58 protein-coding genes are annotated in these 50,562 nt (G+C 39.0%); 40 read left to right on the top strand and 18 right to left on the bottom strand.

Annotated features, from left to right (window positions below; all coding sequences use genetic code 11):
* The 6 genes from JWP71_RS14785 to JWP71_RS14760 form a co-directional block, all read left to right on the top strand.
* Positions 1–1,424, top strand: a 1,424-nt coding sequence (locus tag JWP71_RS14785) for a hypothetical protein (RefSeq protein WP_299501468.1), incomplete at its 5' end; no start/stop codon positions are given.
* Between the two features lie 96 nt (positions 1,425–1,520).
* Entirely contained in the window at positions 1,521–1,865 is a 345-nt protein-coding gene (locus JWP71_RS14780; RefSeq protein WP_299501466.1) for a hypothetical protein, read from the top strand.
* A gap of 109 nt (positions 1,866–1,974) precedes the next feature.
* Positions 1,975–2,520: a glycosyl hydrolase 108 family protein gene (locus JWP71_RS14775; protein WP_299501464.1), complete on the top strand. Its 546-nt coding sequence runs from the start codon at positions 1,975–1,977 to the stop codon at positions 2,518–2,520.
* Between the two features lie 49 nt (positions 2,521–2,569).
* Positions 2,570–2,818: a hypothetical protein gene (locus JWP71_RS14770; protein ID WP_299501461.1), complete on the top strand. Its 249-nt coding sequence runs from the start codon at positions 2,570–2,572 to the stop codon at positions 2,816–2,818.
* A 110-nt stretch (positions 2,819–2,928) separates the two neighbouring features.
* On the top strand, positions 2,929–3,381 hold the full coding sequence (locus JWP71_RS14765) for a hypothetical protein (protein ID WP_299501459.1): 453 nt from the start codon (positions 2,929–2,931) through the stop codon (positions 3,379–3,381).
* Positions 3,382–3,384: 3 nt separating this feature from the next.
* Positions 3,385–3,966, top strand: a complete 582-nt coding sequence (locus JWP71_RS14760) for a DNA/RNA non-specific endonuclease (RefSeq protein ID WP_299501457.1) — start codon at positions 3,385–3,387, stop codon at positions 3,964–3,966.
* A gap of 62 nt (positions 3,967–4,028) precedes the next feature.
* Here the strand turns inward: JWP71_RS14760 and JWP71_RS14755 are convergent, their stop codons facing one another.
* The 5 genes from JWP71_RS14755 to JWP71_RS14735 form a co-directional block, all read right to left on the bottom strand.
* Positions 4,029–4,373, bottom strand: a complete 345-nt coding sequence (locus tag JWP71_RS14755) for a hypothetical protein (RefSeq protein ID WP_299501455.1) — start codon at positions 4,371–4,373, stop codon at positions 4,029–4,031.
* Positions 4,374–4,406: 33 nt separating this feature from the next.
* Positions 4,407–4,691 (bottom strand): hypothetical protein, encoded by a 285-nt coding sequence (locus JWP71_RS14750; protein ID WP_299501453.1) that lies wholly within the window; start codon positions 4,689–4,691, stop codon positions 4,407–4,409.
* Positions 4,692–5,057: 366 nt separating this feature from the next.
* Positions 5,058–5,261 (bottom strand): hypothetical protein, encoded by a 204-nt coding sequence (locus JWP71_RS14745; RefSeq protein WP_299501451.1) that lies wholly within the window; start codon positions 5,259–5,261, stop codon positions 5,058–5,060.
* An 81-nt stretch (positions 5,262–5,342) separates the two neighbouring features.
* Positions 5,343–5,630 (bottom strand): hypothetical protein, encoded by a 288-nt coding sequence (locus tag JWP71_RS14740; RefSeq protein WP_299501449.1) that lies wholly within the window; start codon positions 5,628–5,630, stop codon positions 5,343–5,345.
* Position 5,631: 1 nt separating this feature from the next.
* Positions 5,632–5,841, bottom strand: a complete 210-nt coding sequence (locus JWP71_RS14735) for a helix-turn-helix transcriptional regulator (RefSeq protein WP_299501448.1) — start codon at positions 5,839–5,841, stop codon at positions 5,632–5,634.
* A gap of 166 nt (positions 5,842–6,007) precedes the next feature.
* Between JWP71_RS14735 and JWP71_RS14730 the strand changes: the two genes are divergently transcribed.
* From JWP71_RS14730 to JWP71_RS14670, 13 genes are all read left to right on the top strand, one after another.
* Entirely contained in the window at positions 6,008–6,241 is a 234-nt protein-coding gene (locus JWP71_RS14730) for a hypothetical protein (RefSeq protein ID WP_299501446.1), read from the top strand.
* Positions 6,242–6,327: 86 nt separating this feature from the next.
* Positions 6,328–6,510, top strand: coding sequence for a DUF551 domain-containing protein (locus JWP71_RS14725; protein ID WP_299501444.1), 183 nt, complete (start codon positions 6,328–6,330; stop codon positions 6,508–6,510).
* Between the two features lie 73 nt (positions 6,511–6,583).
* Positions 6,584–6,865, top strand: coding sequence for a hypothetical protein (locus tag JWP71_RS14720; protein ID WP_299501443.1), 282 nt, complete (start codon positions 6,584–6,586; stop codon positions 6,863–6,865).
* 51 nt (positions 6,866–6,916) lie between these two features.
* Positions 6,917–7,153, top strand: a complete 237-nt coding sequence (locus tag JWP71_RS14715) for a hypothetical protein (RefSeq protein ID WP_299501441.1) — start codon at positions 6,917–6,919, stop codon at positions 7,151–7,153.
* Between the two features lie 11 nt (positions 7,154–7,164).
* A complete protein-coding gene (locus JWP71_RS14710) occupies positions 7,165–7,584 on the top strand; it encodes a YopX family protein (RefSeq protein WP_299501438.1) in 420 nt (139 codons plus the stop codon).
* Between the two features lie 53 nt (positions 7,585–7,637).
* A complete protein-coding gene (locus JWP71_RS14705; protein ID WP_299501435.1) occupies positions 7,638–7,829 on the top strand; it encodes a hypothetical protein in 192 nt (63 codons plus the stop codon).
* Between the two features lie 184 nt (positions 7,830–8,013).
* Positions 8,014–8,334: a hypothetical protein gene (locus JWP71_RS14700; protein ID WP_299501433.1), complete on the top strand. Its 321-nt coding sequence runs from the start codon at positions 8,014–8,016 to the stop codon at positions 8,332–8,334.
* Between the two features lie 43 nt (positions 8,335–8,377).
* On the top strand, positions 8,378–8,575 hold the full coding sequence (locus JWP71_RS14695; protein ID WP_299501430.1) for a hypothetical protein: 198 nt from the start codon (positions 8,378–8,380) through the stop codon (positions 8,573–8,575).
* A 27-nt stretch (positions 8,576–8,602) separates the two neighbouring features.
* Positions 8,603–8,890 (top strand): hypothetical protein, encoded by a 288-nt coding sequence (locus tag JWP71_RS14690; protein WP_299501427.1) that lies wholly within the window; start codon positions 8,603–8,605, stop codon positions 8,888–8,890.
* Positions 8,891–8,901: 11 nt separating this feature from the next.
* A complete protein-coding gene (locus JWP71_RS14685; RefSeq protein WP_299501424.1) occupies positions 8,902–9,171 on the top strand; it encodes a hypothetical protein in 270 nt (89 codons plus the stop codon).
* A complete protein-coding gene (locus JWP71_RS14680) occupies positions 9,168–9,656 on the top strand; it encodes a hypothetical protein (RefSeq protein WP_299501421.1) in 489 nt (162 codons plus the stop codon). The genes JWP71_RS14685 and JWP71_RS14680 overlap by 4 nt, the downstream gene beginning before the upstream one ends.
* A 26-nt stretch (positions 9,657–9,682) precedes the next feature.
* Positions 9,683–9,937 (top strand): hypothetical protein, encoded by a 255-nt coding sequence (locus JWP71_RS14675; protein ID WP_299501418.1) that lies wholly within the window; start codon positions 9,683–9,685, stop codon positions 9,935–9,937.
* A 39-nt stretch (positions 9,938–9,976) separates the two neighbouring features.
* Entirely contained in the window at positions 9,977–10,318 is a 342-nt protein-coding gene (locus JWP71_RS14670; RefSeq protein WP_299501415.1) for a DUF6283 family protein, read from the top strand.
* 138 nt (positions 10,319–10,456) lie between these two features.
* Here the strand turns inward: JWP71_RS14670 and JWP71_RS14665 are convergent, their stop codons facing one another.
* Genes JWP71_RS14665 through JWP71_RS14650 form a run of 4 tightly spaced genes read right to left on the bottom strand, consistent with a single transcriptional unit; the run spans position 10,457 to position 11,411 of the window.
* A complete protein-coding gene (locus tag JWP71_RS14665; protein WP_299501412.1) occupies positions 10,457–10,702 on the bottom strand; it encodes a hypothetical protein in 246 nt (81 codons plus the stop codon).
* A 24-nt stretch (positions 10,703–10,726) separates the two neighbouring features.
* Entirely contained in the window at positions 10,727–10,900 is a 174-nt protein-coding gene (locus tag JWP71_RS14660; RefSeq protein ID WP_299501409.1) for a hypothetical protein, read from the bottom strand.
* A 10-nt stretch (positions 10,901–10,910) separates the two neighbouring features.
* Positions 10,911–11,129 carry a hypothetical protein gene (locus JWP71_RS14655; RefSeq protein ID WP_299501407.1) on the bottom strand — a complete coding sequence of 73 codons (219 nt, stop codon included), beginning with the start codon at positions 11,127–11,129 and terminating at the stop codon, positions 10,911–10,913.
* Positions 11,130–11,177: 48 nt separating this feature from the next.
* Positions 11,178–11,411, bottom strand: a complete 234-nt coding sequence (locus JWP71_RS14650; protein WP_299501405.1) for a hypothetical protein — start codon at positions 11,409–11,411, stop codon at positions 11,178–11,180.
* A 514-nt stretch (positions 11,412–11,925) separates the two neighbouring features.
* Here JWP71_RS14650 and JWP71_RS14645 point away from each other — a divergent pair.
* The 3 genes from JWP71_RS14645 to JWP71_RS14635 all read left to right on the top strand — a co-directional run bounded on the left by JWP71_RS14645 (position 11,926) and on the right by JWP71_RS14635 (position 14,437).
* Entirely contained in the window at positions 11,926–12,360 is a 435-nt protein-coding gene (locus JWP71_RS14645; RefSeq protein WP_299501403.1) for a JAB domain-containing protein, read from the top strand.
* Positions 12,361–12,524: 164 nt separating this feature from the next.
* Positions 12,525–13,400 carry a lysophospholipid acyltransferase family protein gene (locus JWP71_RS14640; protein ID WP_299501401.1) on the top strand — a complete coding sequence of 292 codons (876 nt, stop codon included), beginning with the start codon at positions 12,525–12,527 and terminating at the stop codon, positions 13,398–13,400.
* Positions 13,400–14,437: a glycosyltransferase family 2 protein gene (locus JWP71_RS14635; protein ID WP_299501398.1), complete on the top strand. Its 1,038-nt coding sequence runs from the start codon at positions 13,400–13,402 to the stop codon at positions 14,435–14,437. Before JWP71_RS14640 ends, JWP71_RS14635 begins: the two co-directional genes overlap by 1 nt.
* Before the next feature lie 13 nt (positions 14,438–14,450).
* On the opposite strand, the gene JWP71_RS14630 is transcribed toward JWP71_RS14635, so the two are convergent.
* On the bottom strand, positions 14,451–16,931 hold the full coding sequence (locus JWP71_RS14630) for a mechanosensitive ion channel domain-containing protein (protein WP_299501395.1): 2,481 nt from the start codon (positions 16,929–16,931) through the stop codon (positions 14,451–14,453).
* A gap of 74 nt (positions 16,932–17,005) precedes the next feature.
* Positions 17,006–17,425 carry a type II 3-dehydroquinate dehydratase gene (gene aroQ, locus JWP71_RS14625; protein WP_299501393.1) on the bottom strand — a complete coding sequence of 140 codons (420 nt, stop codon included), beginning with the start codon at positions 17,423–17,425 and terminating at the stop codon, positions 17,006–17,008.
* 40 nt (positions 17,426–17,465) lie between these two features.
* Here aroQ and xerD point away from each other — a divergent pair, with 40 nt between their 5' ends.
* Positions 17,466–18,365, top strand: coding sequence for a site-specific tyrosine recombinase XerD (gene xerD, locus JWP71_RS14620; RefSeq protein WP_299501391.1), 900 nt, complete (start codon positions 17,466–17,468; stop codon positions 18,363–18,365).
* Between the two features lie 130 nt (positions 18,366–18,495).
* Here xerD and prmC read toward each other — a convergent pair whose 3' ends face one another.
* The 3 genes from prmC to JWP71_RS14605 are packed head-to-tail and all read right to left on the bottom strand — an operon-like array spanning position 18,496 to position 20,848.
* Positions 18,496–19,362, bottom strand: coding sequence for a peptide chain release factor N(5)-glutamine methyltransferase (prmC, locus tag JWP71_RS14615; protein ID WP_299501389.1), 867 nt, complete (start codon positions 19,360–19,362; stop codon positions 18,496–18,498).
* 44 nt (positions 19,363–19,406) lie between these two features.
* Entirely contained in the window at positions 19,407–19,985 is a 579-nt protein-coding gene (locus tag JWP71_RS14610) for a hypothetical protein (protein ID WP_299501386.1), read from the bottom strand.
* 50 nt (positions 19,986–20,035) lie between these two features.
* Positions 20,036–20,848 (bottom strand): sterol desaturase family protein, encoded by an 813-nt coding sequence (locus tag JWP71_RS14605; protein ID WP_299501384.1) that lies wholly within the window; start codon positions 20,846–20,848, stop codon positions 20,036–20,038.
* A 180-nt stretch (positions 20,849–21,028) separates the two neighbouring features.
* On the opposite strand from JWP71_RS14605, the gene ribD reads away from it, so the two are divergent.
* The 5 genes from ribD to bioB all read left to right on the top strand — a co-directional run bounded on the left by ribD (position 21,029) and on the right by bioB (position 26,152).
* A complete protein-coding gene (ribD, locus tag JWP71_RS14600; protein ID WP_299501381.1) occupies positions 21,029–22,075 on the top strand; it encodes a bifunctional diaminohydroxyphosphoribosylaminopyrimidine deaminase/5-amino-6-(5-phosphoribosylamino)uracil reductase RibD in 1,047 nt (348 codons plus the stop codon).
* Between the two features lie 56 nt (positions 22,076–22,131).
* Positions 22,132–22,944: an EamA family transporter gene (locus tag JWP71_RS14595; RefSeq protein WP_299501378.1), complete on the top strand. Its 813-nt coding sequence runs from the start codon at positions 22,132–22,134 to the stop codon at positions 22,942–22,944.
* Positions 22,945–23,040: 96 nt separating this feature from the next.
* On the top strand, positions 23,041–23,655 hold the full coding sequence (locus JWP71_RS14590) for a YigZ family protein (RefSeq protein WP_299501375.1): 615 nt from the start codon (positions 23,041–23,043) through the stop codon (positions 23,653–23,655).
* A gap of 77 nt (positions 23,656–23,732) precedes the next feature.
* Entirely contained in the window at positions 23,733–25,088 is a 1,356-nt protein-coding gene (gene mgtE, locus JWP71_RS14585) for a magnesium transporter (protein ID WP_299501373.1), read from the top strand.
* A gap of 50 nt (positions 25,089–25,138) precedes the next feature.
* Positions 25,139–26,152: a biotin synthase BioB gene (gene bioB / locus JWP71_RS14580; protein ID WP_299501371.1), complete on the top strand. Its 1,014-nt coding sequence runs from the start codon at positions 25,139–25,141 to the stop codon at positions 26,150–26,152.
* Between the two features lie 256 nt (positions 26,153–26,408).
* Here the strand turns inward: bioB and JWP71_RS14575 are convergent, their stop codons facing one another.
* Positions 26,409–27,287 (bottom strand): diiron oxygenase, encoded by an 879-nt coding sequence (locus JWP71_RS14575; RefSeq protein ID WP_299501369.1) that lies wholly within the window; start codon positions 27,285–27,287, stop codon positions 26,409–26,411.
* A 933-nt stretch (positions 27,288–28,220) separates the two neighbouring features.
* On the opposite strand from JWP71_RS14575, the gene JWP71_RS14570 reads away from it, so the two are divergent.
* From JWP71_RS14570 to JWP71_RS14560, 3 genes are all read left to right on the top strand, one after another.
* Entirely contained in the window at positions 28,221–30,203 is a 1,983-nt protein-coding gene (locus JWP71_RS14570; protein ID WP_299501367.1) for an ATP-binding protein, read from the top strand.
* 840 nt (positions 30,204–31,043) lie between these two features.
* Positions 31,044–32,393: a PhoH family protein gene (locus JWP71_RS14565; RefSeq protein ID WP_299501365.1), complete on the top strand. Its 1,350-nt coding sequence runs from the start codon at positions 31,044–31,046 to the stop codon at positions 32,391–32,393.
* Positions 32,394–32,404: 11 nt separating this feature from the next.
* The gene (locus JWP71_RS14560; RefSeq protein ID WP_299501363.1) at positions 32,405–33,076 is read left to right on the top strand and encodes an SGNH/GDSL hydrolase family protein; all 672 of its coding nucleotides are present in this window, start codon (positions 32,405–32,407) and stop codon (positions 33,074–33,076) included.
* A gap of 11 nt (positions 33,077–33,087) precedes the next feature.
* Here JWP71_RS14560 and JWP71_RS14555 read toward each other — a convergent pair whose 3' ends face one another.
* On the bottom strand, positions 33,088–35,223 hold the full coding sequence (locus JWP71_RS14555) for an FUSC family membrane protein (protein ID WP_299501361.1): 2,136 nt from the start codon (positions 35,221–35,223) through the stop codon (positions 33,088–33,090).
* A 200-nt stretch (positions 35,224–35,423) separates the two neighbouring features.
* Here JWP71_RS14555 and JWP71_RS14550 point away from each other — a divergent pair, with 200 nt between their 5' ends.
* Together JWP71_RS14550 and JWP71_RS14545 are read left to right on the top strand one after the other, a co-directional pair.
* Complete coding sequence (locus tag JWP71_RS14550; RefSeq protein ID WP_299501359.1) at positions 35,424–38,009, top strand: phosphoenolpyruvate carboxylase; 2,586 nt, start codon at positions 35,424–35,426, stop codon at positions 38,007–38,009.
* Positions 38,010–38,087: 78 nt separating this feature from the next.
* A complete protein-coding gene (locus JWP71_RS14545) occupies positions 38,088–38,621 on the top strand; it encodes a DUF4142 domain-containing protein (RefSeq protein ID WP_299501357.1) in 534 nt (177 codons plus the stop codon).
* Here JWP71_RS14545 and JWP71_RS14540 read toward each other — a convergent pair.
* A complete protein-coding gene (locus tag JWP71_RS14540; protein ID WP_299501355.1) occupies positions 38,613–39,815 on the bottom strand; it encodes a DUF763 domain-containing protein in 1,203 nt (400 codons plus the stop codon). The genes JWP71_RS14545 and JWP71_RS14540 overlap by 9 nt on opposite strands.
* Positions 39,816–39,889: 74 nt before the next feature.
* Between JWP71_RS14540 and JWP71_RS14535 the strand changes: the two genes are divergently transcribed.
* On the top strand, positions 39,890–40,825 hold the full coding sequence (locus JWP71_RS14535) for an SMP-30/gluconolactonase/LRE family protein (RefSeq protein WP_299501353.1): 936 nt from the start codon (positions 39,890–39,892) through the stop codon (positions 40,823–40,825).
* Between the two features lie 288 nt (positions 40,826–41,113).
* Here the strand turns inward: JWP71_RS14535 and JWP71_RS14530 are convergent, their stop codons facing one another.
* A complete protein-coding gene (locus tag JWP71_RS14530; protein WP_299501351.1) occupies positions 41,114–41,908 on the bottom strand; it encodes an SDR family oxidoreductase in 795 nt (264 codons plus the stop codon).
* Positions 41,909–43,352: 1,444 nt separating this feature from the next.
* On the opposite strand from JWP71_RS14530, the gene JWP71_RS14525 reads away from it, so the two are divergent.
* The 6 genes from JWP71_RS14525 to JWP71_RS14500 all read left to right on the top strand — a co-directional run.
* The gene (locus JWP71_RS14525; RefSeq protein WP_299501349.1) at positions 43,353–44,360 is read left to right on the top strand and encodes a lysozyme inhibitor LprI family protein; all 1,008 of its coding nucleotides are present in this window, start codon (positions 43,353–43,355) and stop codon (positions 44,358–44,360) included.
* Between the two features lie 17 nt (positions 44,361–44,377).
* Positions 44,378–45,112, top strand: a complete 735-nt coding sequence (locus JWP71_RS14520) for a Cthe_2314 family HEPN domain-containing protein (protein WP_299501347.1) — start codon at positions 44,378–44,380, stop codon at positions 45,110–45,112.
* 53 nt (positions 45,113–45,165) lie between these two features.
* Complete coding sequence (locus tag JWP71_RS14515; RefSeq protein ID WP_299501344.1) at positions 45,166–47,166, top strand: AAA family ATPase; 2,001 nt, start codon at positions 45,166–45,168, stop codon at positions 47,164–47,166.
* 380 nt (positions 47,167–47,546) lie between these two features.
* Complete coding sequence (locus tag JWP71_RS14510) at positions 47,547–48,146, top strand: TetR/AcrR family transcriptional regulator (RefSeq protein ID WP_299501341.1); 600 nt, start codon at positions 47,547–47,549, stop codon at positions 48,144–48,146.
* 88 nt (positions 48,147–48,234) lie between these two features.
* Positions 48,235–49,416 (top strand): efflux RND transporter periplasmic adaptor subunit, encoded by a 1,182-nt coding sequence (locus JWP71_RS14505; protein ID WP_299501338.1) that lies wholly within the window; start codon positions 48,235–48,237, stop codon positions 49,414–49,416.
* A gap of 110 nt (positions 49,417–49,526) precedes the next feature.
* The coding region (locus JWP71_RS14500) for an efflux RND transporter permease subunit (RefSeq protein ID WP_299501335.1) at positions 49,527–50,562 on the top strand (1,036 nt) is incomplete at its 3' end.

The following is a 50,562-nucleotide window of genomic DNA, read 5'->3' as shown; positions in this document are numbered from 1 at the left end:
CAATAATAGCCGCCGGATATACTTATCAAGATTATGTTAAAGCCATTGTAGATTTTGCAACTACTAATGGATATGCTTTGGTACGTTACGATTTAACACAAATGGGTACTGGAAATACTGCTTATTTGGCAGATAACGAGCACCCTAATAATGCTGGTTATACGATATTAGCATCTGCATGGGGAAGCACATTAGGCATTAGGCCCAATAGCAGCCTTCCATTAGAAAAAATTAACGCTGTTGATGGAAGTACTTTTTTTCCTCAAACAGCAAGTTTGAGTAATAGTTTAGTACTGAGAGATGTAAATGGTAATTTTTCCGCTGGCATAATAACTGCCGCATTAACGGGGAATGCCTCTACTGCTACTAATCTTGCTACAGGAAGAACTATTGGCATAACAGGAGACGGGACTTATACAAGCCCCTCATTCAACGGGTCTACAAATGTAACAGCGGCATTTACTTTAGCTATAGTAAATGCAAATACTGGCAGTTTTGGCACAGCATCAAATGTACCTACTTATACAGTAAACGGCAAAGGCTTGCTCACAGCATCTGCTAACACCCCTATACAGATTTCGGAAAGCCAGGTAACAAATTTAGTTACGGATCTTGCTGCTAAACAAGCGTCCATTCCCTTTGGAGCAGGAGTGCAACCTGCTTTGGCTGTAAATATAGGATCTGCGGGGGCCCCGATATTGTTTAATGGCGTTGCCGGAACACCGTCAAGTATAGGATTAGCAAATGCCACTGGAACAGCCAGCGCTTTAAGCATAGGTGGTACAGCAAGTAATATCACGGCCTATACTATTAACCAAAATTTAGGCACGGCAAATTCGCCAAGATTCGCAAGTGGAAGCGGTATAACCGGTAGTAATCCCGGCGCTTTAACATGGGACATTACTAATAATAATAACAGTAGTAGTTTTTTTATTTGGCAAAATGGAGCAAGCGGTGCTGGAGTAACTAATTGGGCCAATAATTCAGTATTAGAAGGCAGTAATTCTGTTGTATTTGGAGCAATAGGGGGCCAATTTTATTGGCAACACAACAGAGTCGGGATAGCGTCATTAGATGGAAGTGGTAACTTTGGTACTTCGGGTAATATATCAGCACCAACCGGAACATTTTCAGGTAATCTAACAGCAGCAGGAATACAAGGTACGACAGGAAATTTTTCAGGCAATATATCATCCAGTGCCCTAATAGGGGCGCTAACCCTACAGGCTGCGGCTAATATAACTGCCGGCACTACTATAACTCCAGGAGTTTTTACTGTAGCGCTATTACCAATTGGACAACCGGTGGGGGCACTGGCTTACGTAACCGATGCTTTATCACCCTCTTATAATGCAACTGTTGTAGGAGGCGGTTCTGTTAGAATACCCGTATTCTACAACGGTACAAATTGGACAGCTCATTAATCACAACTTAAACATGAAAAACCTACAACAAATCGCAAACAATATAAAGATATAATGATGAGCCCCTTAGAGCTACATAATGAAAAGTTAAATACTATGTCCGATAAGATGGATGAAACATCTAATCTTGTTAAAAAGGTGATAAAGCTGTGGCCTGTATTTTCATTTTTTGGTATGATACTCGGTGGCATAATAGGTTTTGTATGGGGGGTTTTTGTATATAACGCAAGCCTTGTTAAACGGCCTGAATATGAAGATCACTTAAAGATAGAGAACGGAAATACCAAAGCTATTAGCAGATCATTGATTATCGATAGCACTACTAATTATAGTCAAGACCAGCGCTTAGAAAAACTTGAAACGGCGCCAAAATGGAGACTTACAAGGGTAATACATGTTAAAGATAAAAACGGAATATCGCGCGACAGAGAGGTTAACTGATGGTTTGGATTGTGGGCATAGTGATGATTCTATTATTTGTGTTTGGGGTGTTAAGGGGTTTTAAATGATACAGCTGTTTTAATTTATTTATTGTTTTTTATTTTTTGATATGGCAGATTTTGACAAAGCATATAAGCTAACCGGACATAATGAAGGTGGTTATGCTAATAACCCTAACGATCATGGGGGTGAAACTTATGCGGGTATATCCCGAAAGTTTTGGCCTAACTGGAGTGGATGGAGTTTAATTGACTTATATAAAAAGCAACATGGCGGCGTACATGGTATTGATGCGTACATGTCCTCTAATCCCATTATGCAAAAGTCGGTTGCGTCATTCTATAGACAAAACTTTTGGGACGTAAATAAACTTGATCTAATCAACGATCAACAGCTTGCTAATAATGTGTATGACTTTGGCGTAAATAGCGGCGTAGACGAAGCGGCAAAAGTATTACAGTCCATTGTAGGCGTTGCGATTGATGGGGTTATAGGTAATCATACTATTGCCGAAACAAATTCATTAGATGCTAAAAATACATATGATAGATATAACGCTGAAAGGATAAGATTTTATCATTCATTAAGTAAAAATCCCGGCCAATTGGTTTTTCTTAAATCATGGATAAGCCGGATTAAACCTTATTATACGTAGCTATAATAAGAAACAACACTATTTTAAATAATCACTAAAAACTAAAATAATGAAACAATTTTTTGACTACTTAAAAGGCTTTCCATTTAAAAACCTATTAGCTGTTTTTCTTTTATGGGAGCTGATAAATCTTTTAAAAACTACGCCACAGCTACACGATAGCTGTATAGTGCTTTTAACACTTGTGGTGAAGTATTTTTATGATACCTCTAATAGTTCATCTAAAAAGGATGAAACTATTTCTGCTGCCTTAGACAAGGCTCAAATGACGCCAGCGGCACCGATTGCAACTATATAAAAAAGGAAAATAATTAAAAATATTTTAAGCACCGGTTGCGAAATTAGCGTAGGGATCACGGGATAAAGTACGCCGGCTGCTTAATCTTAACAATTTAAACAAACAAAATCATGTCATTAAAAACAGTAGTACAATCAATCAGTTCATGGGCCACTAACTTTATTTCAAAGATATTGCCCGACAGTAAAAAACTAATCGATATAGCATCGTATATCGTGAATGGATTTAAAACAATAGATGCAGCGCACCCTGAAATATTAAATACATTGGTTGCCTTAATACCAGGTACGGTTGATGATCTTATCTTAGCGGATGTTAGGGCGGCACTTCCAAAGGTATTGGTAGATTTAAAAATCGTACAGGATGAGGTAAATAAAACTCCCGATCAGATCGTGGCTGATGGAGTTGCTATAGTTAATTCATCGCCCGTAAAGTCAGTATTATTAGGTAGTATATGGACGGCGTTATCGAATGAGCTAACCAAAGACGGCGTTTCAATAACTGATCTGCAGAAGTTGCAGCAAACATTCTATGAAGAAATAGGAAAGAATTTAATAGTTTAATTAATGAAAAACATAGACAAAAGGCATATAGCATGTTGGGTGCTAATGGTTGCTTCTGTTATAGGTAGTAATTGTTACGGCCAGGTGGTGAAAATAGTTTATCCTGGATATACAAGTTATTGGAATAGCAAAACACTTATTCCCGATAGTGTAGTTTATATTTCAACCCCGCATAAAAAAGCGGCTAATCGTTCAGCAGGCTTTCATGCTACTGGTGGGCGATTAAACGAGAATAGAGATTACGCCCATTCGGGCTACGATCAGGGGCATTTATGCAACGCTTCTGATGAAAATGGAAATACTATTGACGAGTTCAATTCGTTTGACCAAGCTAATATTTACCCACAATTGCCAAAGCTAAACCGGCTTACATGGCTTGCTCTTGAAAACTATATCAGAACTTTAGGCGTGGTTAAAATAAAGGTTTATTGGCATGGCGTAAAAGGATATATGGGCGTTGATAAGGTTACTATTCCATTATGGTGTGATAAAGAAATTTGGTACAAGGGGCATTATGAAAAATACAGCATGCCCAATAATGATACCGTTAATATTCACGACTACGGTTACTACAAATTAAAATAGTCTTTTCATGGTTAGGTTTAATTGGTTGAACGGGGCAAGACGCAAGGTTAAGCTCCGTTCTTTTATGCTATTTCTTTTACCTCCAATTCTTTTTGAAAGAGGGCGAAAAAAAGATTCTGTAATTGATGGAGGTATTTAATTCGTGCTATTATCGGGCTGTCTACATTTAACACTTCGCCAAAATAGACCCCTCCGCATTCTGTAAGAAAAATACTAAACTCCGTATGCTCATACCACAATCCTTTAACATTTTCAAAACTGCATCTTTCAAGCATTTCGGGTGTTAGTACAATCGGATTATGGGGGAATCTTTCTATATCCACTAAATCATAGGCGTTTACCCGAAATGGTTCACCGCTTACACTTAATATCCAATTACCAACCCTCAACTCATTTTGCTTTATCATTGTCTTTCTATCCTTTATTAGTAGGGGGTTAAATTAAATCTTAAAAGTGTAATCGTTGTGAAATTGTTCATAGCCCATCGAATACATTTTATCTACGCTTTCGGGGTTGACATTAACCATTCGGGGGAAATATCCGTTATGTCCACAACAACAGCCCGTAGTTATTATTCCATTGCGCCATAGGTGTATTATATCTTCAACTATACAACCATCTATCGCTATTGAGGTTGACAGCCCTTTTTTAATTCTCCGTGTCCGCTCTAAGTTATGAGGCAATTCTATTAAAACATGGCGCTCCCGTATTTCGGTTTCAGACATTCCAGATTTACAACTACATCCCATAATTTTAAGTGTTATCCTACTACCTAATTTAACAATTGTTAACCCTTTTTATAAATGCTATCCCAATGTTTTTTATACTCCCGAACGTTGATAAGATGTATCTTAAATTGTTTGCCAGTATCAAGTGTAACGAATAGACACAATAAGCTTGGTGGTACATGATAATCTTTAGCCCACCTAAATAGTGTTTTAATATTATACTTATACCTTATATTTCGTAAAAATGATTTAACGGGTTCGTCCCAAAAAATAGGGCAATTGGATAAAGTTGAATACCCGCCTTCGTGTTGTTTATATCCAATATTTAAAGCTATCATAATTTAACAGTTGTTTGTAGGGGTGTTAATTCTTTTTATTTTTGCGATTTAATGCCCTGCGTTCTCTTCTGGTTATCGGAGTTTGAAATGGCAACTCAAAATTATAAGGGTTGGTAATACTATACGTTTCCTCTTTTAAAGGCTTGGATATATTTTCCTCAACCATTCGTTTAGCATGTAAAGCAGATGGCATATATCCCACAATTGCGATTTTATTTACATCCTTCATATCTCCATCAGTTGTTAGTTATCATTAAGGGGTTACTTATAGGGGGTTTTATTTCTTCTTTTTTCTTTTTCGGGAAGTTTATTAAAATAGTGATTTATAAAGTAATTTATTATTGCTATCAAAATGCGGGATAAAATCCTCGCTTTCCCGTAACTGAATATATTTATTCCAATTACTGATATGTTTTAGTTGCTCCTCTTTATCATCCGCCAAATTATAAGCGTTCCTGAACTCTTTAAACGTTTTAATATCACTCATAAATGAAACCATTGCACCTGCATCGCCTTTGCCGTCTTTTACCATCGGAATGCGGTCAAAGGCATCTAAAATAACAATGGCATTAATTCGGTTGTATTTAACCTCAAACATTTTATTTCTTTTTAAGGTGCTTAAATTTTAATTCCATATCCAATGCTTCGCATATAGCGATAAGCCGTTCTAAAGTAAGATTAGTAACCCCTTTTTCGATATTTGGGATATGCTGAACAGCAATCTTTAGCTTATCGGCTAATTGCTTTTGCGTTAATTTTAGTTGATTCCTACGTGCTTTAATTTCGCCACCTACGGTTTCTTTGGTCATATCGACAAAGGTAACAATAAAATGTTATATATAAAAACAACACCTGTAAATATTATACACAATATATAACATTAAAATGTTAATAACTTTATTATTTTATATTTGCATATATAACATTATAGTGTTACACTTGTATTGTCAATCAAGGCAAATAAAACTATCTCACATGACAACTACCGAAATTAAAGCAAAAGGAGTTCTATATGCATCTGATCTTGATGCCGAAATGTATCTTGTGATTGGAAAATGGAATACAAGCATTAAGAAACCTGCTTGTCATTGGTATATGATAAGTCCAAATACTGGAACGCATTCTATAATTACAAATAGCAATCGGGCAGACGAAAGAGTTAATTCCCATTGGTCGGGCTTTGTAAATGCTCAAAAAGAATATCGTTAAAAACACCGTGTGCCGCGAGATAGTCATGGTCTGCCACCGCAACGCTCACAAGGCTTGCGAATTTGGCAGTAAAAAACATAAAGATTATGAACTGGATTAAAGTGCAAGATAAGTTACCGGCTGTTCAAAAAACGATAATGGTATATCATGTTACTGGCGGTATAATAACCATATACTATTCGCTGATGCACAAAGAAACAGACCTTAACGGCTGGGTAGCAAAGGGAATTAGTCACTGGATGGATATGCCCGAACCGCCAAAAGTTTAAAAAAAGAAGAAAAACCAAACCAAATCCTCTTTTAAAACAACCAATAGGGGGTAGAGGGTAAAACTTAAGAATTATGAAAATAACAATTCTGCATAAGTCAAATATATTGATAACCCCCGAAAAGGTGTTAATTGAGAGGATCATTACAGAATCCACGTATAAAGAAAATTTCGAGGCGGTGCTCGAAAAGGTTACCGAAATTATAGAAGAAGAAAACGAACGAATTATATATAGTCAACAAGGTTTTTCAGAAACGAATGATTTCGTATTATCAGCATTTAAAGGAGAAACACAAATTAGAGTGGCCCAGGGAGGTGAATCTGCCGAAGATTTTTTTGTGGCCGAATTTCATTAACCACCACCCCACCACAATAAAGAACATAATACAGGCACTTAAACAAAGGATATGGCAAATTTCGATAATACAGAATGGTTTTTGACCAACGATAAAATACATGGTTTTTCTGTTTCAAAGAGAATATTAACCTCGCGTATGTGTACTTATGGTTTTGAGTATTCGGTAGAAATAGGTACTGCATTCATAAAGGCATATTCTTTAGAAGATCTGACAAAAAAGGCAGAGCCGGTATTTAGAAAATACGCAAAAGATATTCTTAAAAAGAACACTTTAACAAAGGATTAATAGTATAGATTATGGCAAGGGAAATAAAGTTTAAATTTTTATTCGGTAACGACAACGGCGACACGGTAATTACAAGGGAGTTTACCATTGAAGAAATTATCAATAAGTCAATGGATGATATTTGGGAAAGCCTTGCCGAGTGTAATTGCCAGCCCATATGTGAAACATACGTTGTAGAGTGCGGACATGGCGATTTGTACGCCGACTATTCTTTTAAGAAAGTAATTGAATTTACAGGACAGGCCGACCCCGATGGGAAAGATATTTACGATGGCGATACTTTACAGCATGGTGAAAATATTTATATCGTGCAGAAAAGGGATGGTAATTGTAATTGGTTAGGCGTTAATGAGGATGGGCAAACCGGTATGTTATTATCATTTTGTAGCAAGGATAAGGTTATCGGCAATGTCCATAAACCCCAATTTTAACCACCCTTTACCCCACTAAGAGAATAACTGTTTATTACTTAAAATATATTATTATGGCTGAAAGATTTGTAATACATGATATGGGCACGCCACTGCTGAAGTTTGAATACGAGGTGCATATCAAAGATCAGTTAGAGCCAGATAATACAATTATAATCAAATCTGGCTATCCCGATAAAGAACCGACATTAGAGTACGCTAACAAAGTTTTAACCATACTTAACAATGGCAATAGCACCAAATAATAATGAGCTTATTAAGCAAGAGGTTATCAGTATTTATATTATCGGCAATATCAAGCATATGTGGCTAAGGCTTCACTTTCCAAACAGAATTGAAGTAAAAGAACTATTGTTGATAATCAGCCCTGAATAATTTAACCAATAAGATAGGCAACAGCCCTGACACCAATAAAAAGAAAAAGATATTATGAAAATAGGAGATAAATTGTGGCTGGCTGAAAGCCGTAGAAACGAAACAATAGTGAGCGAGGTCGAAATTGCCACAGTGGGCAAAAAATACTTTACGCTAACCAATGACCCGAGAAAAAAATATAGTATTGAGCGCATGGTTTTAGAAACCCAATATAATTGGAGTGGTAGGTTTTATAATACACATCAAGAATATTTGGACAGCACCGAAATATCTGCCCTATATTTTGAGATTAAAAAATGGTTCGATGGTTACACGTGTCAAAGACTAAATTTAGATCAGTTAAGGCAGATTAAACACATTGTAACCCCTATTTAACCACCCTATTTAAGTAGACAGATAAATGTATAGATTGAAAAAAATGAAAAAGATTTTTTGGTTAACGGTAATAGTATTGGCCGGCATAGGAATACCATTTTATATTGCGTATAACGTAAAGGGCGATTTTTGGCTTATTTTCATGGGTGCTATGATGATTATACAGAGCCTGGTTAATATAGTTGCTTTTATACGTTCCGAGCGAAAGAAAAAAGTAATTACATTAAATGCAACAAAATAAGGTATAAACACTTAATAAATAATTGATATGGAAAGTAAATTTACTAAGGGAGTATGGTCTGTAGTAGGTAAAGATTTACTGCACATAAAGTCAGATATTCAAGCGATGCCGTTAGGTCAGGCATTTGTGCAATGTAATTACAAAGACCATAAAACGGTACTTGATGCCGAAGCTATAGCGAACGCCAAATTGTTTGCGGCCGCACCTGATTTACTGGAAGCCCTGCAAGAGTTTGTTAATTGGATAAAACAAGGCGACCATGACGGATCGTTTATTGAAGATGCAGAGGCCGCACTTGCAAAAGCATTAGATTAACGATAAAAATAATGGCTAAGCGTAAACAAAGAGTTACTGTAAAATGGTCAAAGAAAGAAAATGACTGGCAATCTCGTTTCCCTGAATGGGAAAATAGAAACGCTAAAATTTTAGGTAACGCATTTTTTACTATGATTAGCGAGTATGAAGCCTTTAGAAAAAATAATTGGTTAGGTGAGCCGACTGGCTTTAAGGATTTACGAACGTATTTAGATGAAGCCGGATTTGACCCCGATAGTTTTACTATTTCTGTTTACGCTAAACCGCAAATAAAGCCATGAGCGAAACCAAAACCTACGGAATAACACTTACCCCTAATCAGCGTCAAAACTTCTTAGAGTGGGTTAATAATAGCTGTATTAGGTTACGAGATCAGTCTTATGGTGAGCGTAGAAATTTAGTTAGGTATTGGATAGACTTTTTAAAAATAAATAAGATGGAAATAGGAACTAAGTTATTAGCTAAACATAATCGTGAAGATCGCGGCGATGATTATATATGCGAGGTGGTAAAGATAACAAAGACATATATCGAAACAAACGATGGAAAGCGTATTGGCCAACCGTATAAGGATGGAAAAATAGAACTGGGGATAACTACTGGAAAACACTGGTACCCTTGTTTTTATATTTTGACCAACACCCTTAAAAGAGATTTTGATAGACGGAACGCCTTAAAGATATTGGCAACAAGAAACTTCAACTATTATGATACCGATAGCTTGTTGAAATTGGTTGAAATTATCAAAACCGCCACTAAGTTTTAATTGAAGTAGTACTTAACAAATAAGTTATGAAAATAATAATCCAGGGCCGAGAGGTCGACACTAAAGAAATTTGGGATATAAAATTAAAAACAGAGAGCAGGTACGTTAAGCTGATAATTAAAATTACCGATAAGCCAAATATTGAAATTGGCAGGAACATAGCTTATGAAACCTATTCATCTGAATTTAGAGAGATTTATGCTCCTTACGAACGCCTATATAAAGAGATAAAAGAAAAATGGGAAGCCGATAAAGCAGATATTCCAATTTTTAAACTATGAAGATAGATAGCTCTACTCTACCAGTAATGAAAAAATAAAATGGCAAGTTTTAAATTAAATCGAACAAAGCAATGCGCTAAATGCCCGTGGAAAGTTAGCACTAATCCTTATGATATTCCTGATGGGTACGATGTTGAAAAGCATAGGGGGCTATCTTGTACTATAAAAAGCGGTTTACAGAGCCTTGGGCAAACGAACGCTATGTCTTGCCATCATTCTACCGGCGAGGATCAAATGTATTGCATAGGCTGGTTAAACAATCAATTAGGTCCTGGTAATAACATAGGGTTAAGAATAAAATTTATGTCATGCGAGAATGGTAGGGATATAAAGGTATTTGGAAAACAGCATGCGCGCTTTGAAGATACCCTGCCAGCTTAATGTAAATATTATTCGTATCTTTATCATTGAAATCCGTCTCACTAATGCACAACGGAAACCGTAACCGACGTTCAGAAATGGAGAGAGGATGCGGGTAAATAACGGGCGTGGAAGCTATGTACTATGTATGTGGCTTTTTTATTTACTTTCCACCCTATCAATAGCATCCCCAATAGCTTCTAACAGCTTTGGACGTAATGCTTCTACAACATCTACCTGCCACCATTTACCCGCTTTTATTAAATCAAAGTTTGCCGTTTTACCCTTCAGCCGATAAATAGTATAACTATAAGCAGTATAGGTAAACATCAATTTATCTACCTTTCGCTTATGTAGCTGGCCCCGGTAGGTAAATTCAATATCAAGCGAAGTAGAGTTATACACGGATAAGTCAAAATTGCGGGTAATTTAATTGTTTTTAGCATTTTCCTCAAGCAGGGCATTAAAGAAACCAATAACGCTTTGTTTGATTTCGGGCTTTATATTTTCCGGGAATATTAATTTATTATCTCTAATTTCTACCTCAACATTATAGCTCTCATTTATGGTGGCTATAATAAAATCTTGATAATCCTTTGTCATACTTTAGTTGTTAATCGTAATAATCTTCAATAGCTAAGCCTATCGATTCGATTGTTTCGCCCGGCAACACATCGCCTGTGATCTGCTCCCAAATTTCATTACGCGCGATCTCTGCTATCTGTTTATCATATAGTAGTATTTGATAATAATTTTCTTTAGGGACTACCCTTAGGCTAACAAGACCTCCATCATATAAGGCCCTTATGGTAATTGTTTCTTCTGCTTCCATTTTTAATATACATGCAAATTAATAAAAAGTTTATTTCACTAAGTACTTTTATTTACCGTCTATTTCCCAACCAAAGCCAACCCTATAAGGCTTAGTATACCTTGTTAACTTTTTTTCTTCTACTAACCTATCAATAAATAGCATGGCTTTATGACCATTAGTAAAGCTATCTTCTTCATTAAAATAAAGAGTATAATCAAAGTCTCCAGTACGTTCATATCTACTAACGATATGATAATACTCCGCATGGGCGATAACTTCTTGTAGTTTGTGTAAAGTCATTATTCTTTAACTTTAAAATACCATAACTATTACAAATAAACTTTCGTATAACTATATTCATTTTAAATCAGCACAAAATATGGAAAAATAGCCTTATAAAACCTACTTTTGTTAGGTAAAAATACTTGTATTCTCGTGTTGCCGATCTAAATTCCAACGATTTGCTTTAAGTGACACCGACAGAAGAATGCGCCAGTTATGGCGTGACTGTATCTGTTTGTGTGTCATACGGCCGTTGGAAGCCATGATCGGCGCAAATAGTGTAAATCAGTTACGTCATTTTTATTTAATTTCTTTTTTTATTTGTTTTCCGCTTCTAAACCGAGCTGTTAATTAATTCTCAAACATAAAAACTGATTTAATTCTGATTTTTTTGTCAAAAAGCTTTTAAAAGCGATTTGTAACACGAATACTACATTCAAAACAGTGTTTAAACACTTAAATTGGAACTCCGACTTTTTCAATTGCCCAAGTACGTAAGCAGATACAACTAACCAAGTTAAATCAACCTTATATGATTAAAAATCTATACGCAGACCCTAATCTGTTGACCAATATGACAAATTCTTTAGAATGCGCAGAGGCATTTAGGAAGATTTGGAAAAGAGACACAATTGAATTTTATGAGAGTGTTTATGCTATTTATTTGGATGCTCAAAAAAGAATTATAAAAACAAAAAGAATCAACAAGGGCAACCTTTATCACACTACAATAAATTTAAGAAAGGCCATCGACCACGCCTTGTATCATAATAGCTTTTATGTTATTATAGCGCACAACCACACGATAGAGAACCTGGAGCCGTCCACAAAGGATATTGAAGAAACAGAACTGCTTACTTTCGTTTTGTCGGCACTGGAGATGAATTTAATAGACCACATTATATTAACGCCTAACAGTTATTTCTCGTTCCGGGATAGTGGTTTGCTAATTAAAAATGCCGGATAAAGGATTAAGCATTTATCATATATTTGCACCTTAAATAAAATAAAAAATTCTATTACTGTTCTATTGTCAAGTTATTTATAAATTGTAAGTAATTGATAATAAGCAACAAACAAGCATAAATAAATCATATATTTTATGTTTGCAGATAAAACTCGTCGAAAATAATGATAAAAAAAGGGCTTTTAAGATTAGGTATATTCTTTTTGTATTTAATTTCCCTATTACCCTTTTGGTTTTTGTATCTGATATCTGATTGTTTATTTGTTGTTCTGTATTATATAATTGGTTACCGCCGTAAAGTAGCTCAGGAAAATTTGCAGAATGCCTTCCCTGAAAAATCGGCCGCGGAACGCCACGATATTGAAAAAAAGTATTTCCGTTACCTTGCTGATCTGATAATGGAAACCATAAAAATGATCAGTATATCCCAGGAAGAACTAAAGCGCCGGGTTATTGATACAAATCCTACAACAGTGCTAATGTATCTTAAAAAAGGAAAAAGTGTTACCGCAGTTTCCGGCCATTATTGCAATTGGGAAATGGCTGGTTTAGAGTTTAGTGTTTTTACAAAGTTTTTTGTAATTTATAAACCGTTATCAAATGCAATATTTGATGAGTTTTTTATAAAAATACGCTCGCGTTTTGGAAGTATACCGGTGCCCATGAAACAAACTCTGCGTAAAATGATAGAGTTTAAAAATGAACCAACGGTTGCCGTATTTGCCGGCGACCAAACACCAGTAAAGGAAGAAAGTAATTATTTTACCAACTTTTTAAATCAGCCAACCGCGGTGTTCCAGGGTATAGAGAAGGTGGCTAAACTAATAGATTCAGTTGTGATATTTTATGATATGCGACGGGTTAAAAGAGGGTATTACACTTACACAGTAGTGCCATTAGTTGAAAATGCAAAAGCCAGCGCGCCACATGAAATTACAAACGCGCATGTACAATATTTAGAATCAATGATAAGAAGAGAACCGCAATACTGGCTATGGTCGCACCGTAGGTGGAAATTTAAACCACAGGATGTAAACTAATGAATAATCCACCTAAAGTTGCAATTGTAATATTAAACTGGAACGGCGTAAAGCACTTGTGCCAGTTCCTGCCGTCGGTATTAGCTTCTACCTGGCCAAACCTGGATATTGTTGTTGGCGATAATGCATCTACAGACGGCTCGGTTGCGTTTATTCAGAGCAACTACCCATCAATAAAAGTTATTAAAAATGATAGTAATTATGGCTTTACAGGTGGCTATAATCGTGTGTTGGCACAGGTGGAAGCAGATTATTATATCCTGTTAAATTCAGACGTCGAAGTTCCGCCGGCTTGGATAGAACCGGTAATTACCCTAATGGAAAGCGACCCTCTTATTGCCGTAGCCGCGCCTAAAATAAAAGCCTACAATCAAAAAGACAGCTTTGAGCATGCTGGTGCCGCGGGTGGTTTTATTGATAGTTTTGGCTATCCTTTTTGCCGCGGAAGGATAGTTTATGAGGTAGAGCAGGACAAGGGGCAATACCAACAATCAGGCGAGATATTCTGGGCCTCGGGTGCTTCTATGTTTATTAAAAAGAAACACTGGGACGAAATGGGCGGGTTTGATGATCGTTTCTTTGCCCATATGGAAGAGATAGACCTATGCTGGCGGTTAAAGAACAAAGGCTACAAAATAATGTATTGCGCGCAATCAGAGATATTTCATTTAGGCGGCGGTACACTTAATACCGAGAACCCGTTTAAAACTTACCTCAACTTCAGGAACAACCTGTTGTTAGTTAAAAAGAACCTGCCGTTCTGGAAATCGGTAATTGTAATAAGTGCCCGTTTTGTTTTAGACTTTATGGCCATGCTGCGTTTTTTAACCGAGGGTAAACGCAAGGATGCCTGGGCCGTAAGCCGTGCACATCAATATTATATACGCCATATTTTTGAAAAAGGCGACCCTGCCCGCAGAGGCCCACAGGTTTATAACTCCAAATTAACAGGCATGTACCATGGCTGCATTATCTGGGATTTCTTTGCAAAAAAACATACAACTTTTACAGGCCTTGACCGGGAACGGTTTTATTAAAAACAACAAATAATTAAGTTTTTTTCGGGGGACTATTAGCAGGATCTATATCATCAATATTTATTGTTTTCCCTTCGGGTAGCGTCAAATTCAGATCCTGTTGGGGGGAAGACAACTCAATGCCTTCTTTGTTAAATATTGTGAAAATATCGCTCAATACATTGTTCTTCAGCATTAACCAATGCTTTATATCAGCGGCCCAAAACAAAATCTGAAAATCAACTGAACCTCCATTTAAATTATGTAAAAAAACCAAAGGCTCGGGATCTGTCATAATATCCTGGCGGGCTTTCAGCAGGTCATTTAATAAGCCTTTAACTTTTGCAATATCAGAACCATACTTAACACTAACTATCAATTCAACACGGCGGTTGTTGTTGCTTAGCGTCCAGTTAACTACGTGATGCGATATCAGGTCTCCGTTAGGTATAATAACTTCGGCGCCATCACTTGTTGCCAGTTTGCTTGAACGTATCCCTATCTCTTTTATAGTGCCCGACCGGTTATCAACTTCAATAATATCGCCAATTTGTATTGGTTTTTCAAAGGCCAGTATTAAGCCGGATACCAGGTTGTTTACAATGTTTTGCAAGCCAAAACCAATACCAATACCAAACGCGCTAATAATAATGGTTAGTTTATCCAGCGGGAAATTTGAAGCAAATACGGCCAGGAAAAAGCCCAGTATTAACACACCTATTCTTATTAAAAGGGTAGAGGTTCGGTTCTTCTTTTTTAACGCGTCAATATCAGGTGCGCGCTGAATAGAAATATCATAAAAATAGCTTACTATTTTTGATATTACTGACGATAGCCATATCACCGCGATGAAAGTAATAAAGTCTTTAAATATAAAGGTTGAATTACCAACTGTGTGCGGCTGAGTTAAAATATCGCTCACATAATCTATTGCAGAATCATCTATGTTTAAGTTCTGGAACAAGAAAAATAGCCAAAGCAGGGCGGCAAGCACGTTTAATACGTTTCTGAATTTTTTTTGAAGAAGCGTAACATCAATCCAGCTGATAATGCTATCGGTATTCTTTTGGGTTTGAAATTGTAAAAACAATACCTGCGTTATTATTTCTATTATAAAATATAGGCTTACCAACAGCCACAAATTATATACCGCCGTGATGCCTATTATTTTGGCCAAACTAAACCTGCCAGATACATCGCATACCATAGCTAAAATTTGAAGCCCGATAAATATTTTTAGTATAATGCCGGTATTTTTAGGATAAAGGTTGGGTTGGTTAGCTACTTTTTTGTTAAATCGTAACGAAATAAGAATAGATATGATGCTTAAAATCAGGATACTAAATCGGTCGATATTGGTGATCTGTATCAATAAATTACTTGCGCTGTATAATAGGGTAACGTAAAACAGTTGGCGAAGCGCAATAAATAATTGAGGATGAAAAGTTTTTTTAGCAAAAAACAGAACTAATATCAACGAAACTATAAAAAGGCATTCTAAAAATATTACCGGCGGATGGTCATAAAAATAGGGTGTAATGGCAAAGCCTACCAGTAACGACGATAGGATTGGATACTTGTAGATGTAAACTGCTTTTTCGGAATTTTCTGTATTGTTTTTAGTCTTGCCGCGATTGTATATTATCCAACTAAAAACCATAACCAGGAGCAATAGCGCTGCAAAATGAGTTGAGGTTTCGTTCTTTATAAAATAATAAAGCTGTGTATTACTCAGCTTAACTGTACCATCAACAGCCGATTTAAAATCATTATACTGCGGATCAACATCCCATATATAGCCAAACTCACCATCAACAGCTCTTGCAGCAAACTTTGCAACTTTCGAATCGATCTGGTCAGTTTCGTCCAATATACCGGCGAAAGCTATAGAAACCCTGTTTTGTAAAAGGTTAATTTTAAATAAGTTACTACGGTTGGCCGAGTCTGTTTTATGCCATACTCTGCTGGTAGCTTTTCGTTGTGCAAAAAAGGTGTTGCGCAACAAGCTGTCAGATGGGACCGTTTTTAATAGTAATGAATCACTTGAATATTTGATAAGATCAGATTGATTTTGAATCAATTTGTTATTCACCGCATCAAGGTCTGCCTGCCAGCCCTCCAGCTTGCTTTGTATATGATCTAAATTATCCCTTAAAACAAACAGGTATCTTAAGGTGCTTGATTTATGCGTTTCGGCCTGGTTTTTAATTTTAGTTATCCTTTTTAACGTAGAAGGTAATTGCTGGCTTATGTCAGCAGTATCTAATCCTTCTGCCAGGTTATTATTTACCTGGTTAAATGTGATGTTATATTGAGCAAGCCGTTGCAGCAGGTTATTTATAGAGGTGTCAGACTTATTAAAACTCCGCAATAATGAATCGCGGGTATGCATTGCCTTTCTTTGATCTTTGCTTAAAGACTTTGACCCATAACCTTTATGCTGAGCCAGGCCATTGTGCAAAGACCCTATAAGTACTATTAGAATTAATACCGTAAATTTTAATATTCTTTGCATATAGGAGATCTCTATTCTGTCTGAACCATGATTTTTAAGATTAAATCCCAAAAATCATGATTCAGTAATATGTTTTATTTAACAATCAAACTCTCAATAGCCAATCTATAGCTATCCAGTCCAAAACCTGCAATAACACCTTTGCAATTACTTGCCAGCATACTGTGGTGCCTAAACTCTTCGCGCTTGTAAACGTTAGAAATATGCACTTCAACAACAGGTGTTTTAATGCCTGCAATGGCATCGGCAATAGCAACGGAAGTATGCGTATAAGCACCGGCATTTAATACAATGCCATCATAACTAAAGCCAACTTCGTGCAGTTTATTTATAATTTCGCCCTCCACGTTGCTTTGGTAGTAAGTAATGTTTAGGTTTGGATAACGGCCCTGTAATTCTGTTAAATAAGTTTCGAAGCTGCTATCGCCGTAAATTGATTTCTCGCGTACGCCCAGTAAGTTTAAATTTGGGCCATTAATAATTTGTATATTCATTAGTTCAAACTTACTTATAAAACATTAAAACTAAAATCAATTGGACTGGCGATCAGCAATAAAAGGATTTCAAGCGTATTTAAAACTGGAAAAATCCCTTTCGGCCAATTCTATCGAGGCCTATACGCGCGATATTGAACGATTATACGAGTTTACCGAAACACAGCCATTCAAAATAAATCCCGAAAATATTGTACTGGCCGATCTGCGCCGGTTTATTACCTGGGTGAATGAGTTAGGTATGATACCTTCATCACAAGCCAGGATCCTATCGGGCATAAAAGCTTTTTATAAATATTTGCTGATGGAGGACATGATAAAAAGCGACCCATCCGAATTACTTGAATCACCCAAAATAACCCGCAAACTGCCGGATACGCTGAGTTATGAGGATATCAATAAAATGATAGACGCCATCGATCTGTCTAAACCCGAGGGTGCACGCAATAAGGCGATACTGGAAACTTTATATGGCTGTGGCTTGCGGGTATCAGAGTTAACAGAACTTAAACTATCCAACCTGTATCTCGATATTGAATTTATAAAAGTATTTGGTAAAGGCAGCAAAGAGCGGTTGGTACCCATTGGCGGCCCCGCCGTAAAGGCGATCAAGATTTGGATAGAACAGGTGCGTGTACATAATCCCATAAAAAAAGGTGAAGAAGATTATGTGTTTTTAAATCGCCGCGGCACACGTTTAAGCCGGGTTTATATTTTTATGGTGATCAAACAACTGGCAGAAATGGTGGGGTTGAAAAAGACTATTAGTCCGCATACGTTTCGGCATTCATTCGCCACGCATTTGGTAGAAGGCGGTGCTGATTTAAGAGCTGTACAGGAAATGCTGGGGCATGAAAGTATTACTACTACAGAGATCTATACGCATTTGGATAGGGAGTATTTGAAAGGGACTATTATTCAGTTTCATCCGCGTAATTAGAAACACGATTTTAGGATTTTATGGATTAGGCAGGATTAGACTAGATTTTAGGATTTTATAGATTAGGAAGGATTAAAATCCTTTAATTGATCATGTTTGCGAAAAACAATCCTGTCTAATCATTAAATCTCTAAATCGTGTGTGTCGCCTTGATCATCCTGTCCTTACCACTCATATCCTGCCTCAATTCAATATCCTTAAAACCTTTACTTTCTAATAGCTTAATAGTTTCCTTACCCAAACTTTCATTGATCTCAAAAAACAATAAGCCACCTTTAACAAGATTATCTGCCGCAAAATCTGCAATAGCCTTATAAAATAGCAGCGGGTTATTCTGGGGTACAAAAAGTGCGGTATGTGGTTCAAAACCAGTAACATTGGTGTGCATTTGTTGCTTGTCCGTAAGTGTAACATAAGGCGGATTACTGATGATGAGTTGTAAGTTTTGGGTTCTGAGTTTTGAGTTCAGCATATCATCTTGTATAAAATCAACATCAACCTCATTAATACCGGCATTTTCTCTTGCTATTTGTAATGCCTCCGGCGATATATCAATTGCCGAAACTTCTGCATCGGGCAAATTCTTTTTTAAGGTTATGGCAATACATCCGCTACCGGTGCCAATGTCTAAAATATTAAAACTGTCAACTGCCAACTGCTCACTGCCAACTGAATCAATCGCCCATTGCACCAACTCCTCTGTTTCGGGTCGAGGGATAAGTACCGCTGGGTTAACTATAAATTTTAACCCATAAAATTCGGCATAGCCCAACGCGTATTGCAATGGTTTGCCGGTTTTTAGCTGGGTTAGTAGGTTGTTGGCTTCATCCTGTTGGGTTAGTGTTAGTTCCTTTTCAGGGAAAGCCTTAATTGTAGCTTTGGATGAGTTAAGTATTTCTGCCAATACCATTAGTGTAATTGCCTCGGTTTCCTGCGCATCATATACTGCACTAAGGCCCTGTTTAAAGGTTGTAAATACATCTTTAATGGTTTTCATACAACAAAGTAACGGAGTTTTAACGGAAACTGTTTTAACTGTTATTAAAACAGGGTAGTAGTAATACCAATACTCATGGCCATTTCGCTGTTGTTAAAAGAAACTTTATGGTTAACAAAACTATTTTGATAGTGAGAAGGCTCCATAATAATTGCAAAATGCGGTGCCACGTAATATTCAAAACCGCCGGTAAATTTAACGGATACATCTTTCCTGGTAAATTGTTCTAGTACGTAACCCGCATCATTACTTTTAACTATATCATAACTCCTGATACTTAATCCGGGCTGAGTTAAAACATACCATCCAAGGCTTTTATATCTTTTTCTATACCCGGCGCCTGCCATCAAATAAGTTCTGTGCAAACTGCCATCAGTTACATTAGTAGGCAAGGTGGTAGCATTGCTATTATATTTATTGGTGATGCCGTCATAATTAAAACGAAAAAAAAGGGGATTCACATCATTTGGTCTATATTCAATAGCTGTATTTAAAAGTAGGCCCTTTTTATATGTTATTGATGCACGGCTGGTTTGAAAATCTATGCCCAGCATTCCCGGAAAATAGAATCTGGATGTAATGCTTTCGGTTTGAGCATACACGCTGCTAAAGGTTGTTAGCATTATTATGGAACAGCAATACTTCAGTCTTTTCACTTATAGCTAATTATTGCCTATTTTCTTTCCAGTTTACCGAAAGGTATTTTTAATATCGATATAAACCTGGCATTAATAGTTGGGTCAAGATGGGTGTCAATACCAAAACTTGTTTCCTGGCGGGGTAATTGCTGATAGGTGCCAAACAAACGGTCCCAAATGGATAAAACATCGCCATAATTGCAATCAGTATAAGGTAATTTGTAATGGTGATGCACGTGGTGCAAATTTGGCGTAATAAACAATAGTCCGAGCACATTATTTAATTTCTCCGGTAGCCTGAACTCTGTATGAGAAAGGATATTAAAAAATGTTTGAAAAACCTGTCTTAACATTAAAACGGCAATTGCGGGCCCTAATAAAAATACCCATAACATTAAAAAACAAACACGCACACAAGTTTCGCCGGGGTGTTCCCTAACCGTAGTAGAAACATCAACCATTAAATCACTATGGTGTACTAAATGAAATTTCCATAAAAAGTCTATTTTATGCATAGTAACATGGTAAATATATTCACCCAGGTCTAACAGAAAAAAAAGACTAACATAATAAACCCATTTGTTCTGATGCCTGGGTATGTAGTTAATAAGTCCCCAATGATGGTTATGATCCCAACTCACAATTAATAATACAAAACCTGTTAAAAATAATTGTATGGGCAGTGCCGTGAAAATAAACCGGGCATTTAAAAATGTGTGGGATAATTTTTGACGTTTAGCCGTTACGCAAATAATGCATTCAATTCCCCAGCACGAAATGATCATCATGGCATAAAAAAGTACTTGCGAGAAGCTTCTATGTTGTAAAATGAACTGATGTATAAGCATAATACTATAAATGGGGTATAAAATTTGCTAATATAAATTCAAATTCTGTAGGTTGAATGAAAAAAACAAGCTTGATAACAAAAATTAACACCTCTTTTATTAACATGCTAATTGTTTTAATTAAACGTCTGTTGCAAAACTATTCGTACAACACAGTAACATAAAAGCTACTTTTGCAGCATGCCCAATCATCAAATATATATGCAGCGCTGCCTTGATCTTGCCGCTTTAGGCATGGGTAGTGTTAGCCCCAACCCTATGGTGGGCGCTGTAATTGTGCATGAGGGTAAGATAATAGGCGAGGGCTATCACCAACAATATGGCCGGGCGCATGCCGAAGTAAACGCCGTTAACCAGGTATTATCGAATTATGATAATGCTGAAGAATTGTTAAAACAATCCACCATTTATGTATCATTAGAGCCCTGCGCTCATTATGGCAAAACGCCCCCCTGTGCCGATCTGATTATCAAACATCGCATACCAAGAGTAGTAGTTGGCTGCCGCGATCCGTTCGATCAGGTGGATGGTAAAGGCATAGAAAAATTAAAAGCAGCGGGTATTGAAGTAGTAGTTGGCATTTTAGAAGAAGAATGCCAATGGCTTAACCGCCGTTTTTTTACCCGCGTACAAAAACAACGACCATACATTATTTTAAAATGGGCGCAAACAGTAAATGGTTTTTTTGCGCCGGATGATCATAAACAATACTGGATAACGGGCCCTGAATCGCGTAAGCTGGTGCATCAATGGCGGGGCGAGGAAGATGCTGTTTTGGTGGGCAAGAATACTGTGAAAATTGATAATCCGCAGTTAAATGTTCGCTATAGCGTGGGCAGGTCGCCAAAGCGGGTAATAATTGATAGAAGATTAGAGTTGAATGCCGCATTACATGTATTCGATCAATCTGTTGAAACATTGGTATTTAACGAGGTTAAAATGGATGTTGATGGAAAAAACAAGTATATTGCCCTTGAAGATTTTGACCGTTTTGTGCCGCAGTATATTCTGTACCAGCTGTATTTGCAAGATATACAATCGGTTATTATTGAGGGCGGGGCCTATACGCTTAATACTTTTATTGAAGCCGGGTTATGGGACGAGGCACGTATTTTTACGGGCAAAATCACTTTAACAAACGGCATAAAAGCCCCGCAAATTAAAGGTATAATTGCCGAAGAATTTTTATCAGGAACTGACGGGGTACAAATCTTATACAATAAATAAATAGCCGAATGCTTTACGTTTTATTAAGTATCTGTTGCAGTGTAATTGTTTCTATCATGTTAAAACTTGCCAAACGCTACCATGTAGATGTGCTGCAAGCCATAACATGGAATTATTCGACCGCCATTTTATTAACCTGGCTAATTTTTAAACCACAGCTAACTAATTTGCAGGCAGCGCCAATTTATAATTTTGCAGCGCTGGGTTTATTATTGCCCCTGCTGTTTGTAGTGCTGGCAACATCTGTTAAAGTTACAGGTATAGTGCGTACAGATATAGCGCAACGCCTATCGCTATTTATCCCCATCCTTGCCGCATATTTTGTTTTTGGCGAAGAGTTAAGTGTGTTAAAAATTATTGGTATTTCTATAGGTTTTGCAGCAATTATTTGTTCCATACCATGGCAAAAGGGCAAAGGAGCAAGGGCTACGTCCGGCTCGTGGTTTTACCTGTTGGTGGTTTTTGTTGGCATGGGTATTATTGATGTGTTGTTTAAACAGTTGTCCGCGTTTAAAGCGGTGCCTTACACAACCTCCCTTTTCATTGTTTTTATATTAGCATTTATATGCTCTCTTATTTTATTGATCATCAAGATTGCCCGTAAAAAAACCAAATTCTCTTTTCCGCATATTGTGATAGGCTGGGCCTTAGGTGCAGCCAATTTTGGCAATATCCTGTTTTATTTAAAGGCACACCGAGCACTGGCTACCCAGCCGTCTACGGTTTTTTCGGCCATGAACATCGGGGTAATAGTGTTGGGCACGTTTGTTGGCCTGTTTATATTTAAAGAAAAACTGAGTACATTAAATAAGTTTGGAATATTTTTAGCGCTGGTGGCTATAATAGTGATAACTAATTCTTCTTATTAGGGCATAAACTTGTGGCTGTATTAGGGTGGGATCAGGTTAGGTCAGGTATGGTTGCAATGTATACACTATATTTGTCCCTGTCAATTATGTATACTGATGCTGTTTGAGGATACTTACCGAACCATTGAAAACCCATCCGAAGGTATATTTCGTGATCGCGGCAGCAAGTTTTTGGCTTATGCTTACCCCATACATTCAGAAAACGATATAAAAGATATTATTGCTTCATTAAAGTCAGTGCATCCCAAAGCCAATCACCATTGCTGGGCCATGCGTTTAAGCATTGACCGCTCTGTTTTTAAATTGAATGATGACGGCGAGCCATCCGGCACGGCAGGCCGCCCAATTTTAAACACCCTTTTTTCAAAAGATCTGACCAACATATTGGTTGCGGTTGTACGTTATTTTGGTGGGACGCTATTAGGCGTTCCCGGCCTCATCAATGCCTACAAGATGGCAACCGAAGAGGCGCTTAATCAAGCTGTTGTTATTGAAAAGACAGTGAATGACGTTTATACCATCAGCTTTGGTTACCTGCAAATGAATGACGTAATGCGCATTATAAAAGATGCCGATCTTACTATTCTTAACCAGCAATTTGATAATAATTGCGGCATACAAGTGTCTATCCGTAAAATGCAGGTTAATATGGTATTGGCAAAGTTGCAAAAGCTGAATGTTGTAAAGTATAATTACGATTGTAGTATTTAAACCAATTCCCCGTCATTTCTCGTTCGCGCTCATTTTTTATGCCTGATTTGAAGCCTAAATGTTTAATTTAGTCGGATATGCAATCTTTCGAAATAGATAAAACCGACCTCCTTCGCATTAAAACCGCGCTAGAAGGCGATGATATTGAATTAGAGATAGTCCTGAAAGAATATCATGCTTCGGAGATTGCCATATTATTTGAAAAACTGCCGCAGGAAGACAAAGAACGAATCATTAACATTCTTCCAACTGATATTGCATCAGATGTAATTGCCGAAATGGACGAAGAACACCGTCCCGGCGAGCTATTGATAAACCTGCATCCCGAAAAGCGGTCTGAGATAGTAGAAGAGCTGGATTATGATGATGCTACGGATATTATTTCGCAGTTAGAGGAGCATGAGCAGCAGGAGATTCTGGAAGACATTGACCAGGAAGATGCCAGCAGTATCCGCGCACTACTAAGTTATGACGAGAATACCGCGGGCGGGTTAATGAATTCTGAATTAATATGTGTTAATATTAATTCAGATAAAAAAGGAGCCCTGGATGAGATCATACGCCAATCCGAAGAGATGGAAGAGTTTTATACCATTTATGTGGTGGATGATACCCAAACCCTGCAGGGCGTAGTTTCTATAAAGAATATTATAAAAGCTCACGCAGATGCTAAAATAAGTGACTTATATAAAGCAGACCCGGTGTATGTAAGAGCTAACCTTGACCAGGAAGAAGTTGCTAAGCTTATATCTCAATACAATTTAACAGCCATACCGGTTGTTGATGATAATATGAAACTGATTGGGCGTATTACGGTTGATGATATCATCGATGTAATGGAGCAGGAGAGTACCGAGGATATGTTAAAAATATCCGGTGTATCAGAAGATGAAGAACTAAGCGGTAACTGGAAAGACGCGGTGAAAAGCCGTTTGCCATGGCTGGTTATTAATTTAGCTACGGCTTATTTGGCGGCATCTATAATTCGGCATTTTGGGTCTACTGTTTCACAGCTGCCGCAAATAGCAGCCTATATGACCATTATAGCGGGTATGGGCGGTAATGCGGCCACACAAGCATTAGCGGTAACAGTAAGGCGTATTTCGCTAAGCGATCTGACAGATAATCAAGCCTATAATACCGTTTTAAAAGAGTTTTTGGTGGGCCTGTTAAATGGCGCTGCAAACGGATTGGTTGTATTTGGTGTAGCTTTATTTTATGATGCAGATCCCTTATTAGGTTTAGTATTGTTTTTAGCGATGACAGGTAATTTGGTTATAGCAGGCCTTACCGGTGCATCCATCCCATTAATATTAAAAAGAGTAGGGGTTGACCCTGCGGTGGCTTCATCAATCATCATAACAACATTTACAGATTGCGCGGGATTTTTATTGCCGCTTTGGCTGGCTACAAATTTTTTATTACATCATTAATAATTTGTACTAAGCTTTTATTATAAATTTGAAACTTCAAAACAAACACTATGACAGAAGTACGCTACAACTGGACAAAAGAAGAAATTACAGAAATATATAATACACCACTGCTTGACCTGGTTTATAAAGCCGCAAGCATACACCGCGAAAATAAGGATTATGCCGAGGTGCAGATAAGCTCACTGATCTCTATAAAAACAGGCGGTTGCCCGGAAGATTGCGCATATTGTCCGCAGGCGGCACGTTATAATACGGGCGTTGATGTGCATGCTATTATGCCTAAAGAAGAAGTCATAGCCGTAGCTCAAAAAGCTAAAAATGGGGGCGCTTCCAGATTATGCATGGGTGCCGCATGGCGCGAGGTACGCGATAACCGCGATTTTGACAAGGTAATTGACATGGTGAAAGCCGTAAACGCAATGGATATGGAAGTATGCTGCACATTGGGTATGCTTACCGAAAGCCAGGCACAACGTTTGGCAGATGCCGGCCTATATGCCTATAACCATAACCTGGATACATCAGAAGAAGATTATAAAAGAATTATTACTACCCGCACTTATGATGAGCGCTTACAAACGCTGGATAATGTGCGTAAAGCAAAGATCTCTGTTTGCAGCGGTGGTATCATTGGTTTAGGCGAAACGGTTGCGGATCGTATTTCTATGCTGAAAACTTTATCAAACTTACCACAGCATCCCGAGTCGGTTCCAATCAATGCGTTGGTGCCGGTACAAGGTACGCCATTGGCAGATCAGCCGCGTGTTTCTGTTTGGGATATGGTTAGGATGATTGCCACAACACGCATTATTATGCCTAAAACTGTGGTACGCTTATCTGCCGGCCGTACAGAAATGAGCGTAGTTGAGCAGGCATTTTGCTTTATGGCCGGGGCCAATTCAATATTCGCTGGCGAGAAATTGTTAACCACGCCAAACCCGTCATTTGATGATGATATGGCAATGTTTGAGCTGCTGGGCCTAACCCCGCGCAAAGCTTTTAAAAATGGCAGACCGGAGATTAAGGAAATAAAAGAGATGAGTATTAATGAGGTGATATAATTTTTGCCTATCTGCTTATTATCGAACAAAGAGAAATCTATACATGCGCAAATAGCAATTGTATAGGTTTTTTTTGCTGGTTTATCGTACCAAGAACGATTAAAATATTTCTTTAGAACCAGAGGATGTTCGATGTTAAATCGCCAGTAATGAGGTATGATTTGCAGTTTCGAGATTAAGAAATTTCTATTATTCCTTATAAATAATTACTCGTTCTGTAGCGTTTGGGTTCTTTTAAATCGATTTTAGCTTTGTTTTACACCTTCGCCCCCAAAACCCATCGCCACGCGAATCGCGTTAGCAAATTAAATCCATTCCATTCATCAACAAACTTAATAACATCTTTAAGGCAATTATCAGCGAATTTTTGTTTGAAGTTTTTTGATGCAAGTTTGTAGGCCTGATCCGGGTTTTCTAAACCGATGCGCTCATATATTTCTTTTTTAACATACATGGTACGCACAAACAGGATGTTGAACAGAATCACATAACTATATAATGTCCGTTTAATATAGCCCGCTTTGGCGGCGTAAGTTTTTAACAGGCTTTTAGTAAATAGGATATGCCTGCCTTCTTCAATATTATGCAGATCAAACATTTTTTTTAATACCGGGTAAATGTTTGGAGTTTTACGGGCATGGTTGCCATAAACGTCTGTAACCAGCTCAATAGAAACACTGCCCATAAACAGGTAATCGGCAGGCAGGTATTTGTTACTCAACTCACCGAAAAACTTATGTGGCCCCGATTGTTTAACAGGCTTTCCACCCAATTTGGCAATAACCTGTGCAAACATTTCCTGATGACGAAATTCTTCTATTAACTCTCTCAATAAAAATTGATGCTCCACATTATCGGCAGACAAAGTAATAAGGTGGCGGGTCATGAATACGCAGAACAAGCATTCGCCCCACGCATATGATGCAATTACTTGTATCAGCTCATGGCGGCCAAGTTCCAGTTTTTGAGCGGGACTTAGGGTGTCGTATATTTCAATACCTTGTAATGATGTTAGTGTTTCGGGTAGAAAAATATCATCCTGTTCGGGCTCAAGCTGCCAGGGGATATAAGTCTCCGGCATAAGGGGATGCTCCCGGCTAATTTTTATTAAACGCTCAACTTCTTGTACATCCATTATATAAATATACGTTGTAAAGGCGCAATTCGTTGCTCCCTGTTTAGTTATTTTTTACGTATAAGTGAGGTAACATATTGTTTGTCTATGAGCCAGCCTTTCAATTTTTATTAATGACACAGCAATCATTTAACAGATAAAAATCCCGAACAGGTAGAATTTTTAGCTTTTTTATGACATGCAACTTGCAAAGTTGACGGCTAAATGTGAATAAACAAAATGTTAATAACCTAAGCAAAATGAGTACAAATGAGTAGTATATATTATTTATATATGTTAATAATTCCTGTTTTTGTGTTAATAACAAGTTAATAAAAATCAATAAAAATACTTGTAAAATGGTATACATGTACCGATATTGAATACATCAAGAACGACGTACTTTGACAGCCTTACAGGAATAACAAAAATTGAATCGGGCAAATCTTCGGAAGAGCTAAAGATCAAGGGAAAGCCTGAGTTACACCAAACAGAAACAGCGTAAGCAACAGAAACACGGTGATAATTAAAATAGGGCATTATGAGAAATTGCTAATTTTTACGGAGAGAAGCAGCGGACATAATGACTTGAAGTAACCTGAATCTGCAAGGAAGAAGGAGAGAGCTGGTCGGTTATTTTACACAAAACTTGATACTTTACGTCGGACTATGGTTCGACATAGAGTGGAAAACGGGAGATTCAAATCGAAAGATGCGGCTCCCGTTTTTCGTTTATATGATTTTTGCAAATCAGCAAACAATGGAATGGTATACCAAAAATATCTTCAGATAAAAAATCAAAATTTGAGCTTAAATGGTTAGGACGACAAACAAACAAAGACGATAAATTTTTGTTTATTAGGAACTAACCCAAAGGTACTGGAAGCAGTTCAGTCATTAACGGCAATTTGTGCAAAGTGTTTTTTAATGATCGAACTTAACACTCTCAACGTTATGCCACAAGCGAGTCCACAACCGATAGACTTACCTTTTTTACAGGGTGGGGGAGAGTGCGGTGAAATCATCCGTGAAACCGATTGGTCAAAAACCCCGCTGGGAACACCTGAATCGTGGGAACCCGCGTTAAAGATAGCCCTTGGTGTTTTATTAAGTTCTCCTTTCCCGATGCATATAACCTGGGGCGCTGAATTTATCCAGTTCTATAATGATGGTTACCGCCCCATTTTGGGTTCCAATAAACACCCACAGGCGATGGGCATACCGATATGGGAATCCTTTTCGGAAATTTGGGACACGATCGGCCCGATATTTCACGGCGTTATGGAAGGCCAAGCGGTCAGGTTCAAAGACTTTAAATTCATCCTTAACCGCAATGGATATTCCGAAGAATGTTATTTCAATTTCACCTGTAGCCCCGTTAAAGATGAAACAGGCAATATCAGAGGGATTGTCACCAATGTCATTGAAACTACTGATAAAGTAAGAGCCTTTATAGACAACAAGAGAGCAAAACTTGAATTGGAGGTTGTGCAGGCAGAAACCGCCAGCCAACGAGACAGATTTGCTCAGTTCTTTATGCAGGCGCCGGCAGCGATATGTATCCTAACCGGGCCTGACTATCGATATGAACTGGTGAATCCTTTATATCAGCAATTTTTTCCGGGAAGAGATCTCCTAGGTAAGCCCCTTACTGAAGCTATTCCCGAACTTGTAGGCCAGCCGCTAATGGGCATTATTGAAAATGTTTACCGGACAGGTGAACTCTACGAAGGCCGTGAATTGTACGTACCAATGGCCAGAAAAGCTGATGGGATTATAGAGGAAAGATATTTTAATTTTATTTATCAGCCACGCCCCGGTCCGGGAGGCAAGGTAGATGGCATATTTGTTTTTGCTATCGAAATGACCGATACCGTATTGGCGAGGAGAAAAATCGAAGCAAGTGCCAATTTGTTCCGCATGCAGTTGAATGCTATTCCCAATATCGCCTGGACAAACAAACTTGACGGCGAAGTAGACTTTTATAACCAGCAATGGTACAATTATACAGGCCTTGATGAAAAGCAATTTAATGGCAGGGAATGGGGGTCGATCATCTATCCTGATGACCTGGACTATTGTCTGGATTCTTTCCAGTGTATTTTAAAAGGTACAACCGGTGGTGAATACGAGATCAGGGAGAGACGTGCTGACGGAGAATACAGATGGCACCTGGTGCGGATTCTGCCTATTAAAAATGAACAAGGAGCTTTGCAAAGCTGGATTGGCACAGCTACTGATATTCACGATCTTAAAATGTTGGCTGCCCAGAAAGATGATTTCATTTGCATAGCAAGTCATGAGTTAAAAACTCCGGTAACCAGTTTGAAGTCGTCATTGCAATTGCTCGACCGGATGAAGGAACAGCCTTCGCCGGTAATGCTGCCCAAGTTGATCGCTCAGGCGAACAGAAGTGTTGAAAAGATCGGAAGCTTGATCGAAGAACTGCTTGATGCCAGTAAGCTCAATCAAAACCAACTGAATATGGTTAAAAAAACATTTAAGGTTTCAGAAATGCTGAAAAGCTGCTGTAACCACGTGCGGGCAGCAGCTAAACATGAACTAATCTTCCAAGGTGACCTGGAATTAACAGTCTTTGCCGATGAACACCGGATCGATCAGGTGGTGGTCAATTTCGTGAATAATGCCGTCAAATATGCCCCCGAATCTAAAAATATCTATCTAATGGTTAAAAAGATGGGTCGGTATGTTAAAGTTTCGGTTAAAGATAACGGACCCGGGATCTCACCGGATAAGATTCCGCATCTGTTCAATAAATATTACCGGGCAGAATATACCGGTGCACAATATTCCGGTCTGGGTCTGGGTCTTTATATCAGCGCAGAGATCATTCACCGCCATGATGGTGAGATCGGCGTGGATAGCAAGTTAGGTAAAGGAAGCACCTTTTGGTTTACGCTTCCGCTATCTTCTTAAATCCCTTAACGTAAAGGGGGCCGCCACTGCCAGTTTATAAAAAAACAATCTCAGGTCGGCTCCATCGGAGCATCCTTTTCGAATGTTAAACATTTATTTTAATTGAAAATACACTATAATATTTCATGATAAGGAATTTTTACGCGCTTATTGGTGACCCTGAATTTAGTAATAGCTTAATGAATGTGGAAAAAGGACTTGTGAATAACCTAAGCGCTAAAAAGCTGAGTGCTGACATGAGGCCCCCCGAATGGTAGGTATAAGACCTCCTATTTCAACGAAGCTTAGCATGACTTTAAGCATGACATTTGCAATGTTTAAAACCCTGTTTTTATTGTGAATAACCCGTTAATAAAAAATATAAAAAATATTTTGCAGATCGGGCACATGTTCGGATATTGAAATCATCAAGAACGACGTACTTTGACAGCCTTATTATCAGGAATAACAGAAAGTGAATCGGGCAAATCTTCGGAAACGCTAAAGATCATAGGAAAGCCTGAGTTACACCAAACAGAAACCGCGCGAGCGACGGAAGCGTAGTGTTAATTAAAATAGGGTATTAGTAGAAGCTGTTAATTTTTACGGAGAGTAACAGCGGAAATAATGACTTTGATATAACCGGAACCTGCAAGGGGGAAGGCGAGAGCGGGTCGGTCATCTTACAAGAAGATTTTGATACTTTATGAACAACCACGGTTAGTCATAAAGTAAAAAACGGGAGTTCAAATCGCAAGAGGAGGCTCCCGTTTTTGTTTTTATACCCGCCAATTAACATACCGCTAATTATCCCGCCGCTAATCTTAAATCTTTAATCTATAATAGTTAATTTAGCGTCTTATGCATAAGGACGATAAAAGCAGACCGAACGGGAGCAAAAAGATATTTGTTTTAGATACATCTGTAATCTTGTACGATCATAACGCTTTTGAAAATTTCCAGGAACATAACGTGGCTATACCTATACAAGTATTGGAAGAACTGGATAATATGAAAAGCGGTAATGATACCCGCAACTTTGAGGCCCGCAGCTTTATCAGGCTGATAGATGAAATTTCCCGTAAAAAACTCATTAACAAATGGCATCCTTTAAACGGCGCTAACAAGGGTAATTTTAAAGTAGTAATTGATATAAAAACTACGAATATTAATGCCGAAATTGTTTTTGGATCTGATAAAGTAGACCATCGTATATTAAACGCGGCGCTTGGTTTGCAGGAAGAATATCCTGATAAAAAGGTAGTATTGGTATCAAAAGATATTTGCCTGCGTCTAAAAGCCAAGGCACTTAATTTACATGCGGAAGATTACGAAACCGGCAAGGTTAAAAACCTGGACGAGCTATATAGTGGTAAAACTATTTTAAACGTAACAGATAAACAAATAACCCAATTAAATAAGCAAGATTATTTACCTGCCGAAGATTTTGATCTAAAAGCGAATACCAGTAATCATTTTTATATATTGGAAGGAAAGAAATCTATTGCCTCGGGTTTTTATAATAGCCAAAGTCAAAAACTGGAAAAGGTTACCCAGCAGCCTATATTTAATATCTTCCCTAAAAACCAGGAACAGGCTTTTGCTATACACGCCTTGTTGAACCCGGATATTAAATTGGTTACCATACAGGGTAATGCCGGTACCGGTAAAACCTTATTGGCATTAGCCGGCGCGTTAGAGCAGCGCAAATATTACCGTCAGATATACGTTACCCGCCCAATTGTGCCATTAAGCAATAAGGATATTGGCTTTTTACCGGGCGATATAAAATCAAAAATAGACCCCTACATGGCGCCTATTTGGGATAACCTTAAATTTATTAAGGATCAGTTTGCTGATGATGAAAAAATGCAGGCTAAAATTGACGAATTGGTTGAAAATGATAAAATATCTATAGCGCCACTGGCCTTTATACGAGGCCGTACACTAAGCAAAATATTTTTTATTGTGGATGAGGCGCAAAACCTTACTCCGCACGAAGTAAAAACTATCATATCCCGCGCAGGCGAAAACAGCAAGTTTATATTTACAGGTGATATTTACCAGATAGATACCCCTTATCTTGACGCAGAAAGCAACGGTCTCTCTTATTTAATTGATAGAGCAAAGGGCCATCCGCTATACGCGCACATTACCCTGCAAAAAGGGGAGCGGAGCGAGTTGGCTAATTTGGCTACGGAGTTGCTGTAATTATAATAAAAATGAAAAACCTATTTATATTTATTTTAATAATTGCCGCATTTACAGCATGTAAAAAATCTGTTCAGTCAGCCCCTGTAGTTGTACTGCCATTACATAATGTGTTAGTATTAGGCAATAGTATTACTTATGCTCCAGCCAATCCATCAATAGGTTGGAATGGAAGTTGGGGTATGGCGGCAAGTGTTGCCGATAGTGATTACGTTCATTTGCTTACAGTCCGTTTTAAATCAATGAACAATGCCAATAAATTGATTGCAAAAAACATAGCCCAGTTTGAAACCAACTTTGATACATACGATTTTGACCTGAATCTTAAGTCGTACAGGGATGCTAAACCTGATATAATTATTCTGAGGATTGGCGAGAATGTTACAAGAAATGCTGATTCGGTGTTGTTTGAGGAAAAATACGTTGCCCTGATAAATTATTTCACAGCGGCTAATCCAAAAGTTAAAATACTGGCAGTAGGGTCCGTATGGCCCGAAAGAGATATGGCAAATAAAGTAATGAGCAAATATTCTACTTTTATCTCACTGGTCTCCTTGCAAAATGATCTTTCAAATTTTTCTTTCGGGTTATTTCCTGATCCGTCAATACAAAGCCACCCGTCTGATAAAGGCATGAGGAACATAAATGATGAAATATGGACGGCGGTTCAAACAATGTTATAATAAAAAGAATCTTACCTCAATATATCATCCGTAACCTTAGCAATATCCATACTTATTTTATTAATAAAACCTAACTGGTCTTTTAATAAGTTGTCTGTTGCAGTGGGTATAATTTCTTCTGCCGGTTCGGCTTTTTCGCCGGTAAACTCTATACGTTCTCCGCCAAGTTTTTTATTGCTTTCATTTAATACAGCAATACTTCGTTTAATTAATTTCAGGGTATCTGGCGTAGTTTTATGTAATCCTTTTATCGTTATTTCTGATGCTACAGTTGCAATGTACGAGGACAGTATATGGTTAAGCACTACAAATTTATGGATCTCTTTTATATTGCGCTGTTTGCTTTTGGGTTCAGACGTCATTCGCTCAAACGCGGCAGATAAGTTGGCAGATTTCACATAAACCTCTTTACGGGCCAGTTTATATTCTGTAGTGGTAACTGTTGTACCGGTAATAGTTTTGGCTATTTTAACTAAATAGTTTACGTTAGTATAAATCACTTCAGACAGGTTGGTTTTTATCTGCTCAAACTCCCATGTAGGGAAGATCAAATAACTGGCTGCAAATGCAATGGTTGATCCTATTATAGTGTCTACCACACGTTCCTGTACAATATCAAGGTGCGCTATCCCTAAAAACTTAAACAATATCAGTACATACGGGGTCATGAAAATAACGCTTACTATATAGTTTAGTCGCAGAAAGCTATAAGTGCCTATCATGAATACAAACAGGAAAACAAACTGTACAGCGCTGTTAGGTATAAAAAGTAATATCAATACCCCAATTATCCCACCTGCCATAGTGCCAATTAAACGCTGGTAATTACGCTGTTTTGAAAGACTAAAGCCCGGTTTTAATATCACAATAATGGTAAGCAGCACCCAATAGCTGTGATGGCCCAATGAAAATATTCTTGCCGCAATAAAACCAACCATGCAAACCAGCGATACCCTTAAAGCGTGCTTAAATGCTGCAGAATCTAATGAGAAATTATCAAAGAAAAGATGGGGTTCATAATCCTGATGGGGTGCAAATTTAGAGTACTCCACATCATTGTTTTTCTCTATTAATATTTTAGATGAGCTGGAGTTGTAATAATTAAATATATTCTCTATCGCCTTGTTCAGATCGCGAAGGTTTATTAATATCTTTTTTAGTACCAGATTGCTGGTTTCGTGGCCATTGTTAACAGCATCAATTTTTAATTTAAGCTGCTCTAATTTAGGGTTGAAATCTACCAGGTGTTTATATCTTGTATTGGATAAAACAGCATAGCCAATTTTCTCCAACTCATCAGCCATTTGGTGCACTATATGTGCTATCTCGGGTAAAATGCCGGTGTCTTTAAATTTATCGTGGATGTAAGCATAATCATAGTGGGTAGCCATGATTTGCTCAAACATATCTACCAAATCAACAAAAGTAAGTACCAGTATGCGGCTGGCATTGGTTGATTCGCGCACCATCACCCTGCTTTTAAATAGAAGCTCTCTAACCGCATCTTGGTGCTGGCTCACTTGTATTTGTTGCGATACCAGCTTATGATAGTTTTCGTCAATATCAGTTTCCGGCAGATAAAAGTTGGCTTTTATTCTTAAAAACTTAACAATATCGGCTATGTTTTCGCCCAGGGCCTGCTGTGCCGCGCGGTAGGGCCGAATGCCGAAAAATACCAGGCTAAACACCATATACCAAATACCGCCAGCTAATATGGTGGCGCTATAGCCCAATATAGCATCTGGCTTCATTGCTTTATCAATCATAAATATCATAATCAATAAAGAAGCCGTACCTACAGATGCGGCGCGGTTACCGTATACAATAAACATAGAGAACAGGAAGGAGAATATAGTAACCTCCAGCCCCAGGGTAAAAACATTAAGCCGGGCAAAACCTGTTGTAATTGCCACAACAAACAAGCATAAATTACCAATGGCCATAGCATTCCGCTTGTGTAATACCGGGCCCGGGCTGTCAATAACACAAATACAAACAGCGCCTAATGACATGGCTACACCCAAATCGAATTTATTAAACTGCAGCAATACCAGGGAAGGCAGTAAAATGCCTAACGACATACGCAAGCCATCAGAAAAATACTGACTGAAAAAGAAGCTTTTAATTTCTTTAGGTTGAATTATCACGCTGCAAATCTCGTAAAAAAAGAGTTATATATGAATTTGCAAAAATTTTATCGTAGTGCTAATTTTATAACCAATATTAGTGTCAATGAGGTTTTTTTTTAATAATTATTCAATTTTTAATGATTTTAACTTAAATTCACACCGATTTATAATTAATTATAAACCAGGCCTTCTTTTTTTAATTTATTTATCTTTTTAGTATGTCATCAACGTTAAAACTCAGCCAAAGAGAAACAGCTTTTAATAACGAGGTTGTTACTCGTTTTGAGTTATATAACAGCTTATTTCAAACGCTGCCTTTTTACCAGGTAAAAGAAATTGGTATTTTATTGCCGTTTTTTAGCTCGCATTGTGAAAAGGGAGCAATAAAGCAGCAATCGCCAACCGCTATAATTGAATCGTTTTTCAAAAAATATGTTCCGGATATTGATCATCGCGAGCAGCTTAACCGCTTGTTTCGGTTTATTCAATATATTGAGCGTCAGGTGGTTTTGTTTGATGCGATTGAAGATTCATCGTTCAGCAAAATTGGAAGGCCAGATGATGTAGGTACTTTAAACGGATTGCTGCAAGCTGCTGCAACCAGCGATCAGGTGCGCGACAGTATAAGCGAAAAACTTAAAGATTTTTCGTTAAGACTGGTACTTACCGCCCATCCAACGCAATTTTACCCCGGTACAGTACTGGGTATAATGACAGATCTGATAGAAGCATTAAAAACCAATGATATTGGCAGTATTGATGTTTTATTACAGCAACTAGGTAAAACACCGTTTTTTAATAAAACATCACCAACACCAGTTGATGAAGCGGTTAGTTTGGTTTGGTTTCTTGAGAATACTTTTTACCATGCTGTATCAGGTATACAAACAAAGCTTGAAGAAGAGTTTGATATTGACGAGAATAGAAAGAACCAACTATTAGAATTAGGTTTTTGGCCGGGCGGCGACCGTGATGGTAACCCGAATGTAAATACAAAAACCACTTATGATGTAGCTGTTTTATTGCGGCAGATTATATTCCGTTGTTATTACCGGGATTTTAGGGTTTTAAAACGCAGGATAACTTTTAGGGGTATTGAAAAAACAATAGCTACTTTGGAGGCTTTGCTATATGAAAATGCCTTTAATAAGCATCAGCATAACGCTAAGGACCTGCAAGGCGAATTATTGGAACTTCTACAGTCTGTTCGTGAAACTTTAATTACCAGTCATGATAGCCTGTTTGTAAATATTGTTGAGGACCTGATAAGAAAAGTGCGTTTGTTTGGCTGTTTCTTTGCTACGTTGGATATAAGGCAAGATAGCAGGGTATTACGCAACGTTTTTAATTATTGTACAGACAAGGGTATTGCAACCGGCTTACCTGCAGATTACGAAAAGCTAAGCGAAGAAGAAAAGCTACAGAACATAACATTTAACGCGCTTAACTTTTTATGCCCCGAGGATGCGGATGATTTGACCAAGGATACGCTTAATACCATTATGCTGATGAAACATATTCAGCATACTAATGGTGAAAAAGCTTGCCAAAGGTTTATTATAAGTAACTGCCAGCAAGCATCAGATATATTACAGCTTATAGACCTGTTTTTATGGAGTGGCTGGAAGGCAGAAACCCTTACTGTTGATTTTATGCCATTGTTTGAAACAGTGAACGACCTTAAAGTTGCTGCAGACGTAATGGAGAAACTATATACACATCCATTTTACAAAGAACATTTAAAAAGGCGTGGTAATGCACAAAGTATTATGCTGGGTTTCTCTGATAGTACTAAAGATGGTGGTTATTTAATGGCTAATTGGTCTATTTATAAAGCAAAAGTTGAGCTTACTGCCATGGCCCGAAAATACGACATCAACCTAGCATTTTTTGACGGGAGGGGCGGACCGCCAGCCCGTGGTGGGGGTAAAACACATCGTTTCTATGCTTCCATGGGTAGCGAAATTGCCAATAAACAGATACAATTAACTATACAGGGCCAAACGGTTAGCTCGCAATACGGATCAGTAGAAACTGCCCGTTTTAATATAGAGCAGCTGATAAATGCCGGTGTAACCTCATCATTAAATCCGGATAGTAATGACTTGCTGAGTGCCCGCCAAAAAACATTGATCACTGATATGGCAAATGCCAGCTATAAACTTTTTATGGACCTGAGGGAACATAAATTATTTGTAGAGTATTTAGAGAAATTTAGTCCGCTTAAATTATTATCAAAAATCAACATAAGCAGCAGGCCAACCAAGCGCAACGCCGGAGCGCCGCTAAAACTGGAAGATTTGCGTGCCATAAGCTTTGTAACAGCCTGGAGTCAATTAAAACAAAGCATCCCGGGGTTTTACGGGGTAGGTACGGCATTGCAAAAAATGAAGCAAAAGGGTGATTGGGATGAAGTTAAACAGCTATATAATACATCAGGGTTTTTCAAGACCATGCTGGATAATTGTATCATGTCTATGTCTAAATCTGATTTCAGGATAACTGCTTATTTAGAAAAGGATGAAAAGTTCGGGGCGTTCTGGAAACAGTTGAAAGATGAATTTGAATTGACCAAAGCCTTATTATTGGAGCTAACCGGAACAGAAGTATTGATGCAGGATTCGCCTGTTGACCGCCGCTCTATTAGTGTACGTGAGAAGATTGTATTGCCTTTGGTAATTGTACAGCATTATGCCTTACATTGCCTCAATAATACAACTGATAAGGAATTAATTGAGATATACGATAAACTGGTAATAAGAACTGTATACGGTATTGTTAACGCCGGAAGAAATTTAGCTTAATTTAGTATTTGTCATGATAATGTAAACCGTATAAGACTATATTTGTTATACCAATTAGTATAACCTTACGGCTTGCAAATGAAAAAGTTAATTCGCCTCTTATTCGGGGTAGTGGTATTATTTGCTATATCATCATGTACGGATAATAAACGAGCCAGAAATTACAATAATAATACTGTAGTTGATGAAGGCGGATCAGTCTTTATAATACAAGGATTAGAAGCCGGGCTTGCCGAAATAAAAGCAGCTAAAGTGGCCGAAGTAAATTCAAAAAATCCACGGATCATCAGCTTTGCCAAAATGATGATAGCCGACCATACACAAACGGGAGATGAACTGGAAAAAATTGGCATTAACAAAGGGATAACCGAAGGTGATACTATCAATACTGAACATCAAAAACTGATTGACAATATATCCACAAAAAAGGGTGTCGATTTTGATAAAGCCTATATACAAATGATGGTAACCGATTATGAAAGCGTTATAACGCTATTCGCCAGGGCTGCCGGGAATAAAAGTGCCGATATTCAAAATTTCGCTAAAAAAACCTTGCCTGCTTTAAAAACACATTTAGATTCGGCTAATGCTATTTGCGAGTCATTAAAATAGTTTTAACTGTTGTTCCCCGGGTGGTTTGGCTTTACCAAATACGGTGCGACCATCATATTTCCAGGAGTTGTTTCTTTCCTCTTCTATCACCTTATCAAAATTTGCGTTGGGGATAAAGTCCTGCTCTGCCTTTTGAGCTATTTGGGTTAGCCTTTTTATGGCCTCACTTTTTTCGCTGTTACCTAATTTAGCTTTATGTATGGCGATTTGCAGCGTACCAATAGTTTCATCATAAACCTTTGTTGGTACAGGGAAGGGATGCCCGTCTTTACCGCCATGCGCGAAGGAAAAGCGTGCCGGGTCTTTAAACCTCGATGGAGTGCCGTGTATTACTTCGCTAACTAAGGTTAGTGATTGTAAAGTACGTGGGCCCAGTCCTTTAAGTAACAACAATTCTTCAAAATCTTCCGGGCGTTTTTCATGGGCCAGCCATAGTACAGAGCCTAATCTTTTAAGGTCTACATCCTTTTCTCTTACATCATGATGCGATGGCATTACCAGTTTGCTTATCTCCTTAAGCATGGTATCCGGGTTTTCATTTGCTATTTGCATAACTCCGGCCCGCGCGGGCGCAGCGAGGCTATCGGCCAAGTTTAATATAAAACCATTGTTTTTACCGTAAATGGAGGTATGCGGATCATCAACAAATGAGGTTAGCGAATCAGAATGCCAATGGTACCGGCGGGCGGTACTTGACGCGTCGCTCATGCCTTGTTGTACTACGCTCCATTTACCCGTATCGCTTAAAATAAAGTTGTGGGTATATAGTTGAAACCCATCCTGTATAGCTGTATTATCAACCTTAGCGCTAAGCTTGCTGCATTTAACCAGGTAGTTGCCATCGAGCCCGGTGCGTTCGCTTATCCTTATTAATTCATCTGGGGTTTGTTTGGAATATTTGCCTTTGCCGCCGCATATGTAAATACCCAATTCTTTACTGTGCGGGTTGATAGCACATTTCAACGCTCCCATAACAGAAGTGGTAATACCCGATGAGTGCCAATCCATACCCATAACTGCGCCAAGGCTCTGGAACCAGAAAGGATCGCTTAAACGGCGCAATACTTCGTCTTTGCCATAATCTAAAACTATGGTTTCTACCACGGCCAACCCTAATTTGGCCATCCTTTCTGCCAGCCATTGCGGTACGTAACCATAATGCAAAGGCAGATCAGCACTTCCCGAACGCTTCATGCTAACAAATTTAGCTTAATAAATTGCATCATAACAATTTATTAGCGAATATTGAGTACCAATTTATTCTTCGTATGAAAACAATATTTAAAGTTGCCATTGTGCTTACTGTAAGCTTTTGTGTTTTTACATCAATGCGCGCGCACAAGAAAGCACAGGTTATATTGCCAAAAGCAGACTCAACCGATGCCTTGTTTGCCGCCGGTACCAAGCCGCAGTTAATATCAAGGCAGTTCTCCTTCACCGAGGGCGCGTCGGTTGATAAAAAGGGCAATGTGTTTTTTACCGACCAGAATAATAACAAGATATGGGAGTACGATACCGATGGTAAGCTATCACTGTTTCTGGATAGCGCGGGCCGATCAAACGGGATGTATATTGATAAAAAGGGTAATTTAATTACCTGTGCCGATGAAAATGAACAGCTATGGTCAATCAGCCCTAAAAAGAAAATTACTGTTTTATTAAAAGATTACCAGGGGCATTTATTTAACGGACCCAATGATGTTTGGGTGGCTCCTAATGGTGGGCTGTATATAACCGATCCGTATTACCAGCGGCCGTGGTGGTCGCGGAAAAAAAGCGATCTTGATGGAGAAAAAGTTTACTATCTGCCCAAAAATAGCTCAACACCTGTAATCGTTATCAGCGATTTTAAAAGGCCCAATGGTATTGTGGGTACGCCCGATGGCAAATACCTTTATGTTGCTGATGCCGGAGCAGGTAAAACCTATAAATACACCATTAATAAGGATGGTTCATTGAGTGATAAAATACTGTTTGTATCACAGGGATCAGACGGGATGACGCTGGACGAAAAAGGAAATGTTTACCTGACCGGCAAGGGGGTAACTATTTACAACCCCGACGGAAAACGGATTGCACGTATTCCTATTGAGGAGCCATGGACCGCCAATATTTGCTTCGGTGGGAAGAAAAAAGATGTTTTGTTCCTAACCGCGTCGACAGCTATTTATACCTTTCAGATGAAGGTAAGAGGGGTAGAGTAGGTGTTTCACAAAAATATGAAACACATGAAACACCCTTTTATGTTAATATATTGATATATAGTATGTTGACAAAATGAGTGAAACACCATGAAACAGTACTAATGCTTTAGGTAAATGCATATAAATTCCTTATAATTAGTACTTTATGTTGTTTTGCGATTTTTACAAATTTAGGGTGAAACACCTGATGTGAAACACTTTTTTTTGTGAAACAGTATATCGTCCTTACTCTTTTTGTTGTTAATCCTGTGTTGAGTTTATACTTTTTTTAGTCAGGTAGTTCTCCAATCATCGGGTTATGGCAACCTGGTAATCGTACTTTAATATCGCAGCAACATTCAGACCGGAGACTACTTTCCAGCTTTTTTTTTCGTTTATAAAATGCGGTGCTTCCAGTCCTGATTGCTGTGCTGCATTTGTATAAAAATTGGATCGGGTAGGGTGGTTTGGCGAGCAGGCATTATAAGTATATCCAAAAGCTTGTTGAGTTAATATAGCTTCGCTAATGCCAATGCAGTCTGTTAAATGTATCAGGTTAACCGGCGCATTCCCGTTAGGAATATTAGTTTTCCCAGCAAAGAATCTGCCCGGATCACGGCCCGGGCCAATTAAACCTGCAAAACGAATGATGGTTGTGGTAAAAGCAGGTTGTTCTTTTAAAATATTTTCGGCCCGCAGCATGATTTTGCCCGATTCATTATCGGGCCCGGGTTCGTTCAGCTCATTAACTTCACTATTGGTGTCGCCATAAACGCTTGTCGAGCTAATGAGTACCACTTGTTTAATTTGATGCGCTATTATAGGTGTTATTAAGCGCCTGATTTTAATCAGGTATTCTTCACCATTGCCTGTTCTTACTTTTGGCGGTATGCTGATCCAAAGTACATCGCAATTAAAAAAAGCGGGGTCGATGGTTTCGTTGTCAATAGGAAGATCAATAAGGTAAGGTTCGATCTTAGCATCGGTTAATGTATTTAATTTATCAGCAGAAGTGGTCGAGCCTTTCACGGTAATCCCCTTTTTTACCAGCGTTTTAGCCAGTTCCAGTCCGTACCATCCGCAGCCTAATATGCTTACTGTCATGCGTCAAATATGCTGTTTTTAATTAAATAGCTAAACTGATGACAGGTATTATGATAGAAAGATGAAGCATGGGCTAAATCTAGGTTTTATTTCACGTGGGCGTTGCCTGCGGCCCGCGCTATCCGCTTATACTACACAGGCATTAGCCACAGGCCGGTATCCGCTGCTATCGCTAACGCATGTCTGAACCATGATTCATAGGATTTAAGGATGACCTTGATTTAATTTTGCGCGCCCGCCTTTGTTGTGTGTTATCACCAACAAAAATGAGCGGTGGAGTATCGTCTTCGCCGTTGTCTCTCAGAGAGAACCCTGCGCGGTGGTGGTAGGGTTGCGTGACAATCTCTGCGTTTACTTAGCAAGTTGGCTTATCGCTTGGTGACGCTCAATTGCCGCTAAGGCTGTTACTTTTGTCTTGATACAAAAGTAACCAAAAGATCAAGTCAGACGAGAGGCTTCTTGCCGCACTGGGCCTTTGCGCTGCAAAACAGGTAAAACCAAGGGCCCGGTCCTTTTGCCGCCTGTTGTCGCGCCGGGCTATCGCTTCAGGCAAAATTACCAATGCCCTTGCCGCTGCACGGCCCAACTTGTTTTCCCTATTTTCGCCCGAAGCTTTTCGTCTGACGCTTTTGGTACAAGACTACAATCTTCATATTAATGAAAAATGTAAAGCGGGTAAAGGCCCGTCAGCACGCGCGGCCGGGAGTCTGGCCTAGCGTAGTGGCAGCGATCGGGCTGACTTGATTTATTCATCTATTGTTTGTTTTTTATGGGTATTCATGAGGTCGCTACGCTCAGTTTTTGGTTCTTTTTCATCTAAGGAAAAAGAACTAGGCCTCCGCGGCCATGAGCGGTGGATGCTCAACCCATGCATACAGCCAGTTTACTGAATGAACTTGCACCGCTTCAGGCAAAATTACCAATGCCCTTCCCGCGGCACCCATGCATACAGCCAGTTTACTGAATAAACTTGCAGAGCTTGCTAAGCTAACGCTGAGCGGGTATCATTATCACTTGCGCTCGTTTGCAATGAGTGCTTAACATGGGTTTGCATTTATAATGCGAGTTAGAACGCATGGTGACGCTCTTGGCCGCTAAGGCCCATTACTTTTTGCTTGATCAAAAAGTAACAAAAACTCAAGTCAGACGATAGGCTTCTTGCCGCACTGGGCCTTTGCGCTGCAAAACAGGTAAAATCTAGGGCCCGGTCCTTTTGCCGCCTGTTGTCGCGCAGGGCCACCGCTTCAGGCAAAATTACCAATGCCCTTGCTGCCGCACAGTCCAACTTGTTTTACCTGTTTTCGCCCGAAGCTTTTCGTCTGATAGCTTGCTGCCAAGATCCTGGATTTGATTGCGCGCCCGCCCAAAAGGATTATTTTCCACATCCACGACAATCAGCCTGATATTTATTTGTATTTTCGGAACACCTAAAACGACACCACCTATGAAACTTAACCGGCAGCGCATCCAGATCCTGGTCACGCTATTTGCGCTGATAGCTGTATTTACCCACATTCTGTTTCCCGTATTAAAGATCGACGCGATAACCGTGACTCTCATTATCGTATCGGTTGTACCTTGGTTAGCCCCTTTGTTCAAATCAGTAGAATTACCAGGAGGAATTAAAATGGAGTTCCAGGAATTGGAACAAGTCACTATCGCAGCTAAAAAGGCAGGTATTATCCAGCAAGAACCGGAAGACAGGCAACCAATTCTCCAACGGGAAAAGTATGCTTTTGTTGAAATTGCGCCAATCAACCAGGAACTGGCGTTAGTCGGTTTAAGGATCGAAGTGGAAAAGCGGTTGCGTAAATTGGCTGAAAAATATGATCTAAAAATTCAATTGGGAAATCATCGGATGATTGAGCAATTAGGCGAAAAACAAGTCTTATCTGCGGAGGAACGTGCTGTTTTCAGACGGATGCTGGATACCTTGAATCATGCCGCGCACGGAATAGCCTATGATCCCAGGAACGTGGATTGGATCATGGAAACCGGCCCCCAGATACTGGCCGGGTTGGATGCCAAACTGGAATTACGTGGCGGTAGGTTTTCCGTCGGAAGGTCCGATGAACTGCCTCATTGGATCGATGCATCGTTTGAAAATTGCGGCGGAAACACCAACTTCGAACGTAAGCAATGCATTGGCGAGCACCTTGCACTTTGGGAAACGGAATTAATAAATATCTACAATGCGCTTTATAACAAGTTATCACCCGAGCAACAAGCCTTGTTGGCCAGCTCACAGACCGGTTGGCGGACTTATATAGAACAGGAGCAGAGCTTGATCAATTCTTTTGATAATTTAAGGTTACGGGTAGGTACAGGTGGCGAGCACAATATCCGAATGCATTATATGGAAAAAGTAAAGGACAAGACTCTGGAATTGGAAGAAATTCTCAACTATTTTTCAGTTCCGTTGGCTAGTACCCTGGACGAAACTAAAAATTAATTATAGTCGGTAACTTAATGGAAGAAGACGAAGAACTTGACGAAGAGACCAGGGCCAATTTTGACTGGAACGCGCAATCTTTATTTTCCACGCCGTTGGGACAGGAAGTTCAACAATTGACGACGATGATGTTGCTGGATAAACACGAAAAGACCAGTGAATACGCCCAATATATCAAAGCGGTAGGTGACGTGTTGTTTGATTTATCACAAAGCTTTTGGGATATTGATATGACCATCAAATTGATCGACTTCGCCCACCCGAAAATCAAATCATTCAAAATAACTCAGGTCGACCGCGGCGATTACCTGAAATATATGCTGGAGAATTATTTCTTCCGCCTGCCAAAATTAAAAGACATTACCCTGAACCTGTTAAATACCGTTTACCGGATGGGGTATACTCAATCACCGGGACTGGATAAAAAGGTAAGGAAACATCCGGAGGTCCAGGCACAGAAACTCACCTTGTACCTGGATTACTTTGATGAGATTTTTCAAAAGATAAGGCCATTAAGGGATAGGGTTGCACATAGGGGAGATTTACAGGACGGAACATTAGCGATGCTCAGTAGCTACCAGTTAAACCCCTACGACGAGGAACTTTACCATATGGAACTAAAAGGTACCATCGCCTATAACTATTTCTTTGAAAAGAACCAGGGTATTTTAAAACAGACCATATTGATCTTATTGATGCAGTTGAAAGCGGACTTTGACCAGATATCGGGTTCATTATCCAGGACACCTTAACCCGTATGGTGTTGATCGCTAAAGAAAAATGTATATTTATTTTTTTCTTATAGATGTCAGCTGTAATAACTTTACCTACAAATAATAAATTTTATGAAGCCTACCTGGAGGACGGGAAAGCTTTAAAAGAACTTCGGTCTTTCAGTAAGATCAATTTTTTTATCGGCGCCAACAATTCCGGCAAGAGCCGCTTGCTCCGTGAGCTTCTTAAGGACATGAATAAGTACCAGGCGTATCAATTTACGGATCAATCCTATGGTGTCCCTTATGATTTTTCGATAAAGGGGCGTCCTGCGCTGGTTAGTTACGAACCGGCGCAGGTGCTCGTACTGGTCAAAGACCGGATCACGCAAATCTTAGCGCTAGTTAACGGTTCACTGCGCTACCGCCTGGAATCGCATTTGAAAGGTTTAAAGGCTGAGCAATTAGTGGAATATGACATTTATCATTTTTATGCCGAACTGATAACTATTGGAAAAGCAATCCTGAAGGAAGATTTTGAGAAGGCTAACCAGGGCGCCGCCGAAACACGGCGTAAACAACAGATCAGCGCCCTTTTTAATGAGTTGATGGTAGTTTTGCAAAAGCTGTTTCCTTATATGCAAGGCATTAAATGTACCTATGTACCGGCCTACCGTACGCTGCGTAAAATGCTTACCAAAAATACGGCTCCAAAAGAGGATATTTTCCAGACCCGTTATGGAACTTATGCGAATTACCAGGCGATACAGGAACCATTGCTAAGGACACGCACCTTTTTCGATTATTTCCTGCAAATCAACCGGAAAACTATGACGATTGATCACGGTGCCGAGACAGTATTGCTGGATCCACAGCATATTTTTACCGGGGAATCCATGTTCGAGCAAATCCGTCAATTCCGCAACAGCGCCGAAAAGGAACGACAAAAATTGGTGGAATATGAAGAATTCCTGAGTACTAATTTCTTTAACCGCCAATCCGTACAGCTCAATGCGCTGACAATTGACGAAGCGGACGACGTTTATATCAAGATTGGGAAGGAAAAAGAATTTCCGATCTATGAACTGGGTGACGGGATCCAGGCCATAATCCTGCTTACCTTTCCATTATATATCAATCAATATTACAACCACTTTATTTTTTATGAAGAACCGGAGTTATACCTGCACCCAGGCATGCAGCGTATTTTCGTGGAAGTGCTTAGCAAAATGATAAATACCCGGGCTTTTATCGCCACACATTCTAATCATTTTCTGGATACGATCATTGACCTGCCGAATGAGATCTCGGTTTACACTTTGCGTAAGTTACAGGATAATCCCGGAGCCACCTTTCAGATCGAACTACTATCTTCACCAAATGTATCTTTACTCAATGATCTCGGCATCCGAAATTCATCCGTATTATTAGCCAATTGTACCTTGTGGGTCGAAGGTATTTCAGATCGGATCTATATCAAAAAATTCCTGGATATCTACCAGCGGGAGCAGCCGGATGGCAAGTTGAATAACGGCTTGCTACGAGAGGACCTGCACTTCGCGTTTTTGGAATTTGGTGGAAATAACATCATCCATTATGATTTTTCCGGTGAGCCACAGGATACCAAGATTAGTGCGCATAGTATCTCCAACCGGATTTTGTTGATCCATGATCTCGACAAAAATAAGACCGCTCGGCACCAGCGCCTGAAAAAGCAACTTAAAGCTGGCTATTACCAACTCGATACCTTAGAGATCGAAAATCTATTATCCCCTGAAATTCTGAAACTAACATTGCAGGATTTTCGGATCGGTAATGAACCGTTGGTCATTGCGGATTTTAAGACGATAGATTATGAACTACGGCCGATCGCAGAATTTATACAGGAAATATTACCAAAGGGATTAAAGAAAATCTTTACAAAACCAAAGGGAAAGGCCATTTCCAAATTATACAATAAAGCTGATTTCGCAAGGGCAGCCACCGCTCATATGCATTCCTGGGCAGACCTTTCACCCAAAGCGCAGCAATTAACAAAAAAAGTTTACGAGTTTATTTTAACGCATAATCAACGCGCTTACGATTTGCATTAAACAACAAAGCACCTGCTGGTCGACGCGTGCCGCGTGTGTCATATCCGCAATGCCGCGTTAGGGATGGCAATGGATACCGGCCCAGCGCCTAACGCCTTGTGTGCGTATGAATGAACAGCCCGGCCCGCAGGGAACGCCATTATAGAGATTAGTGATTGGTGGTTAGAGATTAGGCCTGTCGCTTTAGCAATAATTTACTTATTCATTTAAGTATACTTCCAATCACTCACTCATTCATTCACTCAATCACTCATTCACTCATTAAAAAAACCACTCATTAAAAAATTTAACACTGTTAAATTAATGACAAAAACGTGGCAATAAAATACAAAAGCCGCTATACCTTTGCTGCGCTGTTAGATTATAATAACATAAAATAAATGGCAAGTAAAGACAGGATATTACGTTTAAAGGAAGAAACCAGGATCAACATCCTGGATGCATCCCTGCAAATTGTAAAACAGGAGGGATGGAATGCCTTAAGTATGCGTAAAATAGCCGACGTGATAGAATATACCGCGCCTATTATTTACGAATACTACTCGAGCAAGGAAGCTATACTATTAGAGTTAACCCGTAAGGGATTTCTGATATTAGCTAAAGACGTGCAGGCTGCTAAAGATAAGCACCGTCTGCCGGCCAAACAACTGGAAGCCATGTGGCTTGCTTACTGGAACTTTGCTTTCGCCGAAAAAGAATTATACCAGCTAATGTTTGGCGTGGATGTTAACTGTTGCGAAATGGCAAAAAAGTTGCCAGAGTCTGAGATCCCTGCCGATTTGATTTGGGATGTGATTGTTGATTTAATGGCACCCCATATACCAACCGAAGACGAAGTATGTATCAAGTACTATACTTTTTGGTCTGTAATACATGGTTTAATATCTATCAACATGGTAAAACGGGGAAACACAGACGAAACTAACCGCGAAATTTTAAAGCTTGCTATAAGCGGTATTATCAGATCAATAAAAGATTAAATTTTTTACACCATATATAACAGTGTTAAAATATTTAACACTGTTAAGTTAATTCAATTCTTAATATAAATAAATAAAAATAACCACTATGAAAACTCCAACAATACCCTACACATACAATACTGTTAAAAAGATTAATAGTATTATAGCCATCGCGTTAGCATTACTTTCGCTTTTTTTATATAGCTGTTCATCAAGTCCCGCTGCTGTTACGGCACCGCCGCCGCCAACCTTGCCGGTAGCAGCCATACATACTGCATCGGTAACTACTTTCCAGGAATATCCTGCATCAATAGAAGGTACTGTTAACGTAGAGATACGTCCGCAGGTAAGCGGATCATTAGATAAAGTATTTGTTGACGAAGGCGCTTTAGTTAGCGCGGGCCAGCCCATATTTAAAATAAACGATCAGCCTTATCGCGCGGCTTTAAACAACGCTTTAGCCAGTTTACACGCGGCCGAAGCGGCCCAGGGCAACGCGCAATTGGAAATTGACAAATTAACCCCGCTTGTAGAAAACAAGGTTGTTTCTGATTATCAGCTTAAAACAGCAAGGGCCACTTATCAAATAGCCAAAGCTAATATTGAATCGGCAAAGGCAAATGTATCAACCGCGCAGATTAACTTAGGTTATACTCTTATTAAAGCGCCGGTTGGGGGCTATATAGGTAGGCTGTTAAAGAAACAAGGCAGCCTGGTGTCGCCGCAGGATGTTGAGGCCCTTACCCAACTATCAGACGTACATGATGTACATGTTTATTTCTCGTTGGGCGAAAAAGACTTTGTGAGCTTTAAAGAGCAATACACCGGTAAAACGTTAAACGATAAGCTGAAACACCTGCCATCAGTAGCACTATTATTAGCTGATAACAGCGAATATGCTATTAAAGGTAAGATAGACATGATAGACGGGCAGTTTGATAAAAATACCGGCGCTATTACGGTTAGGGCCAGTTTCCCTAATGCGCAAGGGCTATTGCGTTCTGGCAATACGGGTAAAATACGTTTAAGCCTGGTACATACTGACGCTTTAATGGTACCCGAATCGGCTACTATCGAGATGCAGGATAAAGTATTTGTTTTCGCCCTTGCGGATAGTAATAAAGTGAAAAAGCTACCTATTACCATTGTTGGTAAAAACGGTACAGATTACATCGTTAAAGACGGTGTAAAAGCAGGCGACCAGATAGTACTTAGCGGTATAGACCACTTACAGGAAGGTGCTAAAATAACCCCTCAAAAAGCAACTGATAAGGTTGCTAAAAACTAATTTATTTAAGATTCAGGAAACAAGAGTAAAGAACTAAGATAGTATAGCGACAGCCGATTTTCGTCTTGTCTCTTGAATCTTGCCTCTTGATTCTACAAAACAAAAAGATCATGTTCAAAATATTTATAAAAAAACCTGTACTGGCCACAGTTATCTCCATTTTGCTGGTGATACTGGGCGTACTTGGGCTAACCAAATTGCCCTTACAACAGTTTCCGGATATTGCACCGCCGGCGGTGCTGGTAGCGGCTGTTTACCCGGGAGCAAATGCCGAAACTGTTTTACGTTCGGTTGCCCCTTCATTAGAAGAATCCATCAACGGTGTTGAAAACATGAGCTATATGAGCTCGACCGCCAGTAATGACGGTACATTGGCTATCACCGTTTATTTTAAACAAGGTACCAATCCGGATCAGGCCGCGGTAAACGTGCAGAACAGGGTGGCACAAGCTACCAGTCAGTTACCTGCCGAAGTGGTACAACAGGGTATAACCACTACCAAACAACAAAACAGCTTGATTGGCGCAATTGGTATGTATACCGAGGACCCTAAAAAATACGACCAGGCATTTGTTGCCAATTACGCGCAGATCAATATTATTCCCGAATTGAAACGTATCCCGGGCGTGGGCTCGGCAACCATATTTGGCGGCGTTAAAGATTACTCTATGCGGGTATGGCTTAACCCCGGCCAGATGGCAGCTTATAAAGTTACCCCTGCCGAAGTTATGGCAGCCATACAGGATAAGAACTTAGAGGCAGCGCCCGGTAAGTTTGGCGAGCGCAGTACCGAAGTATTTGAATACGTAATAAAATACAAAGGCAAGCTTACCAAGCCCGAAGAATATGAAAACATTGCCATACGTGCAAATGCGGATGGTTCTGTACTGCACTTAAAGGATGTGGCACGTGTTGAATTGGGTGCCTACTCATACACCAGCGTAACCCACTTAAACGGGCACGATGGTATTGGTATTGGTGTAATACAATTAGCAGGATCAAACGCTAACGAGATACAGATAGCGGTGGATAAGCTGATGGAAAAAGCATCAAAAGATTTCCCGGCAGTTATTAAATACAATAACTTTTACAGGACAAAAACCGCGCTTGACGAATCTATAGATCAGGTTGAGCATACGCTGATAG

Origin of the sequence: Mucilaginibacter sp. (assembly GCF_028287845.1) — a bacterium.
Classification (GTDB): Bacteria; Bacteroidota; Bacteroidia; order Sphingobacteriales; family Sphingobacteriaceae; genus Mucilaginibacter.
The sequence above is the reverse complement of the archived record's forward strand: the minus strand, read 5'-3'. Positions and strand labels throughout refer to the sequence as shown.

Coding starts and splice junctions, on each gene's coding strand:
- JWP71_RS14535 (WP_299501353.1), top strand. CDS start 39,890: ATGAAAACAATATTTAAAGTTGCCATTGTGCTTACTGTAAGCTTTTGT.
- JWP71_RS14730 (WP_299501446.1), top strand. CDS start 6,008: ATGACAACTACCGAAATTAAAGCAAAAGGAGTTCTATATGCATCTGAT.
- JWP71_RS14520 (WP_299501347.1), top strand. CDS start 44,378: ATGGAAGAAGACGAAGAACTTGACGAAGAGACCAGGGCCAATTTTGAC.
- JWP71_RS14750 (WP_299501453.1), bottom strand. CDS start 4,691: ATGTCTGAAACCGAAATACGGGAGCGCCATGTTTTAATAGAATTGCCT.
- JWP71_RS14765 (WP_299501459.1), top strand. CDS start 2,929: ATGTCATTAAAAACAGTAGTACAATCAATCAGTTCATGGGCCACTAAC.
- JWP71_RS14575 (WP_299501369.1), bottom strand. CDS start 27,287: ATGGATGTACAAGAAGTTGAGCGTTTAATAAAAATTAGCCGGGAGCAT.
- JWP71_RS14515 (WP_299501344.1), top strand. CDS start 45,166: ATGTCAGCTGTAATAACTTTACCTACAAATAATAAATTTTATGAAGCC.
- JWP71_RS14530 (WP_299501351.1), bottom strand. CDS start 41,908: ATGACAGTAAGCATATTAGGCTGCGGATGGTACGGACTGGAACTGGCT.
- JWP71_RS14510 (WP_299501341.1), top strand. CDS start 47,547: ATGGCAAGTAAAGACAGGATATTACGTTTAAAGGAAGAAACCAGGATC.
- JWP71_RS14570 (WP_299501367.1), top strand. CDS start 28,221: ATGCCACAAGCGAGTCCACAACCGATAGACTTACCTTTTTTACAGGGT.
- JWP71_RS14775 (WP_299501464.1), top strand. CDS start 1,975: ATGGCAGATTTTGACAAAGCATATAAGCTAACCGGACATAATGAAGGT.
- prmC (WP_299501389.1), bottom strand. CDS start 19,362: ATGAAAACCATTAAAGATGTATTTACAACCTTTAAACAGGGCCTTAGT.
- JWP71_RS14640 (WP_299501401.1), top strand. CDS start 12,525: ATGATAAAAAAAGGGCTTTTAAGATTAGGTATATTCTTTTTGTATTTA.
- JWP71_RS14720 (WP_299501443.1), top strand. CDS start 6,584: ATGAAAATAACAATTCTGCATAAGTCAAATATATTGATAACCCCCGAA.
- bioB (WP_299501371.1), top strand. CDS start 25,139: ATGACAGAAGTACGCTACAACTGGACAAAAGAAGAAATTACAGAAATA.
- JWP71_RS14670 (WP_299501415.1), top strand. CDS start 9,977: ATGGCAAGTTTTAAATTAAATCGAACAAAGCAATGCGCTAAATGCCCG.
- JWP71_RS14630 (WP_299501395.1), bottom strand. CDS start 16,931: ATGCAAAGAATATTAAAATTTACGGTATTAATTCTAATAGTACTTATA.
- aroQ (WP_299501393.1), bottom strand. CDS start 17,425: ATGAATATACAAATTATTAATGGCCCAAATTTAAACTTACTGGGCGTA.
- JWP71_RS14780 (WP_299501466.1), top strand. CDS start 1,521: ATGTCCGATAAGATGGATGAAACATCTAATCTTGTTAAAAAGGTGATA.
- JWP71_RS14735 (WP_299501448.1), bottom strand. CDS start 5,841: ATGACCAAAGAAACCGTAGGTGGCGAAATTAAAGCACGTAGGAATCAA.
- JWP71_RS14685 (WP_299501424.1), top strand. CDS start 8,902: ATGGCTAAGCGTAAACAAAGAGTTACTGTAAAATGGTCAAAGAAAGAA.
- JWP71_RS14565 (WP_299501365.1), top strand. CDS start 31,044: ATGCATAAGGACGATAAAAGCAGACCGAACGGGAGCAAAAAGATATTT.
- ribD (WP_299501381.1), top strand. CDS start 21,029: ATGCCCAATCATCAAATATATATGCAGCGCTGCCTTGATCTTGCCGCT.
- JWP71_RS14675 (WP_299501418.1), top strand. CDS start 9,683: ATGAAAATAATAATCCAGGGCCGAGAGGTCGACACTAAAGAAATTTGG.
- mgtE (WP_299501373.1), top strand. CDS start 23,733: ATGCAATCTTTCGAAATAGATAAAACCGACCTCCTTCGCATTAAAACC.
- JWP71_RS14550 (WP_299501359.1), top strand. CDS start 35,424: ATGTCATCAACGTTAAAACTCAGCCAAAGAGAAACAGCTTTTAATAAC.
- JWP71_RS14770 (WP_299501461.1), top strand. CDS start 2,570: ATGAAACAATTTTTTGACTACTTAAAAGGCTTTCCATTTAAAAACCTA.
- JWP71_RS14655 (WP_299501407.1), bottom strand. CDS start 11,129: ATGGAAGCAGAAGAAACAATTACCATAAGGGCCTTATATGATGGAGGT.
- JWP71_RS14595 (WP_299501378.1), top strand. CDS start 22,132: ATGTTAAAACTTGCCAAACGCTACCATGTAGATGTGCTGCAAGCCATA.
- JWP71_RS14545 (WP_299501357.1), top strand. CDS start 38,088: ATGAAAAAGTTAATTCGCCTCTTATTCGGGGTAGTGGTATTATTTGCT.
- JWP71_RS14635 (WP_299501398.1), top strand. CDS start 13,400: ATGAATAATCCACCTAAAGTTGCAATTGTAATATTAAACTGGAACGGC.
- JWP71_RS14715 (WP_299501441.1), top strand. CDS start 6,917: ATGGCAAATTTCGATAATACAGAATGGTTTTTGACCAACGATAAAATA.
- JWP71_RS14505 (WP_299501338.1), top strand. CDS start 48,235: ATGAAAACTCCAACAATACCCTACACATACAATACTGTTAAAAAGATT.
- JWP71_RS14690 (WP_299501427.1), top strand. CDS start 8,603: ATGGAAAGTAAATTTACTAAGGGAGTATGGTCTGTAGTAGGTAAAGAT.
- JWP71_RS14525 (WP_299501349.1), top strand. CDS start 43,353: ATGAAACTTAACCGGCAGCGCATCCAGATCCTGGTCACGCTATTTGCG.
- JWP71_RS14680 (WP_299501421.1), top strand. CDS start 9,168: ATGAGCGAAACCAAAACCTACGGAATAACACTTACCCCTAATCAGCGT.
- JWP71_RS14710 (WP_299501438.1), top strand. CDS start 7,165: ATGGCAAGGGAAATAAAGTTTAAATTTTTATTCGGTAACGACAACGGC.
- JWP71_RS14610 (WP_299501386.1), bottom strand. CDS start 19,985: ATGCTAACAACCTTTAGCAGCGTGTATGCTCAAACCGAAAGCATTACA.
- JWP71_RS14650 (WP_299501405.1), bottom strand. CDS start 11,411: ATGACTTTACACAAACTACAAGAAGTTATCGCCCATGCGGAGTATTAT.
- JWP71_RS14745 (WP_299501451.1), bottom strand. CDS start 5,261: ATGAAGGATGTAAATAAAATCGCAATTGTGGGATATATGCCATCTGCT.
- JWP71_RS14705 (WP_299501435.1), top strand. CDS start 7,638: ATGGCTGAAAGATTTGTAATACATGATATGGGCACGCCACTGCTGAAG.
- JWP71_RS14740 (WP_299501449.1), bottom strand. CDS start 5,630: ATGTTTGAGGTTAAATACAACCGAATTAATGCCATTGTTATTTTAGAT.
- JWP71_RS14605 (WP_299501384.1), bottom strand. CDS start 20,848: ATGCTTATACATCAGTTCATTTTACAACATAGAAGCTTCTCGCAAGTA.
- JWP71_RS14645 (WP_299501403.1), top strand. CDS start 11,926: ATGATTAAAAATCTATACGCAGACCCTAATCTGTTGACCAATATGACA.
- JWP71_RS14560 (WP_299501363.1), top strand. CDS start 32,405: ATGAAAAACCTATTTATATTTATTTTAATAATTGCCGCATTTACAGCA.
- JWP71_RS14540 (WP_299501355.1), bottom strand. CDS start 39,815: ATGAAGCGTTCGGGAAGTGCTGATCTGCCTTTGCATTATGGTTACGTA.
- JWP71_RS14725 (WP_299501444.1), top strand. CDS start 6,328: ATGAACTGGATTAAAGTGCAAGATAAGTTACCGGCTGTTCAAAAAACG.
- JWP71_RS14700 (WP_299501433.1), top strand. CDS start 8,014: ATGAAAATAGGAGATAAATTGTGGCTGGCTGAAAGCCGTAGAAACGAA.
- JWP71_RS14755 (WP_299501455.1), bottom strand. CDS start 4,373: ATGATAAAGCAAAATGAGTTGAGGGTTGGTAATTGGATATTAAGTGTA.
- JWP71_RS14695 (WP_299501430.1), top strand. CDS start 8,378: ATGAAAAAGATTTTTTGGTTAACGGTAATAGTATTGGCCGGCATAGGA.
- JWP71_RS14590 (WP_299501375.1), top strand. CDS start 23,041: ATGCTGTTTGAGGATACTTACCGAACCATTGAAAACCCATCCGAAGGT.
- JWP71_RS14660 (WP_299501409.1), bottom strand. CDS start 10,900: ATGACAAAGGATTATCAAGATTTTATTATAGCCACCATAAATGAGAGC.
- JWP71_RS14760 (WP_299501457.1), top strand. CDS start 3,385: ATGAAAAACATAGACAAAAGGCATATAGCATGTTGGGTGCTAATGGTT.